The 56,258-nt window shown below is 54.7% G+C and carries 57 protein-coding genes and 2 pseudogenes (2 of these 59 cut by a window edge); 26 read left to right on the forward strand and 33 right to left on the reverse strand.

What is annotated here, in order from left to right:
- The 7 genes and pseudogenes from IEX96_RS14300 to IEX96_RS08425 all read right to left on the reverse strand — a co-directional run.
- Window positions 1-450, reverse strand: a pseudogene (locus IEX96_RS14300) (recombinase family protein); its annotated part reaches 549 nt to the left of the window's first position; the annotation flags it as partial.
- A gap of 25 nt (window positions 451-475) precedes the next feature.
- A complete protein-coding gene (locus IEX96_RS08405) occupies window positions 476-817 on the reverse strand; it encodes a hypothetical protein (protein ID WP_150005703.1) in 342 nt (113 codons plus the stop codon).
- Between the two features lie 625 nt (window positions 818-1,442).
- On the reverse strand, window positions 1,443-1,691 hold the full coding sequence (locus IEX96_RS08410) for a hypothetical protein (RefSeq protein WP_150005702.1): 249 nt from the start codon (window positions 1,689-1,691) through the stop codon (window positions 1,443-1,445).
- 15 nt (window positions 1,692-1,706) lie between these two features.
- Window positions 1,707-3,314, reverse strand: a complete 1,608-nt coding sequence (locus IEX96_RS08415; RefSeq protein ID WP_188873771.1) for a type IV secretory system conjugative DNA transfer family protein — start codon at window positions 3,312-3,314, stop codon at window positions 1,707-1,709.
- A 2-nt stretch (window positions 3,315-3,316) separates the two neighbouring features.
- Window positions 3,317-3,601, reverse strand: a complete 285-nt coding sequence (locus IEX96_RS08420; protein WP_150005701.1) for a hypothetical protein — start codon at window positions 3,599-3,601, stop codon at window positions 3,317-3,319.
- Window positions 3,602-3,846: 245 nt separating this feature from the next.
- Complete coding sequence (locus IEX96_RS14205; RefSeq protein ID WP_268238500.1) at window positions 3,847-3,969, reverse strand: hypothetical protein; 123 nt, start codon at window positions 3,967-3,969, stop codon at window positions 3,847-3,849.
- A gap of 20 nt (window positions 3,970-3,989) precedes the next feature.
- The gene (locus tag IEX96_RS08425; protein WP_150005700.1) at window positions 3,990-4,286 is read right to left on the reverse strand and encodes a hypothetical protein; all 297 of its coding nucleotides are present in this window, start codon (window positions 4,284-4,286) and stop codon (window positions 3,990-3,992) included.
- A 153-nt stretch (window positions 4,287-4,439) separates the two neighbouring features.
- On the opposite strand from IEX96_RS08425, the gene IEX96_RS08430 reads away from it, so the two are divergent.
- Window positions 4,440-4,937: a hypothetical protein gene (locus tag IEX96_RS08430; RefSeq protein WP_188873772.1), complete on the forward strand. Its 498-nt coding sequence runs from the start codon at window positions 4,440-4,442 to the stop codon at window positions 4,935-4,937.
- On the opposite strand, the gene IEX96_RS08435 is transcribed toward IEX96_RS08430, so the two are convergent.
- Entirely contained in the window at window positions 4,934-5,374 is a 441-nt protein-coding gene (locus IEX96_RS08435) for a hypothetical protein (protein WP_150005698.1), read from the reverse strand. The two genes, IEX96_RS08430 and IEX96_RS08435, sit on opposite strands and share 4 nt — an antisense overlap.
- A gap of 127 nt (window positions 5,375-5,501) precedes the next feature.
- Between IEX96_RS08435 and IEX96_RS08440 the strand changes: the two genes are divergently transcribed.
- Complete coding sequence (locus tag IEX96_RS08440) at window positions 5,502-6,281, forward strand: hypothetical protein (protein WP_150005697.1); 780 nt, start codon at window positions 5,502-5,504, stop codon at window positions 6,279-6,281.
- On the opposite strand, the gene IEX96_RS08445 is transcribed toward IEX96_RS08440, so the two are convergent.
- Window positions 6,278-6,850 carry a hypothetical protein gene (locus IEX96_RS08445; RefSeq protein WP_150005696.1) on the reverse strand — a complete coding sequence of 191 codons (573 nt, stop codon included), beginning with the start codon at window positions 6,848-6,850 and terminating at the stop codon, window positions 6,278-6,280. The two genes, IEX96_RS08440 and IEX96_RS08445, sit on opposite strands and share 4 nt — an antisense overlap.
- 601 nt (window positions 6,851-7,451) lie before the next feature.
- Here IEX96_RS08445 and IEX96_RS08450 point away from each other — a divergent pair.
- Complete coding sequence (locus IEX96_RS08450) at window positions 7,452-8,246, forward strand: hypothetical protein (protein ID WP_150005695.1); 795 nt, start codon at window positions 7,452-7,454, stop codon at window positions 8,244-8,246.
- On the opposite strand, the gene IEX96_RS08455 is transcribed toward IEX96_RS08450, so the two are convergent.
- Entirely contained in the window at window positions 8,243-8,737 is a 495-nt protein-coding gene (locus IEX96_RS08455; RefSeq protein WP_150005694.1) for a hypothetical protein, read from the reverse strand. The genes IEX96_RS08450 and IEX96_RS08455 overlap by 4 nt on opposite strands.
- Before the next feature lie 242 nt (window positions 8,738-8,979).
- Between IEX96_RS08455 and IEX96_RS08460 the strand changes: the two genes are divergently transcribed.
- From IEX96_RS08460 to IEX96_RS08485, 6 genes are all read left to right on the forward strand, one after another.
- A complete protein-coding gene (locus tag IEX96_RS08460; RefSeq protein ID WP_188873773.1) occupies window positions 8,980-9,546 on the forward strand; it encodes a recombinase family protein in 567 nt (188 codons plus the stop codon).
- Complete coding sequence (locus tag IEX96_RS08465; RefSeq protein ID WP_150005692.1) at window positions 9,546-9,800, forward strand: hypothetical protein; 255 nt, start codon at window positions 9,546-9,548, stop codon at window positions 9,798-9,800. Before IEX96_RS08460 ends, IEX96_RS08465 begins: the two co-directional genes overlap by 1 nt.
- 12 nt (window positions 9,801-9,812) lie before the next feature.
- Window positions 9,813-10,514: a WD40 repeat domain-containing protein gene (locus IEX96_RS08470; RefSeq protein WP_150005691.1), complete on the forward strand. Its 702-nt coding sequence runs from the start codon at window positions 9,813-9,815 to the stop codon at window positions 10,512-10,514.
- Between the two features lie 207 nt (window positions 10,515-10,721).
- Entirely contained in the window at window positions 10,722-11,363 is a 642-nt protein-coding gene (locus tag IEX96_RS08475) for a hypothetical protein (RefSeq protein WP_188873774.1), read from the forward strand.
- A gap of 63 nt (window positions 11,364-11,426) precedes the next feature.
- Window positions 11,427-12,184, forward strand: a protein-coding gene (locus IEX96_RS08480; RefSeq protein WP_150005689.1) for an IS5 family transposase whose coding sequence is annotated in 2 segments (ribosomal slippage) — window positions 11,427-11,751 and window positions 11,751-12,184 — 759 coding nt in all. Because the reading frame shifts where the segments join, the coding sequence is not laid out codon by codon here.
- 103 nt (window positions 12,185-12,287) lie between these two features.
- Entirely contained in the window at window positions 12,288-13,835 is a 1,548-nt protein-coding gene (locus IEX96_RS08485; RefSeq protein ID WP_150005688.1) for a hypothetical protein, read from the forward strand.
- A gap of 521 nt (window positions 13,836-14,356) precedes the next feature.
- Here the strand turns inward: IEX96_RS08485 and IEX96_RS08490 are convergent.
- A complete protein-coding gene (locus tag IEX96_RS08490) occupies window positions 14,357-14,737 on the reverse strand; it encodes a hypothetical protein (RefSeq protein ID WP_150005687.1) in 381 nt (126 codons plus the stop codon).
- A 685-nt stretch (window positions 14,738-15,422) separates the two neighbouring features.
- On the opposite strand from IEX96_RS08490, the gene IEX96_RS08495 reads away from it, so the two are divergent.
- From IEX96_RS08495 to IEX96_RS08505, 3 genes are read left to right on the forward strand one after another with little or no spacing between them, the layout of a single operon-like run.
- Entirely contained in the window at window positions 15,423-20,372 is a 4,950-nt protein-coding gene (locus IEX96_RS08495) for a DEAD/DEAH box helicase (RefSeq protein WP_229773624.1), read from the forward strand.
- Window positions 20,373-20,390: 18 nt separating this feature from the next.
- Window positions 20,391-21,350, forward strand: coding sequence for a hypothetical protein (locus IEX96_RS08500; RefSeq protein WP_150005686.1), 960 nt, complete (start codon window positions 20,391-20,393; stop codon window positions 21,348-21,350).
- Between the two features lies 1 nt (window position 21,351).
- The gene (locus IEX96_RS08505) at window positions 21,352-21,927 is read left to right on the forward strand and encodes a hypothetical protein (protein ID WP_188873775.1); all 576 of its coding nucleotides are present in this window, start codon (window positions 21,352-21,354) and stop codon (window positions 21,925-21,927) included.
- Window positions 21,928-21,965: 38 nt separating this feature from the next.
- On the opposite strand, the gene IEX96_RS08510 is transcribed toward IEX96_RS08505, so the two are convergent.
- Both IEX96_RS08510 and IEX96_RS08515 read right to left on the reverse strand, forming a co-directional pair.
- Window positions 21,966-23,213 (reverse strand): three-Cys-motif partner protein TcmP, encoded by a 1,248-nt coding sequence (locus IEX96_RS08510; protein ID WP_150005684.1) that lies wholly within the window; start codon window positions 23,211-23,213, stop codon window positions 21,966-21,968.
- An 11-nt stretch (window positions 23,214-23,224) separates the two neighbouring features.
- Window positions 23,225-23,983, reverse strand: coding sequence for a DUF5131 family protein (locus IEX96_RS08515; protein WP_150005683.1), 759 nt, complete (start codon window positions 23,981-23,983; stop codon window positions 23,225-23,227).
- 449 nt (window positions 23,984-24,432) lie between these two features.
- On the opposite strand from IEX96_RS08515, the gene IEX96_RS08520 reads away from it, so the two are divergent.
- Entirely contained in the window at window positions 24,433-25,332 is a 900-nt protein-coding gene (locus tag IEX96_RS08520) for an ArdC family protein (RefSeq protein WP_150005682.1), read from the forward strand.
- Between the two features lie 113 nt (window positions 25,333-25,445).
- The gene (locus IEX96_RS08525) at window positions 25,446-25,874 is read left to right on the forward strand and encodes a Rap1a/Tai family immunity protein (protein ID WP_150005681.1); all 429 of its coding nucleotides are present in this window, start codon (window positions 25,446-25,448) and stop codon (window positions 25,872-25,874) included.
- Between the two features lie 71 nt (window positions 25,875-25,945).
- Here IEX96_RS08525 and IEX96_RS08530 read toward each other — a convergent pair whose 3' ends face one another.
- Complete coding sequence (locus IEX96_RS08530; RefSeq protein ID WP_150005680.1) at window positions 25,946-26,125, reverse strand: hypothetical protein; 180 nt, start codon at window positions 26,123-26,125, stop codon at window positions 25,946-25,948.
- Window positions 26,126-26,495: 370 nt separating this feature from the next.
- Here IEX96_RS08530 and IEX96_RS08535 point away from each other — a divergent pair, with 370 nt between their 5' ends.
- Both IEX96_RS08535 and IEX96_RS08540 read left to right on the forward strand, forming a co-directional pair.
- Window positions 26,496-26,744: a hypothetical protein gene (locus tag IEX96_RS08535; RefSeq protein WP_150005679.1), complete on the forward strand. Its 249-nt coding sequence runs from the start codon at window positions 26,496-26,498 to the stop codon at window positions 26,742-26,744.
- Window positions 26,741-27,025 (forward strand): hypothetical protein, encoded by a 285-nt coding sequence (locus tag IEX96_RS08540; protein ID WP_188873776.1) that lies wholly within the window; start codon window positions 26,741-26,743, stop codon window positions 27,023-27,025. Before IEX96_RS08535 ends, IEX96_RS08540 begins: the two co-directional genes overlap by 4 nt.
- Before the next feature lie 6 nt (window positions 27,026-27,031).
- Here the strand turns inward: IEX96_RS08540 and IEX96_RS08545 are convergent, their stop codons facing one another.
- The 14 genes from IEX96_RS08545 to IEX96_RS08610 form a co-directional block, all read right to left on the reverse strand.
- Window positions 27,032-28,459 (reverse strand): relaxase/mobilization nuclease domain-containing protein, encoded by a 1,428-nt coding sequence (locus IEX96_RS08545; protein ID WP_150005678.1) that lies wholly within the window; start codon window positions 28,457-28,459, stop codon window positions 27,032-27,034.
- On the reverse strand, window positions 28,456-28,839 hold the full coding sequence (gene mobC / locus IEX96_RS08550; protein WP_188873777.1) for a plasmid mobilization relaxosome protein MobC: 384 nt from the start codon (window positions 28,837-28,839) through the stop codon (window positions 28,456-28,458). Before mobC ends, IEX96_RS08545 begins: the two co-directional genes overlap by 4 nt.
- Before the next feature lie 190 nt (window positions 28,840-29,029).
- Window positions 29,030-30,751, reverse strand: coding sequence for a SulP family inorganic anion transporter (locus IEX96_RS08555; RefSeq protein WP_188873778.1), 1,722 nt, complete (start codon window positions 30,749-30,751; stop codon window positions 29,030-29,032).
- Window positions 30,752-30,860: 109 nt separating this feature from the next.
- The gene (locus tag IEX96_RS08560; RefSeq protein WP_150005676.1) at window positions 30,861-31,304 is read right to left on the reverse strand and encodes a protein tyrosine phosphatase family protein; all 444 of its coding nucleotides are present in this window, start codon (window positions 31,302-31,304) and stop codon (window positions 30,861-30,863) included.
- 24 nt (window positions 31,305-31,328) lie between these two features.
- The gene (locus tag IEX96_RS08565; RefSeq protein WP_188873779.1) at window positions 31,329-32,216 is read right to left on the reverse strand and encodes an MBL fold metallo-hydrolase; all 888 of its coding nucleotides are present in this window, start codon (window positions 32,214-32,216) and stop codon (window positions 31,329-31,331) included.
- A gap of 118 nt (window positions 32,217-32,334) precedes the next feature.
- Window positions 32,335-33,009 carry a Crp/Fnr family transcriptional regulator gene (locus IEX96_RS08570; protein ID WP_150005675.1) on the reverse strand — a complete coding sequence of 225 codons (675 nt, stop codon included), beginning with the start codon at window positions 33,007-33,009 and terminating at the stop codon, window positions 32,335-32,337.
- Window positions 33,010-33,142: 133 nt separating this feature from the next.
- Window positions 33,143-34,096: a hypothetical protein gene (locus IEX96_RS08575; protein WP_150005674.1), complete on the reverse strand. Its 954-nt coding sequence runs from the start codon at window positions 34,094-34,096 to the stop codon at window positions 33,143-33,145.
- A 2-nt stretch (window positions 34,097-34,098) separates the two neighbouring features.
- A complete protein-coding gene (locus IEX96_RS08580; RefSeq protein WP_150005673.1) occupies window positions 34,099-34,878 on the reverse strand; it encodes a hypothetical protein in 780 nt (259 codons plus the stop codon).
- A 745-nt stretch (window positions 34,879-35,623) separates the two neighbouring features.
- Window positions 35,624-35,761: a cytochrome bd-I oxidase subunit CydX gene (gene cydX / locus IEX96_RS08585; protein WP_150005672.1), complete on the reverse strand. Its 138-nt coding sequence runs from the start codon at window positions 35,759-35,761 to the stop codon at window positions 35,624-35,626.
- Between the two features lie 15 nt (window positions 35,762-35,776).
- Entirely contained in the window at window positions 35,777-36,937 is a 1,161-nt protein-coding gene (cydB, locus tag IEX96_RS08590) for a cytochrome d ubiquinol oxidase subunit II (RefSeq protein ID WP_188873780.1), read from the reverse strand.
- Window positions 36,934-38,556 (reverse strand): cytochrome ubiquinol oxidase subunit I, encoded by a 1,623-nt coding sequence (locus IEX96_RS08595; RefSeq protein WP_188873781.1) that lies wholly within the window; start codon window positions 38,554-38,556, stop codon window positions 36,934-36,936. Before IEX96_RS08595 ends, cydB begins: the two co-directional genes overlap by 4 nt.
- Window positions 38,557-38,665: 109 nt before the next feature.
- A complete protein-coding gene (locus IEX96_RS08600; protein ID WP_150005671.1) occupies window positions 38,666-40,285 on the reverse strand; it encodes an amino acid ABC transporter ATP-binding/permease protein in 1,620 nt (539 codons plus the stop codon).
- Window positions 40,282-41,946 (reverse strand): ABC transporter ATP-binding protein/permease, encoded by a 1,665-nt coding sequence (locus tag IEX96_RS08605; RefSeq protein WP_210431245.1) that lies wholly within the window; start codon window positions 41,944-41,946, stop codon window positions 40,282-40,284. Before IEX96_RS08605 ends, IEX96_RS08600 begins: the two co-directional genes overlap by 4 nt.
- 812 nt (window positions 41,947-42,758) lie before the next feature.
- Window positions 42,759-43,751, reverse strand: coding sequence for an alpha/beta fold hydrolase (locus IEX96_RS08610; protein ID WP_188873782.1), 993 nt, complete (start codon window positions 43,749-43,751; stop codon window positions 42,759-42,761).
- 157 nt (window positions 43,752-43,908) lie between these two features.
- Here IEX96_RS08610 and IEX96_RS14305 point away from each other — a divergent pair.
- Window positions 43,909-44,067: pseudogene (locus tag IEX96_RS14305) on the forward strand (Flp family type IVb pilin); the annotation flags it as partial.
- 130 nt (window positions 44,068-44,197) lie between these two features.
- Here IEX96_RS14305 and IEX96_RS08620 read toward each other — a convergent pair.
- The gene (locus IEX96_RS08620) at window positions 44,198-44,398 is read right to left on the reverse strand and encodes a hypothetical protein (RefSeq protein WP_188873783.1); all 201 of its coding nucleotides are present in this window, start codon (window positions 44,396-44,398) and stop codon (window positions 44,198-44,200) included.
- 100 nt (window positions 44,399-44,498) lie between these two features.
- On the opposite strand from IEX96_RS08620, the gene IEX96_RS08625 reads away from it, so the two are divergent.
- A complete protein-coding gene (locus tag IEX96_RS08625; protein ID WP_188873784.1) occupies window positions 44,499-44,786 on the forward strand; it encodes a GIY-YIG nuclease family protein in 288 nt (95 codons plus the stop codon).
- A 17-nt stretch (window positions 44,787-44,803) separates the two neighbouring features.
- Here the strand turns inward: IEX96_RS08625 and IEX96_RS08630 are convergent, their stop codons facing one another.
- The gene (locus tag IEX96_RS08630) at window positions 44,804-45,004 is read right to left on the reverse strand and encodes a hypothetical protein (protein ID WP_150001487.1); all 201 of its coding nucleotides are present in this window, start codon (window positions 45,002-45,004) and stop codon (window positions 44,804-44,806) included.
- A 72-nt stretch (window positions 45,005-45,076) separates the two neighbouring features.
- Here IEX96_RS08630 and IEX96_RS08635 point away from each other — a divergent pair, with 72 nt between their 5' ends.
- Entirely contained in the window at window positions 45,077-45,364 is a 288-nt protein-coding gene (locus tag IEX96_RS08635) for a GIY-YIG nuclease family protein (RefSeq protein ID WP_188873784.1), read from the forward strand.
- Window positions 45,365-45,843: 479 nt separating this feature from the next.
- On the opposite strand, the gene IEX96_RS08640 is transcribed toward IEX96_RS08635, so the two are convergent.
- Together IEX96_RS08640 and IEX96_RS08645 are read right to left on the reverse strand one after the other, a co-directional pair.
- The gene (locus IEX96_RS08640; RefSeq protein WP_188873785.1) at window positions 45,844-46,419 is read right to left on the reverse strand and encodes a PRC-barrel domain-containing protein; all 576 of its coding nucleotides are present in this window, start codon (window positions 46,417-46,419) and stop codon (window positions 45,844-45,846) included.
- A 165-nt stretch (window positions 46,420-46,584) separates the two neighbouring features.
- Window positions 46,585-47,262, reverse strand: coding sequence for a nitroreductase family protein (locus IEX96_RS08645; RefSeq protein WP_150005959.1), 678 nt, complete (start codon window positions 47,260-47,262; stop codon window positions 46,585-46,587).
- Between the two features lie 130 nt (window positions 47,263-47,392).
- On the opposite strand from IEX96_RS08645, the gene IEX96_RS08650 reads away from it, so the two are divergent.
- Complete coding sequence (locus tag IEX96_RS08650) at window positions 47,393-48,037, forward strand: DNA-3-methyladenine glycosylase family protein (RefSeq protein ID WP_188873786.1); 645 nt, start codon at window positions 47,393-47,395, stop codon at window positions 48,035-48,037.
- 17 nt (window positions 48,038-48,054) lie between these two features.
- Here the strand turns inward: IEX96_RS08650 and IEX96_RS08655 are convergent, their stop codons facing one another.
- The gene (locus tag IEX96_RS08655) at window positions 48,055-50,154 is read right to left on the reverse strand and encodes a S9 family peptidase (protein WP_150005961.1); all 2,100 of its coding nucleotides are present in this window, start codon (window positions 50,152-50,154) and stop codon (window positions 48,055-48,057) included.
- A 140-nt stretch (window positions 50,155-50,294) separates the two neighbouring features.
- On the opposite strand from IEX96_RS08655, the gene IEX96_RS08660 reads away from it, so the two are divergent.
- The 6 genes from IEX96_RS08660 to IEX96_RS08685 form a co-directional block, all read left to right on the forward strand.
- Window positions 50,295-52,085: an aminopeptidase P family protein gene (locus IEX96_RS08660; protein ID WP_229773625.1), complete on the forward strand. Its 1,791-nt coding sequence runs from the start codon at window positions 50,295-50,297 to the stop codon at window positions 52,083-52,085.
- 27 nt (window positions 52,086-52,112) lie between these two features.
- Window positions 52,113-52,931, forward strand: a complete 819-nt coding sequence (locus IEX96_RS08665; RefSeq protein WP_150005962.1) for a crotonase/enoyl-CoA hydratase family protein — start codon at window positions 52,113-52,115, stop codon at window positions 52,929-52,931.
- 21 nt (window positions 52,932-52,952) lie between these two features.
- Window positions 52,953-54,038, forward strand: coding sequence for a hypothetical protein (locus IEX96_RS08670; protein ID WP_150005963.1), 1,086 nt, complete (start codon window positions 52,953-52,955; stop codon window positions 54,036-54,038).
- Window positions 54,035-54,757 carry a hypothetical protein gene (locus IEX96_RS08675; RefSeq protein ID WP_150005964.1) on the forward strand — a complete coding sequence of 241 codons (723 nt, stop codon included), beginning with the start codon at window positions 54,035-54,037 and terminating at the stop codon, window positions 54,755-54,757. The genes IEX96_RS08670 and IEX96_RS08675 overlap by 4 nt, the downstream gene beginning before the upstream one ends.
- A 180-nt stretch (window positions 54,758-54,937) precedes the next feature.
- Window positions 54,938-55,105: a hypothetical protein gene (locus tag IEX96_RS08680; RefSeq protein WP_188873787.1), complete on the forward strand. Its 168-nt coding sequence runs from the start codon at window positions 54,938-54,940 to the stop codon at window positions 55,103-55,105.
- Between the two features lie 219 nt (window positions 55,106-55,324).
- A protein-coding gene (locus IEX96_RS08685; RefSeq protein ID WP_188873788.1) for an NAD-dependent epimerase/dehydratase family protein crosses the window boundary here: on the forward strand, window positions 55,325-56,258 show its 5' portion. The gene runs 50 nt beyond the window's last position; the window shows 934 of its 984 coding nt (coding positions 1-934); its start codon is at window positions 55,325-55,327; the stop codon falls past the right edge of the window.

A 56,258-nucleotide genomic window follows, 5' to 3' on the forward strand; every position in this document is an offset into this window, starting at 1 on the left:
GTTTTGCTCACGCTCTAACTCACCGTGCGCGGCAACAATGGTTTCAATGAATTTGCCTTCCGGCGTATCTTCGAAATTGAAGTTGAGGCATTCAACTGTCGCGCCGCGTTCAGCGAATGCGTGACGTAGCTTAAAGTGAAATTCTGTGTCGCGAGCAAAGCGCTTGAGATCATCAAAGATGACGACGAATTTGCCGTCCTTCTGGGCATCGAGATAGGCCAGCATGGCGCACATGCCTGGGCGCTTCATAAAGTCACCACCGCCCGAAGCATCATCAGGGAATACCGCCTCTACGGCATAGCCTTTCATCTCGGCGTATTGTCGGCACCGATGCTCTTGACTAACGAGGCCAGCACCTTCTGTCTTTTGGCGGGTCGTGGACACACGGCAGTAGATAAGTGCGCGGATCGGCGTGCTTTTTTGGTCCTTGTTGTTCTTTTCTGATGCCATGAATCCTTAACCTTTCTGCGCCGCCTCAAGGTTCCGGCGCAACGATGTCCTTTTGTTCTTTACTGGGTAAGCTGGATTCTAGCCCATCTTCACACAAAATGCTTGCATGATCGTGCTTTGTTCTGCCTTTTCCACAGACCTGCTGCGTCGGATGCACCTCAAAGCCAAGCTCTACAAACGCTACTATGATCTTCCAAAGCGCGCCAATGACTTGCTCCTTCTGAGCGTCGTCTATTTCAGCATCTTCGAGCAGCTCTTTGTAGAATTCGACATCTAGCTGAAGACTGTGCCTCACAGTCCGATCATGTTCGCGCGACAGTGCTTCGCCTACGTCGGGCAATGTCCAATCTTTATCGGATGTGGTCATGACAAGACCCCTCCTTTTCAGCAATGCACCGCATGCTGACCAGTTTCATTTCCTTTTCGGACAATAGAGCAATACATCACCCTTACAGGGTGATACGCGCAGATATTGCTGCGCGAATGCTGCATATATATAGTTTTATTATACCGCAGCAATCGGCTGTAACGCAAACTCAGCAAGGGTTTCGGGGAAAAGCAAGGCCCCGATCTTGTTACGAGAGATCAGGGCTTTCAAAAGAGAAATTCTCTTTTGAAGAGGGATTTCGATCCACTTTAATCTGGGGAGATTGGAAAGCGGATCGAAGCATTTGGACTATTTTTCAGTATACGCACCGCTTCAACTTTTTATTGCCTCTATCGACTTTGTGAGAAGTTTGACTTTGCGAAGCCACCAAGGCGCGCAAATACTTGTTGGGCTTCAACTTCAGTGGCTGCTTTTTTAAGCCTGTCGCGAAGAACGGCTATCCGCTTCCGGTTCTCTTCATCGATTTGCCGTTTGGCATCCATCGTTAGTCCGTGTCCAGGTTCGAGCGTTGCTGCGCTTCGCGGAGCGCGTCTCTCCCTCAAGCGACGCAACAATTCCTCCTTCGTCGAAATCGTGGGATGCGTGTCGCCGTTTTGATCCATGGTCAGCGGTCGCGCTGCTCGCGATTGCGACGACGCGGTTTCTCCTCACGCGCTTCTTCCAACCGCTCCTTGGGCGTTCGCAAAATGATGCGGCCATCGACCGGAACGGAGTCGAGTTGGATTGTGTGCCCTTCACCGTCCCTGTGCGCGAAGGCGACACCGACGCGGTTAAAGTATGACTTGTCGTCTGCGCCTTCTTTCACATGAAACGCATCGAAACTCGGACGGTTCTTATCCGATCTATCGCTCATCTTCTTCTCCTTTATCTATGAAGGGCGAAAGCCTTCAACGTAGGACCACATGCCGTCCGAATATTGCGGGTAGTGCGAAAATTGCTGCGGCACGCGCTCAACGATGACCCTCGCACGACGGCGACCCCATCTTGAGGGGATAGGCACGGAATCGTGGGGCGGATGAAACGGATTGGGCAGAAAGCGCCCAGTAAAGTCTGACCGTTCATAGTAGGGATGCTTTTCGGCGAAGATGGGTTTGAGGTTTTTGCCCGAAATGAAGAGCAGTTGCTTGTCCTCTGGCATCGACAGGATTTCTTCTGGCATCATGAGTGCGCGCGCCTGTTTGGTGCGATGCTCTTCGGCGTAAGCATGATACTTCATGTCGGCGTAGGCCGAGAACGGATCGCCGCCGTTCATGATGCTCTTGGCGGCATTCATCTTTTGCCGTTTGGCGTCTGCCTGTCTCAGGCTGTCGTCATATTCGAGCGTCTCGGTGCCCAGCATTGAGGACACCATCTGCGCTGTCTGATAGTCGCGCACGCCGAAGAACTGGCGCAATGCGGATGAACCCATGAAGCCCTGAAGGGCAGGTGCGCCGAAGTTTCTGACGATCTGGCCGACATCCTGAAACAGCGCCCAGACCTGAACGCCAGCGCCGCGACCGAAGGTGAAGGCGCGAAGCAGGGCTTCAAAATTTCCGAGCTGGCCCGCCTCATCGATGATCATCGTTGCGCGTTGTGCGGAAGGTGCTCGCGACTTGTAGAGCATCTGCACGGTGAACATTGTGCGCAAGATCGGAGACCACAGACCCACGTATTCTATAGGCACGTTGATCGCCCAACTCGTTGGCTGGCCCGAATTGCAGGTATCGGCCAACGAGGCATCGGCTCCGTCTAGCGCGGCCTGAAGCATCGGATCATCGAGGAAGTTCAGGTGCGCATAAATCTCCCCGAGGATGCTCCCGAATTCCTTCTCGCTCTCCTGCTGCTTGGCCAGCATCTCGCCAGCAGTTCGTCTTACACTGTCCATCGAGGAGCCCAGCATGGCTTCGAGGCAGTCTGCCCAGGCATTCGGGTCAGCTTCGATCCAGTTGATGACGCGATAAAGTGAGGGGAAGCTGACCTTGCCGTCCCGCTCGACCAGCATCTTGATGATGTTCTCGATCCACTCGCGGGCGCGTAGCTCGAAGTAACGACCGTTCGATGCGCCGCTTGTCGGGATCAGGCTTTCGGCGATGAATTTACAGTCCGCATGAAAGTGCGGATCGTTCAAGCGAAGGATATCCAGCGGGTTCATGCGATGCTGCGGGAGGCCGCGCATCCCCGTCGGGTTCCAGCAATAAAGGTAGCTCCGATTGAGAACGAAGTTTACCATCGTAACAGCGGCGATCTCGCCGCGTGGGTCGAGGATGAAATTTCGGTTGCCTGCATTGCGGGCCACTGCAAGCGCGAGAAGATCGCGCATTTTGCCTGAGCCTGCACCTGCGACCGTGATAATCGGCGCGTCGGTTTCCAGGCAGATCGATTTGTTCGCGCTATAGCCGATCTGAAGACCGCGAGCGCTTAGCAGTCCGGCCCGCCTCAGTTCGCTCTCGTCAGACCAAGATGCTGATCCGAACCGATACTCTTCATTGCTCATCATGATTACTTTCCTTTGAAAATACGGTCATGTGTCGCCATGACTTTTGTCTTTTCGGGAATTGTGAGGACCTGCGTGCCCGCATCGGGATGGAAGCACTTGATGAAATGCGAGCGGATTTCTCTGGGCTTTACGGTCGGATGAAATGCGTTGATCATCCGTATCCAGACACAGACCTTGACGTCCGGAGAGATGTCCGACGTTTGCGAACCTGGGGCGAAGAGGCTCTTGAACCGATCAAAGATCGGCTGCATCTCCGGCTCAGCGAATTCAATTTGGATGTTGTTCATCGGACGCCCAACAGCCAAAGGGCGATGGCAAGCATTGGCAATGCCATGAAAATGTGACCAACGATATCAAGTTCGCGTTGGAAGCGATGCTTCAAGTCATGACAGATTGCGTCTACTGCGCGTGAATAGGCCAGATAGGCTTGGACAGCGTGCCCAATTAACTTCCATACCATTTGAAATCTCCCGTTGAGCCGAACCCCGAACAGCGGGGTTCCGGCTCCTTCAGTTTTGAGAATTGCCTGCGATCAGCCGACCAGCGCGCCGATCACTCCAAGAATGATGAAAACCCACATGATTGTGCCAATGATGGCACCCCAGTCGGTCTCACGTTTGTAGATGCCGCCGACGCGGCGATGCTTCGTGAACATGGTCGATCTCCTTTGATGGTTCACAGAAAACGAGCGACAAGAGTCATGATGAGCATTGGCACAGCCGTAGAAATCGACATGCGTGATGAGAAGAACACTACCGAGCCGCACGTCACCGCCCAGACGAGAGACGTCGGACCTTCGATGCCATAGCCATAGTGCTGGGCCGCAAATTCTTGAATCCAGCCAATCGTATGGCTGTAGAGCGGCGGTGCTCCAAGTATTGTTGTGATGACGGCGAGTGTATTCGCGAGTCCGGCGACAGAAGACATGAAGACCGAACGGCTTGCATCTCGCTGTTTTTGCAAAAATGACATGCTTGACCTTTGAAGTTACCGTCGGGCTTGAATGCCGACTGCTACACCATCGCAGAGCCCGAGCGCTGTTTCGGGGAATATCGCAACTTTTGTCCGAAACGGTCTTGCCAGCACTGCCTCGCCCTTGTGCAATACAAGGCAGGAGGTGCGCCAATGTATGTGAGCATTTTGGAAAGGGAAACTGACCGTAACCCGCTCGATTTCATCAGCGTCAGTAAGGCTGAGCTTGAAGTGTTTCGACTGATCCCCGAGCTTTGTTCAGCTCTCAACGACGGTTATTGCCGTTACATGCGGATGGTCGGATATATCGCCTGTAGCGACGATGAGGAAGAACGGCAAAAGGCATCGGATAAGGCGGCATTCTGGCCCACTATCGAGCGGGCGAACTGCCAGAGACCCTCGCTCGACGCAAATCTTTGTGCGGTCTTCATGAACGAATATTGCGGTCTGCCATTTGATCAAGCCTACGCTTGGCACCGCCGCGTCGAGGCCCAGGAGTGGCGGCAGGGCCTCAAGCCGATCCGTGGTGTAACTGTGTCCGACCAGTACCGCGCGTTGCGGGGCGATAAGAGCAACAAGCTTACAACCGCGGCGCTGATCAAGGAGAATGGAACCACCTCCATGATCAGCGCTGACGATGTGCCGTTCTAATCCGCTTCCTGATCGGCAGGGGGACGGTTGTCGTTGGCGGGCCTCAAACCAAGCATGCTCATTTCGAAAGGATACTTAGTAGACAAGATGGTCGCGAATACACGTACCCTGTTGCGAACACCACGCTTCAGTCTAGGCCGGACTCCACCTTCGACTGGTTTGTTGGCGAAGTCCCTGAACCATTCGCGAATCCAAGGCGTTTCCAATTCGTCGGTGTCGAGAAAAACTTCCGCGCCGTTTTCAACGATTTGTCCCCGAAAGTCCCTATATGCATCGATGAGCCACTCTCGCCAGTGGTCAGGGCTGATACCAAGGCTGGCTGTAAACTCACGGAGGTCCCGAAGGTATTCAGGGTTATCCAGTTTTCGGTCGGACACCAGCCTTACTTGCAGTTTTTCGCAGTAGCCTTGGCAATTGCATTTGGGGCAAAGAAACATTGGCTTGTCTCCGTTCAGCTTTGTCGTTCGATGGAGACAGTGTTACCCAACACTGGAAACCTGTGATACGAGCTTGGCAGGCTTACGAAAGTTGTTTTGGAAAATTCTTTCTGGTGGGTGAAATCAGGTGTCGGAATACGAGCTGAAAAACCGTTACCTGAAGAATGCGCGCATCAGCGAAGCTGGGTTCGTTATTCTGGTTCGGGCGTTCCTTCGCGGGATCAAGCCCGCGCAAGCGGCCAAGTTGGTCAAGCTATCAGAACCTGCTACCCGTGAACTCTACAAACGCATTCGCTTCCAGCTTTTTGCGACACCGCTCTATATGATGGACCTGATACCGCGCTTGGAGATGGAAAACCGCGATGATGTGGTGTGGTGCTTGCGGCAGATCACGTCGGCGACGCCTAGGAAAGTTCGCGATTGTGCATATTATTGCGAGACGGAAACGCCACCGAAACACATTCAGAGTTTCTTTGAAGGGAAGACGCAAGACAAAAGCCCTTTGGTTGGCAGAAGCAAATGCAAGACATGCACTATGAATTTTATGGGCTATTGCCCAAGGAAGATCGAAAGCTATTCCGATTTATACCGAGAACAATTCCCAGAATGGGTAGTCGAACAAAGGAAAACTGACGCGCTCGGTATTTGGATCGATGTATTGCGTGTTCTGGCCAACTATCGAAAACTCAACGAAATCGATTTCTTCTTTTACGCCATCAGTGCGACGCTACAAGTGGCTATTCAGCGGAGGGATTTACCAGCGCCTTCAGGTTGGAAAGCCGGGATGAACGTTCCGGATGAACTATGCGGCAAGCCGAAGCTTGGCGAAGGACGGGCATTTCAAAACGACATCGAGGGGCCGATCCTGTTTCCCGCTCTTGATTTGATTGAGGAATACCCGCTTTAGGCGGGCTCTTCAGGTTCTGGGGGCGGGTAGTAGCTTAGGCGCTCCTTGAAACCGCGATAATGTCGAGCGCCTTCAAATAACTTCAAGAACCGTCTTAGGCCTTCGTCTGACCCCAGAAGGTGACCCGCAAATGCCTTGCGCGTGGTTCCGCGCTCGACGCACTCGGCATCAATTTCATCGATATGCTCGGGCTTGGCACCTGCTAGTGAAATGTCCTGAAAAGTTCCTAGAACCCGTCGCCCCGAAGGTCCCTTCGGATTATCGGTGGTTTTCCAAGGGCCAGGCCCTCCATTCTTGATCCGCTCAACGATTTCACGTTGCTTTTCAAAGAAACTGGCACCCTGAAAAAGCTCATGAACTTCCGTTATTTCCCTCAAGTCTGAGGAAGTCCATATAGACTTTGCCAAATTGCTGCGTTGCCGTTCGTCTTCGATACAAATGGCGTCAATAGCGTCGATTTGCTCTGGCGTCAGGCCTGCAAGTGAAATGTCGCGAAACGTGTTTGCGATACGATCCGGGGATGGCCCATTTGGGTTATCTGTGGATTTCCAATTTTTACTTGTACTCACTCGCAAATTATATCTTAAACTGATGTTTTATTACAAATATCGTACAGTAAAATGTTTAATTTCAGTGATTTACATATTTCGATCAATCCGTTCATTTGTGCCGAGATTGCCTCTTCCGCCAGGGCGATCGGAGCTAGCTTGCGGAAGGGAGTGGATCGGCACAAGCCGGACAAATCACTGACAGCGCGCCGTGAGGCGTCGGATCACAGGCCACGAAAAAAGTATATCGAGATTTCGCCTGACATGCTGAAGGAGTTGCGCGCCGAATTCGAGCGCACGAATGCGAAGCCTGCGGCCATTTTTCGTGCGCGCCCACCATCCCTCAGAGGACTGACAGAAATTAAAATATCTCATTGGCGCACAGGCCGTGTAAAGCGCGCTGATCCTACAGAATGGGCTTATGTAATGAAGTTTTTGCGGTCACTTCCCGACAAAGCATAAAATACAAATAAAATGCATTTCAAATGCTTTGTAATTTTACATAATTATTAACCATCTATTACTATCATATACACAAGTCGATTGAATTCGATATATGCAGTGCGGGGGCGCTGCGGAAAATAATATAAAAAAACAATATTATATTGTTCAGGGGCGTGTGATGAGTGTTGATCCCGATACATATTTGAAGGCCGCCGAGGCCATGCCGCATGGCGGCTTATCTGCCATAGCTGGCGATGCCATCTCCGACGTGGAGGCGGCACGCCTGTTTAGCAAGCATGTCGCGTTTCGCGAAAACGAGATGTTTCTCGGAATGCAAGGTGGTTCTGTCGATGGATACAATCTGCGCGGTGCCGCCGCTTTTGATCGTTTCAACAAGGACTTGGAGCGTCGATCAGCGGATGGCAAACGCGCGCGCTCGTTTGATGACATTCTCCATCTGGCGTTAATCGACAATCTCAATGCGCAGATCGCATTCTTGGACAGCAAGATCGCTGAAGCAGAGATCGGGTTCGAAGAGCGGTATGGTGAAGACTGGCGCGAACAAATTGCGCAGCGGTTGCTTGACCCTGATGACATCCCCCAACGCGAAGACGGAGAAAGTATGGAGGAATATCGTCAGCGTCTGGAAGATGCTCTGATCTCTGACATGTTGGACGAGAACGGCGAGATCAAGCCCGAGTATTTAGATGATCCCGAGATGAAAGAATGGGGGCTGTGGGCCAAGGCTGAATATGACAAGCGTGAAGCCGAACGTGACAAAGAGTATGTTGAAGACCCGACGATTGACGAAGCCGAACGCAGTCGCCGCCAACATGAAGTATCGGAAAGCGCGACTTTCCAGTCGCGAGATGAAATGTGGCATCAAGCAACTTCAAATGAAGAGCGCGCCGTGATGGAAATGCACACTGACCGTGCTTATGACGAAGTGGCTATGGACAACTCTGGTTTTTAATTGTTCACATTCTCATATGCGATAGATGCGAGTAGGCCTCGTGATTTTCTGAAGTTATAGCTATCAGCTGTTTGCTGAACTGCCTCTCTCGAAGGGCCGAGAGAAAAAGGCCCGTCCACGTACCCCGCATAATAGAACGCCGCCCCGGTGGCTGGGACGTCATTGTGGTCAAAGAAGAACGTGATTGGGTCTTCCAAGCCGGCATTTCGAAAATCGGCTGTGAGCACATCTCGAATTCGTTCCGGGCTTGGCGTGGACTCGTGCGTGCCTAGGCGGATTGCGACGGCGATACCCGCATTTTCGCGGGAAAAAATACTCGCTCCTCTATCGGCATTTTCGACCATCTGGATGGACGAGGTTGTCGCGACGACAGGGATCGGCTGAGCATCTTGCGCCCAACTGAATGTCAGCGGAGTGACTGCGGCCATGGCCGTCAAACCTATGGCTGCCGCCCTTCCAGTAAAACTCTTTCTGATGTCTTCAAGCGCCATACCACTTGCCTTTCATCTCTTCGATCTGGCAAATATCGGGGTGGTATAACCCCTTAAAAAAGGACCGTTTTTCTTGAAATCACAAGCTACTTTGTGATACGTTTCGTTTTGATGAATAAGCCGTTGATAAACGGCAATTCTGGCAGGTGTAGGGGCCGTGTTGGTTTGGTGAAAGCCACTCCCTTTAAAACGGTCGTTTTTGTGGATGTCACGGACCGACCCAACGGTAAGGACACCTGCTCATGCCCCGAAAAATAGGCTATGCGCGTGTTAGCACGCTCGATCAAAACCTCGACATGCAAGTCAACGCTCTGCGCCAAGCTGGCTGCGACCCAGTATTCACCGACAGCGGAACATCCGGCGCTGAAATCGACCGTCCGGCCTTCACCCTAGCGCTCGACACCGTGTGCGAGGGGGATACGCTCATTATCTGGCGGTTGGATCGCATGAGCCGATCTCTCAAGCACCTTATGGAGTTAAACCAAGTGCTGACTGACAAGGGTGCGTATTTCGAATCCCTGACTGAAAAGATCGATACTTCCACCGCCATGGGCGAGTTTGTCTTCCACATCCTCGGTGCTGTGGCGCAGCTAGAGCGTGAAATTATCCGCGAGCGAACAATGGCGGGATTGGCCGCCGCCGCAGATCGAGGCAGCTATCCAGGTCGCCCTAGAAAGCTAAATTCAGATCAAATCCGCAATGCCGCCAGAGAGAAACGTCGAGGCGAGTCGTGGTCTACCCTCGCGCGGCGGTATGAGGTAAATCAGGAAACGTTGCGGCGCAGCATTGCAGATGCAGGATTGGTTTGATGGATGGCAGGGTTCGAGCTTTGAGCGGTTCATTTTGTCGAAGTGCAGTGGTTCTATTTTCTGTACTTTTTCTGGTCGGCATCGTCACAGCGTGTGCTTCAACGCCGCCACTCAACGCAGAAGCCCGTGCAGCGCTCGATGAAAACGCCTCTACCGACAGACATGGCAACCGTTGCTTTGAGTTTGAATTTGGCAAAAATGAGAACGGTCAACTTGTGTGTCCGGCGGTGTCAGCAGAATTATATGAATTTTGATGAGCGGTTAAAGTGAAGGGCGAAGTGCAAATATCCATCCGGACTGTTTCCACAATCAAGGGTGGGAAAAGATTTTCAGATGCGCGTTTCAGCGCCGACGGCCAATCAATAGTGACGAGATGCCAAACCGGATTTGAGCGCTGGAACGCAAAAACTGGTGAGCGGCTAGTGGTACTTCGTCAAGATGATCCTGACGTTAAAGCGTTCACTTCCACCGCCCTGCACGAGATCGGATGTGATGGGTTCGACGAAACGACGGCCAAAGCAGTCGGAAATCGCTTCAATGGTTGGGCTGATCTCGTGACTATTAGCCCAAACCGACGGTACGTCGCCTTTGGCTCGAAGGCCGGAGACTTGGGTGTCGTCGATATAGAACAAAACCTGCCGATGATCCTCCACGGACACACAACAAGTATGAACAATCATATTCATCAGAACAGCATCACAGCGTTGCTGTTTGATTCAAGTTCGTCCTATCTGGTTTCGATGGCGGATGAAGATGATGCACCCTTGTTATGGGATTTGTCAGCGAAGGGCGAAGACCGGACCTGGAACAACAAAAGGGCAATTCAGATTTTGCCATCGATCAAGCTAAACGAAGCAACCCCAGCAGGCATCGATACCATCCAATTCAATCCAATCGCACCCGAGCTTGTGACCACACACCGAGTGACGGAAACGGCAGTCGTTTGGGAGATTGTGCGTCAGCCTTAGAATCAAATGTTGCGGGTCAAAGCTATGCGTCGTCAGGAGCAACCGAAGTTTACGCCCACATATGACTCGCTGCAAAACATGGGAAATGGATTTAGTTGCGCAATACAGAACCTCAGGCAGCTCGGCGCGATGTTTACATGGAAGACAAAGTTAATGGATATTTAACAAAATTATTTTAGTATTTATGTAATATATCTGCGAGGTAATTTGGTTTATTTACAAGTAAATATTGATATCGACTTACTAGATAAGTTGCCCGAAACAAGTGAGGTTGAAGCTGAATTTCAAACGAAAAGCCGACAGGATGATCAACGAATAGATGCTTTTTCTGAATTTCTGAAACTAGTCGAACAGGTTCAATGGACGGAGGAAAATGCACACTTTCATATGAAAAGTGGAAATACAATATCTGTTTCCAGCGGCTCAGTGAATTTCATGCCTGCAGAGGATCTCAGTCCAGAGCACTTCTTCTCAAACATGGTCGAAATAGTTCAATTGGCAAATGCTTATCAAGACGAGCGTGACTCCATAGTTTCTGACAGAGAAGGCTTTGTAGAAAAGTATGGCGATAGTGAATCATCCGAGTCGCTCTGGTCGTTGATTAACTATGAGCCTCGGTTTGAATCCGAGGCCTATTACATTGCCGAATTGATGGGTCTTGACGTGTTGAACCGACCTGCGGACTTCTCATCGGTTTCTGAGGACATTGCCCCAGAGTTTAAGGCGCTGATCGACAAAAAATGGCAGGAACTGCAATCCAAAGTACACGCACCTGAGTTTCAGAAGACACTAGAGGATGCAGGCATAGAGACGCCAAACCACTTGTTAGCGGCACCTGCGCTGCCTTAGGGTCAGGATGCATTGATTTCCGCTGCGCTGCGTGATTCACGGTTCTTAAAACGGAGCGGTGGCATGAGCGATCTTTTCTGGCTGAGCGATGCGCAGATGGCGCGTCTTGAACCCTTCTTCCCAAAGTCCCACGGTAAACCCCGCGTCGATGACCGGCGTGTTCTGAGTGGGATTATATTTATCAATCGCAATGGGTTGCGTTGGCGCGACGCACCTATGGAATACGGCCCCCACAAAACACTTTACAGCCGCTGGAAGCGCTGGAGCGAGAAGGGCATTTTCGCGCGGATGATGGCTGGGCTGGCGGCGGAACACGGCGAGAAGACCACCGTTATGATCGACGCGACATACCTGAAGGCCCACCGAACGGCGACCAGCATGGCCGCCAAAAAGGGGGGCGTGGTCGCCTGATCGGTCGTACCAAAGGCGGCATGAACACCAAGCTGCACGCAATCTGTGACAGTCAGGGGCGACCAATCGACCTGTTTGTCACCGCCGGACAAGTCAGCGATTATATCGGCGCACGTGCGCTGCTCAGTGGCCTGCCAAACGTCAAATGGCTACTCGGAGATCGTGGCTATGACGCTGATTGGTTCAGAGAAGCGTTGCAAGACAAGGGGATACGCGCCTGTATCCCAGGCCGGAAGAAACGCAAGACGCCAGTCAAATACGACAAGAGGAGATACAAGCGGCGCAACCGCATCGAGATCATGTTCGGCAGGCTCAAAGACTGGAGGCGCGTCGCGACCCGCTATGACCGATGCCCGAAGGTGTTCCTCTCAGCAATCGCCCTCGCAGCTCTCGTTATCTACTGGTTATGAATCCTGACCCTAAGTATGACGCCCGGCCCCTACGTTCATTGGACTTCGTGTTAAAAACCGTTATCGTCAGCCTCGATGTTGAATTTTGCCAAGAGGTCTCGCGATGCGTTTTCTTTATGTATTTCTGGGCGCATTTTTCTTTCTTTCCTCCGCAGCGATTGCTGACGAAGCACGTCTTCGTCATACGGGTTGGGAACCTATTCGGATTGTCTCTGTCGAGGGTAGCCATGAAATCTGGGAGGTCGTACCAATCGGCAGCAATCCTACCTATGTATTGCTTCATGATGTTCCTGATGACGTCGACCTGGTGAAGTTTGATAAACGAGAAGATGGCAGCCGATATCGCGTGTCCCTTCAGTTATCCAATACGTTTGAAAGACTGGGCTTAAGGCCAAACTTGCCAAGTGGATATCCTTACACCGACGTTCGCGTATATCATTATTCTCAGCGCTTCACAAACCCGAACACCCACATAAATGCCGGAGAGCAGCGGGAGAACCCCGTCTATTCACATACAATTACGTTATTTGCAGATGGCCGTTTTCTTAACGAATACTACATTGCCGAACTCGACTTGCCAAAAACGTCTATTCGGGATGTGAAGATTTCTTTAGGCTTGCTAGAGGCGCCACCCGTTGCACAATTTGAAACGGACCAGATGCTTGCTGCGCTTAACGCAGGAACACTTGAAGAGTTTCAAAAGGACAGAGCGACTTTTGACCAACTTCTAAATAGACTCACAAGGATTGGCGAACTGGGTTTTCTAACGGCTGCCTATCAGGATTTAGGGTCGTTTGAGGGTTGCGCACAGGGCGCGACTGCCTGCAACATCAATAAGTGCCGATCCCATTTACGTTCAGCATCACGTGACGCGAGAGCGCAAGGACGGCCACTGAGAGATTTCTTCATACGTCCTGAAGGGAGTTTTCAGCCCCACGAAATCCCATGGCAATGCGGTTTCTACATCGGGCGCGATATGCTCAACAACCGACATTCGGATCAAGTCGGTTCCGAAGACTGGGTTTTCGTGCGAGATGTAATTGCCTTCGGTTATGCAGAAACACCCGAACGCATGCATCGGGCGCTTTGGAACTTTGGGTTGATGTTCGCGCAAGGACGTAATCAGTTTGGATTGGTTGACTGGGTGTTGGAACGCTGGTCGCCTCCGGCAGGCGAATTCCAAGTGTATCAGAAGGTTCGAGCGTTTTATGACACGCATGATTTTGCCGAACGATTGGGTTTCAGCGGCACGCGCGGTGTACTGACGGATGCAAGTTTTGCCCCCGATTGGGCGTTCAGAGTTGATGAGCGCGTCATCACGTACGCTGACGTTATCCCGCACTATGCGAAACTCACGGCACTTTCAAACCAACCTCCCTGGATCAGTTTTCTTGACGATGAACGAACGGTGCATGTGCTATGGATTGATTTTACTTCGGGTAAGCTCAGAGCCGAGCGGCTCAATCTTTTGCAATTGGAGGCTGATATCAGAACCGACGAAGGACGTGCTCGGATTATGGCGCACCCGATCAGCCAACTATTGATCGATGCCGATTTCTCGCCGCCATTTCGCGAGCCGGAACAGGTTGGGAAATATTTGCGAAAAACACTGACATATCACGAGTTTCAAGACTTTGCGAGTGCTCTATAATTGCCGCCGCGGTTTCTGTGAATTCCTGCGGGTGGCCTTTCAACTCGTTAAGGCGTTGCCAGATATTTCAGTGTCCATACACACAAAGTCTTGCCAACGATAACTCCATTACTTGAATGGGGCGGGATTGGGTAATCGTGTTCGCATACCCCCACGCAGAGATATGCGGTAAATCGGGAAACATTGCGGCGCAGCATTGCAGATGCAGGATTGGTTTGATGGGTGAATGGTTTCAATTTGCAGGCAAAGCTTTCTCGGCTCGACCCTACGCATCACTTGCGGCCTTCATGTTGGTCAGTGCCGCTGGCGGGTGCGCATCCTCGCCAAGTTTAAGCCCCGATGCCCGAGCCGCAGTTAGTGAAGCCACGGTATCAGAAGGTCGTGATGGGCGCTGCTTCGAGCTGGAGATTGGCAAGGCCGAGGAAGGGCAGCTTGTCTGTCCGACAGTTTCGACCGATCCTTGATCTGTTGCGAACCCGCGCAATGTGTCGTCATTCTGACAACGCTTTACCATGAAGCGATCAGAGACCTGTCAGGGTGATGTGACTGCTGGAAGCCAGATGGTTTTCCAAGTAGCCGATGATCTCACGAACAAAGCAACGATACTGTTTCAGCCCGTCTTCTCGACTGAGACTTGCATCCTTCAAATGGAGCATGAGCCATCGCCCGGTGCTATATGGTGGATAGTCAAACGGGTCTGGTGACGGCAATTCGACTTCGAGCTGGCTCAGCAGCACCTCCCAGTCTCTGATGATCGTATGCCATGTGTCAGAGGCTATGTTGATGTCCACGGTCGGCGCATACTTAGGCACAGCTCGTTCAATGGTCGGTAGCACGGACTGAAGGCCGTCATCGAGAATGCACAAGGCATCATCAAAGTTTTCGCCCAATGCTGATGGCACGAAAAAAATGCGCTCATTGCGGCGTGGGACGGGTGACCCGATCCATGTTCTGAGGGCGTCAATTCGCTCGTCTGGCTTTCTCAAGTTTCAATGCCGATCTTTGGAGTTGCGTAGCACAGCGTCTGGGGCCTTCTGAGAATGCTGCTTCGCATAATCAGATCACAAATAACCCTGATAGATCAACAAGTCCGTCCCGCAAGATGTGCGGTGTACTACACCGCAATCTTGGCAAGGGAGCCCGCTGCGCGCTCCCGTTGCATCCCTCCGGCCCTGGCTCTTCAAAGGGCATTGAGCCCATCCAGAGCCATCAGAACGTTTCGCCGTTCCATCACTCGCAGGAGACTTCGCTCTCCCTGCACCCATCGATCAAAGGGGCTATCGCGCCTCCTTTGAAATCCACTCGCAGGACTTGGAGAAGTGCCTCTCCATCTGCACCGAACCATGCACGAACGGCTGGCCGTTCGATCACCAATCAGGGGAGCCTTCGAGCTCCCACCGATACCCCCATGAGGATTTCATCCAGACCACTTCATGGAGACCAACCCAGCGCGGATTGGATGCCGCCAACTTGTCGAAGATGGATCGCGTTACTCAGTGTGGATATCGAACTATTCACGAACATTCGGAGGTGTGCCCGTGCGATTGGGGTGCTAGTATTCAACAAAAAACGCATCGAGGTAATCTTGTGAGCACTTCATCCAATCAAGAATCTGAAGCCACGAACCCGACCCCAACTTCGCTTGGAGCGCTACTTGATTCATATAGGGCCGCTGCACGGACAGAACGCGAAAAGGGCACGTATTTTGAACGGCTTGCCATCGCTTATCTCACGCATGATCCAGTGCAGGTAGAACAGTATGAGGACGTGAAGCCTTATTCTTCCTGGGCAGATGAGCACGGATGGGACCGCCGCGATACCGGCATAGACCTTGTGGCGAAGCTCAGAGATGAGGACGGCTACGCCGCTATACAATGTAAATTCTATGATGCGGCCTACCGCATCCGAAAAGAAGACATCGATAGCTTCATTTCAGCATCGGGCAAAGAGCCCTTCAAGCGGCGCGTGATCATCGACACCACCGAACGCATATGGAGCGGTAACGCCGAAACGATGATCCGAGGGCAGTCGATTCCGACCATCCGCATCGGCCTCAACGATCTTCAGGAAAGTCCAATCCTTTGGGAAACCTTCTCCGCCGATGGCGAGGTTGTCCTGGCTGATAGAAAATCACTCAGGTCGCACCAGAAGGAAGCGGTGCGTGACGTGCGGGCAGGATTGGCCGAAGCCGATCGCGGCAAGATGATCATGGCCTGCGGAACGGGAAAGACCTTCACCAGCCTGAAGATCGCTGAAGACCTGGCTGGACAGGGCAAGCTTGTCCTTTTTCTAGTACCGTCTCTAGCGCTCATGGCGCAGACTGTGCGCGAATGGACGGGTGACACAGAGACACCGCTCCGTTCGTTTGCCGTATGCTCCGACACCCAAGTTGGCAAGCGCCGCGCGAACAACAATGACGTGGCGGAGATCGACATCCTCGATCTTGCTTTTCCAGCCAGCACCGACGCGGCCAAACTGGCCGAAGGCGTCAACCATCCGGCACCTGAAAAGATGACGGTTGTGTTTGCTACCTACCAATCGATCCAGGTCATCGCTGACGCCCAGAAACACCACGGACACCCTGACTTTGATCTGATCATCTGTGATGAAGCGCACCGGACCACCGGTGCGACCCTCGCAGGCGATGACGAATCCAATTTCGTGAAGGTGCACGACAATGATCTGATACAAGGCAAGAAGCGGCTCTACATGACCGCCACGCCGCGCATCTTTGGTGACAACGTCAAGGCCAAGGCCGACGAAGCCGACGCTGTTCTCGCCTCGATGGACGACGAAAGCCTCTTTGGGAAAACCCTCTTTTATCGCGGCTTCTCTTGGGCGGTGCAGAACAACTTGCTGACCGACTACAAGGTGATTGTTTTGGCAATGGACGAAGGGCTTATCAGCACCGGCGTTCAAAAGCGCTTGGCCGACAGCACGAGCGAGCTTGTTCTCGATGACGCAACCAAGATTGTCGGATGTTACAAAGCTCTGACCAAGACCGACATGAAAACCGACGTGGCGGCTGATCCGAACCCGATGCGCCGCGCTCTGGCATTCTGTAAAGATATCCGCAGCTCGAAGCTGATCCGCGATGAATTCTCGGGCGTGGTCGATGAATTCCTTGGTGATGATCCGATTCTCGATGACATCGAGGACGATGACGATCGATTGCGATGCGAGATCGAGCATGTGGACGGCACCTTCAATGCGAAGGAACGTGGACGCCTTCTCGACTGGCTGAAGGCTGAAGCAGACGATCATACGTGCCGCATTCTCACCAATGCCCGTTGTCTCTCCGAAGGCGTGGACGTGCCCGCCCTGGACGCGATCATGTTTTTGCACCCGCGCAAAAGCCAGATCGACGTGGTGCAATCGGTTGGCCGCGTCATGCGTCGCGCCGAGGGTAAGAAGATGGGCTATGTGATCCTGCCCGTGGGCGTGCCCGCAGGTGTCCCGCCCGAGCAGGCGCTTGCCGACAACGAGAAATTCCGCGTTGTCTGGCAAATCCTGAACGCTTTGCGCGCCCACGATGACCGCTTCGATGCGACCATCAACAAGGCATCCCTTGGCCAAGACGTGAGCGGCCAGATCGAGATCATCGGCGTCACCGGTGCGCCCGAGATCGACAGCGACGAGCTGAAAGCCGTGACCGCCGTGGTTGAAGACCTTCCCACGAAGGCCACACCCGCCAGATCGAATATCGGCACCCCTGAACGTGATCCAGTTGCGACTGGTCCCGAGCAGACCGAAATGGTGTTTTCGGTCGATGAGTTCTCACGCGCCATCATGGCCAAGATCGTCAAGAAATGCGGGACGCGGGACTATTGGGAAGATTGGGCAACCAATATTGCCGATATCGCCAAGAACCATATCACCCGCCTGACGGGCATCCTGAAAGACCCCGACACCGAAGCGCGCAAAGCCTTTGATGCTTTCCTTGAAGAGCTGCGCGATGATTTGAACGAGACAATTACCGAAGCCGATGCAATCGAAATGCTGGCGCAGCACATCATCACACGCCCTGTTTTTGAGGTGCTTTTTGAAGGCCACCAGTTCACCAGTGAAAACCCCGTTTCGCGGGCCATGCAGCGCGTTTTGGACGTGCTAAACGAGGCCAATCTCGACAAGGAATCCAAAGACCTCGAAAAGTTCTACGCGAGCGTTCAGCTTCGCGCCCAGGGTATCACCGACCCGCAGGCCAAGCAGCGCTTGATCGTAGAGCTATACGACAAGTTCTTCCGCAACGCCTTCCCGCGCACGACCGAGAAGCTCGGCATAGTCTACACCCCCGTCGAGATTGTGGATTTCATCATCCATTCGGTCAACGAGGTGTTGCAGGAGGAATTCGGGCAGACCCTTGGCTCCGAAGGCGTCCACATCATCGATCCTTTCACTGGCACCGGCACGTTCGTCACCCGGCTTTTGCAGTCTGGTTTGATCGCGCCCGAAGAGCTTGAGCACAAATTCCGCAATGAAATTCACGCCAACGAGATCGTTTTGCTGGCTTACTACATCGCCGCGATCAACATCGAAGCGGTGTATCATGGCCTTCAGGGCGGGGTCTATGTGCCTTTCGAAGGCATCTGCCTCACAGACACGTTCCAGATGTATGAAAGCGACGATCTTATCTCGCACTATATGCCTGACAACTCCGAGCGCCGCAAAAGGCAGAAATCTCTGGATATTCAAGTTGTTGTGGGGAACCCACCCTATTCTGAGGGCCAAGAGAGTGGCAACGACAACGCTAAGAACGTCGCCTATCCGACGCTCGACCAAAGCATTCGGGAAACATACGGGGCAGCGTCGAATGCTGGATTACAAAATAGCCTGTTCAACAGTTATGTGCGTGCGTTTCGTTGGGCAAGCAACAGAATTGGAGACAAGGGAGTCGTCGCCTTTGTGACTGCTGCTGGATGGATTAACGGAAACTCGTTCGATGGGTTCAGGAAGTCTGTTGCGGATGAGTTTTCTTCGATCTACGTATTTAACCTGAGGGGAAATGCCCGAACTAAGGGAGAGTTGCGACGAAAGGAGAAAGGCAATGTCTTTGGGCATGGGTCGAAATCTCCGATTGCTATCACGGTTCTCGTCAAGGGTGAGAGGGTTGGTGCCCCTGTAATAAGATACTCCGAGGTTGGAGATTATCTTGACCAAGCAGAAAAACTTCGCCTCGTTCAGACGTCAAAAAGCATTGGTGAGAGTCATGATCTTGTCGATTGGCGGGAAATCAAGCCAAACGAGCAAGCTGATTGGTTGGGACGCCGTGATCAAACATTTGCAAAGCACATTTCGGTAGGCGGTAAAGGGTTAGGAGAAGAACAATCACTGTTCTTTGAAACGTCTAGCGGCATCAAAACAAACCGTGACCCATGGTGCTACAATGCATCTCGCTCTGAAGTTGCAGAGAACATGGAGCGCATGATCGAGAAGTACAACATTGAGACAAACCGGTTGGTTGCGGCATTTCCCTCACGCTCAGAACGACCTGCCGCAGAAGAATTTGTTGATACTGATCCGAAGCAGATCAAGTGGACGCGAGAAATTTACAACTCTGCAAGAGCTGGGCGTGCAGGTGAGTATGACGCGTCTCATGTCGTTAGAAGCATGTATAGGCCGTATGCAACTGAATGGGCTTATTTCGACAGACATTTCAACAACTGTATTTATAAAATGCCTCGGCTGTTCCCTTATGAAGCCCGAGACAATCTCGCAATTGTAGTAGCGGGGCCGGGGTCACAAGAATTTTCGGCTTTGATGGTAGATCGATTGCCGAACTATGATTTGCAGTCAAAGGGTGTTTGTTTGCCGCTTTACGTCTTTGATGAAGATGAGTCCCCTTCTGAACGCGATGATCTGTTTTCTGGTCAACCTACCAATGAAGCGGGCACTCAAGATGGCATTACCGATGCTGGTCTTGCACGTTTCGCGGCGGCCTATCCGAGTGAAGAGATCACCAAGGAGGATGTTTTTTATTACGTTTATGGTCTTTTGCATTCAGAGAGCTATCGCAACAGCTATGCCGACAACCTTTCCAAGGAACTGCCCCGCATTCCTTGCGTGAAGAAGGCCGAGGACTTTTGGGCGTTCAGCCGCGCCGGTCGTGCCCTGGGCGAACTGCATGTGAATTATGAGAGCGTCGCCCCGTATCCGGTCACGATCAAGCAAGGCGACTTGCGCACGGCGGTGATCAAAGACCCCGAAGCCTTCTACCGCGTGACCAAGATGAAATATGCAGGCAAGCGTGGGGAAGAGGACAAAAGCACGGTGATCTACAACGCCAATATCACCATGCAGGATATCCCGATCGAAGCCTATGATTACGTGGTGAACGGCAAGCCCGCCCTTGAATGGGTCATGGAGCGCCAGGTCGTGAAGACTGACAAGAAGAGCGGCATCACCAACGACGCCAACCGTTACGCGATTGAGACTATGGGCAACCCTGCTTATCCGCTTGAGCTGTTCCAAAGGGTGATCACGGTGAGCCTTGAGACGATGAAAATCGTCCGTGGGCTGCCTAAGTTAGATATTGACTGAACGACAAAGGATTATTGAATGGCATTACCCTCAAATTATCGGTGGATCGTAGTCGGCAAGCTGGCGATCAGAAATCGCGCCAACGCACCGCAATATGCACCAGATTTTGTGATTGGAGATTTGATCGCGGCGCTCAACGACCGGATCGCCCGTGATGATGTGCATAGGCCATACTCAAAGAATTCGCGGTTGATGTGGTGCGGTGACCTGGCGGAAGACGACCACTATTTTCGCCTTATTTTGCAGGTCGGTGACAAGAATGTTTCGGGTGTTTCGTTTCTACATTTCGAAACGTTGGAGACACGCGACATCCAGAAGGACGATGACGAGGGCGGGCATTACGCCGCCCACATCCTGATCCGAAAAGCGGCTGATCCGCATGGAAGACACCTGATCCTGATTGAGAAGGTGCCAGGCATCTACCTGTCTTCGGTCAAGGATCATTTGTCTTGGGTCTGCAAGAACGCACTCTATGAAAAGGAAGTGCAGGACGACGATGGTAATCCCAAGCGTTTCCGCCCTGTCTTTGAAATCGACGGGCATCAGTCCCGAACGATCCGTGAGGCGTTGCGGACGGGTACTCTTCAAGACATCGAGTTTATTAGTCACGAGAAAAATCACGAAGACGGACTCGACGAAGATCCGATCGTTGAAGAAGTCGTCCACGAAGCAAGGTGGGAAGTGAAGAAGCGAGTCACGGAAGACCAGGCGCGCACGATCTTCGGGCGCATTGGCGGCTTCCTGGGAGGCTTCCGAGGTGGCGCGGATGACACCCAGATTTTCGTGAGGATCAAAGCTGACAATGGCCAGATCAAACGAACTGAGGTGCATCACAACGGGGATGAAATACTCGAACAAGCATTTGTGCAAAACGAAATCGTCAATGATTTCGACCCGCCTTTGACACAACGCTACGAGGCTTTTCGTCAGGACATGATTGAGAAGATGCTCGAAGTCGCCAACAACGTAGGCGACTGACATGGCTCTTCAAAAACACGCCAAAGTTTTCACGGTATTTTCGTTCCTGCGGCTGCGAAGCCCTGATATTTTTTGGTATCAGTGGATTTACCCGACAATCGTTTTTGTGTTGGTTTTTGGCGGTTATCAATTCTGGGGAGATCAGTTCCTAACCTTCGATGGCGACAAATTGATCGGAGATGTAAACGCCCTCATGGGAATTTTGGTCGGGTTCTACATCGCGGCACTGGCGGCGGTGTCGAGTTTTACGAACGAAAACCTTGATCAAGTCATGAAAGGGCGCGCGCCCACACTGACTACCGTGCGAAGAGGCAATGAGGTCAAAGAAACGCTGACGAGGCGGCGGTTCTTGGCAATCTTGTTCGGATATTGCGCGACCTTGGCGATTGTTCTCTATATTTTCGGAGTGCTCCACGTTCACTTAACGTTTTCGCAGCCAGCCGCGTCTTGGGTGCAAGTGGCAATGAGCATTTCGGGACAAGTTGCATGGGGCTTCTATGTTTGGATCATTTCCAGCCTGTTGGTAGTGACACTCTTGGGTTTGCACTATTTGGTGGAACGCATGCATCGGGCTTAGCAAAACTTGGCAAGGCTGTGCCCAAGCAGGACGCTTTCTTAAAGCTGAAAAAGCGTCCTTTGGGCAGGCAAAATCAATCGATCTGATGTTTGGATTCGGGTGCCTGCCCGTTTCAAAGTGCCCTTGCCAGATAGGACTTCGAATTCTCTGGCGCGAGCAAGTTCTGTGATGACGCCGAATAAGTCATGGTTTGTTGCTGCCGTGCGATTTCCGATCTTCTCAAGGAGTGCCTCAATAGAGACCGAGTCATCATTGAGGCAGGCGTGGATTTCCTTTGGAAGCTCAGCGAGAAGTTCCGCCTCCAGGCGCGTCCTGTCCTGATCGGCAAAACTGAACAACGCATCCTTGGATTCGATTAGCCTCGTGTCAAAGCCCAGTGAAAACAGGCTACCGCGCCCAAAATGTCGGAAACTGTTTTGCGTATCCCAGTGAACGCCGAGCATCTTGTCGCGTGCAGCCTGATGGCGCGAGAGATGTGCCAGCATCATCCACCTGTTGTCCGTGCGCGACCACAGCATGAATGGCGTGAAGAACTCCGCGCCGCTGTCCCTCTGAATGTTGCTCATCAGCAGCCGCTGCGTAACCATGCGCCCAAAGGCTTCGTCTGACTTGTTCGCGTTCCAATCGGAGATGAACGCATCGTTCACACCAAACTGACGATAGACTTCCAGCGCGGCGGATTCCTCGCGAAGGTAATTAAGGAAGCTGTCGATGGCGAAAGTCAGAATGATTTCCGGCCGATCTAGCTCTGAAAAGATCGTTTTGATCGATGCCATTGGAACGTCCGAATAGCCAAACTGATCAAGAACAAAGATCGATCGACCTACCCTTTGATTCGTTCTGATCTCCCGAAGGATTCTCGGCAGTTCTTCTGCAAATTCGGCCACGCGCAACGATATACTGCCACCAATCTGATCGCCGTATCCTTCGTCTGTGATCTGCTCACGCAGTGCCGCGATGTGGTTGTCATTGCTGTCCACGAAAATGTACCGGGCATTGATCTCCAACGGCTTTTCCCGGTTCCGGTTAAGGCGTATGCGGGCATCCTCAACAGCCCTGAGAAGGATCAAAGGACTTCCCTGCTGGATGCAGTCATTTTTCTGATACGCTCCACCGCCGCAAAACCCGTCAACTAATGTGATATTCAATCGTTCGGTTCTGGGGTTAGGAACGACGGTGTCAAAGTAAACGTCGAGGTATTTGCTGAGCACATCGAGCTTGCGGATCGAGTGCTCTTCAATCTTCGGTAGGGGCTTGTTCGGGCTCCATTGAAAATTCTCTGGCATCTGAACCCTCGCTACGACGCAAGCCTTTCTAGGATGGGCTCAGGCACCATCTGCCAAGGAAAGCCATTCCACTCTACGCCGTCCAGAAGTCTGCCGCCGGACTTAGGCCGAGGTCCGCCCCACTGTTTGAAGAAGAATTCGACCTCATCGCGCTCACACAAATTCCTGATTTCAACGACCCATTCTTCGGCCATGGGTCTCGCCTGGGGGCCGCTTTCTCCGCCCACGATTGCCCAGGCGATATCTTTAAGATCGATTTCCCCCACCGGCCCAAGCAATGGCTCAAACGAAATGAAGCGCGCGGGCGAATTGATCTGTTTCAGATGTTCGATCCGGCTAGCGTGGGGCTTATCCTCTACGCTGACCCCTAGCCAAATATTGCTGGGGACGGATCGGTCCGAATAGCGCTTGCGAATGTAGTTGCGCATCAAGCTGCTGCGCTTGGTCAGCACCTGAAAAACATGCCAATGCGCTGACTCCATCGTTTCAAATACCTGATCGATAAACTTTCGGGGTATCTCCTTGTGAAAAAGGTCACTCATCGAGTTCACGAAGATCATGCGCGGTTTTTTCCAGCGCTTCGGCTGGTCCAATCGCTCCGGCCAAACTCTGAGGTCAAAGCCTTGCTCATATGGGTGTCCAGGAATGCCGCGCCAACGCTCGGCAAATCGTTCGGCATAACAATGATCGCATCCGGGACCGATCTTCGTGCAGCCCGTTACCGGATTCCACGTCGCATCTGTCCATTCAATCTCTGATTTTTGTGCCATGCTCTCCTCAATTTTTTGCTCATAGTATACATTATTTCGAAAGCGCGTGGAACTAATGTTTTTGTTTTGTTCGCAGCATTTAATTTGAGGGAGTGATATCCTGGGTCTCGGCTTTATGCCTAGAATTTTGCGCGCACCCTAATCGGGTCGGGCTGTCGTGAACCGAGCCAGCAAGCTGTCTCGGCCATACGGCTTCGATCCCTTGCGCATCATCTGACAGCCCTCGCGGGCTGACCTCTTCCTTTTCGTTTCGAGGGCCTGCGGCCCCGTCGTCCGTCAAGACCAAGCCCTTCGCTTTGGCTTCGGGCGAAAGCCATGGCCCGTGGCTCGGCTGCGCCTGCGCCCGCACCTCTTCCATGGCTTTCGGTCTGGACGGCCGTCCCCCCGCTCATTGGCGCGGGCCTAGTCCGGTTGCATGCGCAACCGACTATCCAAGAAAGGGGACAAGAATGAAAACCGATATTTATGAGAGGGTTACCAACAAGATCATTGCCGACCTTGAGCAAGGCGAGCTGACATGGCTGAAGCCATGGAGCGCAGGCAGCATCGAAGGCAAAATCACCAAGCCGCTGCGCCATAACGGCGTGCCTTATAGCGGCATCAACATCCTGATGCTTTGGGGAGCCAGCATCGAGGCGGGCTATCTCTCACCGTACTGGATGACCTTCAAACAGGCGAAAGAGCTCGGCGCGCACGTGAAAAAAGGCGAGCGCGGCAATCTGGTTGTCTATGCGAACACGATCACCAAAACCGAGGAGCAGGACGACGGAAGCGAGGAGGAGCGCAAGATTTCCTTTATGAAGGGATACAGCGTTTTCAACGTCGAGCAGATCGAGGGCTTGGCCGAGCACTACTACACCAAGCCGAAAGCGATCATCGATCCCGCGCGCCGCATTCAGCATGCTGAAGAGTTTTTTGCGAGCACGGGCGCGGAAATTCGCCACGGCGGCAACTCTGCCCACTACAGCGGCGGCAGTGATCATGTGCAAATGCCGTACTTCGAGACCTTCAGAAGCCCGCAAGCCTACTATGCAACCTTGGCGCATGAGCTGACCCACTGGACCAAGCATCCCAAGCGCCTTGACCGCGAATTCGGGCGCAAGCGTTGGGGTGATGAAGGCTATGCGCGCGAAGAGCTTGTCGCCGAACTTGGTGCAGCATTTCTGTGCGCTGATCTTGAACTTGCGCCGGAACCGCGCGCCGATCATGCGGCCTACATTCAGAGCTGGCTCAAGGTTCTGCAAAACGACAAGCGCGCGATCTTCAGCGCCGCCGCGCATGCGCAGCGTGCCGCCGATTTCTTGCACGGGCTTCAGCCTGTCATCGAAGAAGTGAGCAACGTCGCGTAGAGGTAAGAAAAAATCGCGGCTGGCCTTCAGGCCAGCCGGTTCTTGGTCGGTGCTTGTGGATAAACAATTCACCACAAGTTAAAAGACAGTACAATTCCTGTAAACTGCTCACTATGCAGAGTTTCTTTCTAGAGATTTTTAAACTGACATTCACAGCAATCATAATTCTGATTCTGGGCTTCGTATTCTTCAGTTTTATTGATGATGAAGAAGAATATTACTTACCTGATGCAGATTACATTCAGTTGTGGCTTAACGAGACCGAGAATGTTGAAGAAAAGGGCTTCAAGGCAGAAACTCTCAAAGAAACATGCGGTTCAGAACATATTGCTGATAAAGGGTGGTGTACGGGTTATATGCTTGGTTTCGCCGAAGGGCACCAAGTTTCTCGCGAGCCCATCTTTTGTTTAGACGGTCAATTTTCTAGCGATCAGCTTGGACAGTCATTCAAGAACTTCATGGAGGCGAACCCGCAGCACTGGGGAAAATCCCGTTCAGTGGTCTTAACTGGTGCTTTGCAAAAGTCTTTTCCTTGCGACTAATGCATTCTCAATCAACATCGACAATCTTTGACAATTCGCGGCTGGCCTTTAGGCCAGCCGCGTTGATGGCCTCATGGACCTGGCGGGCGGACCGCCAGTTCGGCCTCAATATTGTGCAGCGATGCAAGAGCATTGCTGCGTTCAATCGATCCGCGAGGAGCGGAAGCAAAGGCGTTGAAAGCCTCGCGTAAGAGGGCATGCAGTTCGGCTGTGCTGCGCGATGCTGCATCGAAGCGTGTGATGAGTCTCATCGTCACCTCCTGTTAATTGTCAGGAGGCCCCGAACCGTTCAGGGCCTTTCGGCCCTCGCACACATCATTCATGGCCCAGTGAAGGCGCTGATGGATCGGGGTAACGCACTAGAAATCTATCGGAAGGTGGCGCTAAGGAACGCGTGAACAGGCATTCGGTGTCGGCAGTTGGCGCAGCATGACGGACCTTTGCCCGCGCACGGCTTGCAGCAATTCGCCTTTCCTCTGACCGAACGCGGATCGCGCATCAATATCCTGCCCGCACCAGTTCGGCGGTGGCCTCACCCGTGTTGGACATGACACGGCGATCCTTTGCCTTCGGTCTCATCGGGGGGCGTTAGCAAGCCAACCCGAACAAAGGAGATCGATCATGGCACGCAACAACACCCAAACCGCGCAAGACCGCACACGCGAGTTCCGCGCACCGGAGTTTCTGGCGTGGCACGTCACCCAGAAAGGCGACAAATCCTTCTGGAACAAAGTCGGCGCAGCGTGGATGCATAAGGACGCCAAAGGCTACACGCTTCAGCTCGAATCCCTGCCTGTCGGCGGTCGCATCGTTTTACGCGAGCCGCTGGAAGACACGGCTTCACCTGCAAACGACGCGGGGCGCTCATGAGCGCCCCAGTCACCAGTCAGATCGACTGGCACGGCGTCGCGATAAGCGTCAGCTATCATCGGCACCAGTGGTCGACGTTCGACCATATTGAAGTCAACGTCATCGGCGATGGGATAATACCCATCACCGAGACAGGCTATCGCTCGCACTATCTGCACAGCGATGTCACGGACGAATATGGTGGGGCCGTTGCCTACGTGTTCGCGTGGCTTGAGCACGAAGCTCAGACCCCGCAATGGAAAAAGCGCGAAGAGGCTGCGCGTCAGCTTTCATTGTTCTAGCGAATGCTATCGGTCGAGATCAGGACCGTCATAAGACGGTCCTTCTCTTTTTTGCTCGCGCAGTTTGCGCAAGCGATCTTGCGCCGACGTGGTGGAACGCGTCTGACGCTCGGGCTTGCGCTCTTTGAGTTTGTCGAAACGGGGACGTTCCGGCTGCTTCTTCGGTTCGGCTCGCAGCGTATCCAAACGCTCGAAGGCGGTCTTTGCCTTGGGCTCTTCACCTCGGCGCATCAGGCGAAAGTTGGCAGCATCGTGATGCAGGGCGCGCAGTGCTTGCGCATGTTTGGTGCGCGCAGCATTGATTTCCTTTTGCAGATCGCCGCGCTCGCGCAGTTGCGCGTTGATCGTCATTTGCCGCTGATCCTGATCGCGGCGCAGCGCCCACATCGCTTCAAGCTGGTTCTGTTTTTCGAGCTGAGCTCGCTTGCCTGTCAGACGATCCCACAATCCCATCATACCTTTGCGGAAGCGATCCGCTCTTGTTCGGGCTTCAGCTTCAAACCGCGCCTTCTGGCCTGCGTCCAGTTTGGCGCGTTCTTCGGCATGCGCTTTCGTCATCTCCATGCGGCGCGCATTCAGTTGATCGATTTCGGCGCGGGCGGATGCGCGGGCTTCATCGACATGCGATTTGATGCGCGGAAGAATATCTTCAGCAATGCGCTTGCGGGTCTCCTCAACGCTGTTCAATGCGTCGGGCTTTCCAAGACGGGCGTGCAACTCTTTCGCTTTCTTGCCCGTCGCCCGTGAGATCGAGATAACTTCACCTTCGAAGGTGACAGCCACATGGCCGCGCCGATCCCCGCGCGCCAAATGAAACCCGCGTTCTTCGAGAGCGTGGGCGAAGGTGCGCGCTGAGTCCGAAGTCGCCCAGGCTTCCTGTATCAGTTCTTTCAGTTCGCCCGCATGACGTCCGATCCGCTTGGCCTGCTGCCATTCATCAAGCGAGAAGTTGCGTGGGTCGCGGTCCTTCGGATCGATCAGGCCGCGCGGCATTTGCCAGCCGTTCTCAAGATAGAGCTGGCGCGAAACTTCCCGAAGCTTGTTCTTGTAGAACGACATCGGCTTGGCGGTCATCGTCTCGGGGTCGATCCGGCTCCATACCGCATGACAGTGCCGCCGTCCTTCCTTCTCGTGGAAAACGACGACGCGCGGCTGGCCCGTCAGGCCGTTTTTCTTTTCGATGGCTTCCAGTGCTTTTTCGAAGGTGCGAACGTGGACACGCTCGTTGTCGGGCGGATTCAGAGACACCGAAAACATGAACTGTCGGCACTTTGTGCCTTTGGCGATGGCTTCGGCTTCGCGCAGCGCGCCGACGACATCATCGGACATGAAGCCGCGAATATCGTGCAGCTCGACATGCTCGTTTTCTTCGGTCTTGAGGAGATGCAGCCCGAGCTGTTTTGCGCCGCTTCGTTGTGATCCTTTCAGGATCATGGCGGCTCCACATCGGTACGATGGCCGAGCGCGCGAAGAAGCTCCCGCCGCATCAGCGCCACGTCGGCGCATGCGCGCCGAATGTCGCGTTCCGTATCGGGGAGAACGGGCAGCGTACCGAGATTGGCCATCTTGGCGAGCTGGTTCAGATTGTTGGCGATCCTCGATTGCCCAAGCATGGCGAGAACCTGCGCCAGCTTCTGTTCATCCTTGATCGGGCGACGGGACCGCGCCCGTGCGCGTTTCTTATTGAGCCCCTGACCATCGAAGACCTTGCGTCGGATATACGCCCCAAGCGGCATATCGCCAGCCAGCTCTTCAAGCCTTGCACGCTCTTCAAAAGTCAGTCTGAGGGAGAAGGGAGGCGTCTTCGTTGTCATCCGACCTCCCTGTGAACGTCTATCTCAAGATCGTTCACAGGGTCGTCGATTGTCTCAAGTACCTGATTCCATTCAGAAAGAACTTCGAACAGATAGTTCGAACTTTCTCTACTCAGGTGCACCATTTCCTTCTTTTTCCGGTCTTTTCGTGATTCGTTGGCGCCCATATTTTCAATGGGCGGCACGCGGGCTACCCTTTTTCAGGGATGAGAGCCTTCCATGCGTCATATTGGGACAGATAGATAGATCCGGTGAGATGGTTTAAAAATGACGAGCGCTTGAGGCGGTCTTCTACCGGGCCTTTCACCTCGCTCAGATGCAAGGTGATCGTCTGGTCTTTCAGCCGCTGATTGATGGCCTCGAGGCTTTCCACAGCGGAAAGATCAACCTCATTCACCGCAGAGCACATCAAAACCACATGCCGGATATCCAGATCGCCCGCCAGCCGGTTCAGCAGATAATCTTCAAGATAGCGCGCATTGGCAAACCACAGGCTTTCATCAATCCGCAGGGTAAGGACGCTTGGGGTCGTTTCGACCTTGTGGCGCAAGATATTACGGAAATGCTGGGTGCCGGGGACAAGGCCCACCTCGGCGATATGGGGGCGTGAACTGCGCCACAGATACAACAGGATGGACAGTATCACGCCAGCAGAAACACCGGCCTCCACACCGGTCATAAGGGTCACCAAGATCGTTGCACTGACCGCAGCAAAATCAGCCCGTGAATAGGTCCATGCCGTATGCAGGATTTTAAAATCCACAAGGCTCATGACAGCGACAATAATCGTTGCTGCCAGAGTGGCTGTCGGCAGAAAATAGATCAAAGGGGTGAGCGCAAGGGCGGCAATCGCCAAGCCAATGGCGGTAAAGGCGCCGGCTGCAGGTGTTTTGGCACCGGCATCATAATTCACAACAGAGCGGGCAAAGCCCCCCGTTACCGGATAGCCGCCGGTGAAGGCGGCCCCGATATTGGCCGCGCCCAGCCCGATCAATTCCTGATCAGGATCAATGCGCTGGCGCTTTTTTGCCGCAAGGGTTTGTGCGACCGAGATGGATTCCACAAAACCGATGATTGAAATCAGCAAGGCGGGCAGGGCAAGGGTCGCAATCAAGTCGGTGTCAAGATCGGGGATGGTAAAGGGCGGCAGGCTTTGCGGGACAGCCCCCACAATTGCCACGCCGCGATCTGCCAGGTCCAGCAAGGCCACAAGGAGAGTGGTGACAATAATTGCCAGCACCGGCCCTATTCTTGACAGGGTGTCGCTTATGCCATCTGCCATGCCCATGCGCTTCAGCAAGGGCTTCATTCCTTTGCGCACCCAGAACAGAAAGGCCGTAGATCCGGCCCCGATGAGCAGGGTTGGCAGAGTGATGTCACCAATATGCCGCGCCAAGGACAGCAGCATTTCCGGTAATGTGTATCCAGAGGCCGGAACACCAAGGATGTGCTTCATTTGGCTGGTTGCGATCAACAGGCCACTGGCGGTGATGAACCCGGCAATCACGGGATGACTGAGGAAATTTGCGATGAACCCCATGCGCAACACCCCCATCACAAAAAGCATACCGCCCGACAGCAAGGCCAGCGTTAAAGCGGCTGCGGCATATCCCATGCTGCCTTCCGAGGCGACCTGACTGACGGCGGCGGCTGTCATCAAAGATACCACCGCCACCGGGCCCACGGCCAGCACCCGGGATGTTCCAAAGAGGGCATAAAGCAGGATCGGCACGATCGAGGCATAAAGCCCGGCTTCAGGCGGAAGCCCCGCCAGCATGGCATAGGCAAGAGACTGGGGAATCAGCATAATTGTCACGATCACCGCAGCCATCAAGTCGGCTGTCAGTGTCTTGCCGCCATAAGTGCGACCCCAATCGAGAACAGGCAGATATCGGCGCAGAAATATTGGCATTGGTTAGCGATCCTCACAAGCTGCCCGTGGCAGCCGCCTGCCACAGGCCAGCACATCAAAGGCCTGCAGCACGGCGGCCTGAGCCATGCCGCACCTTATGGTCACGATATTATTTTAACGTCTTTTTATCGGGGGAGGCGTGCTTGGCGATCTGCCGGGCGATGCCGCTCATGTCATAGCCGGCAGCTTTTGTTGCGGCCAGAATGTCATCGAGCGGACGGCCGCGTGCCTGGCTTAGGGACCAAAGCATGGCCGACCGTGTTCCACTGCGGCAATAGGCGAGTATAGGCCCCGGCAAATCGCGCAAGCTGTGGTCAAACAGCGCTATATCTTCATCCCGAACCTGCCCGTTGATAATGGGCACATACCGTATCTCCAGCCCTGCGGCTGTGGCGGCGGCTTCTATGGTTTTGAAGGCGGGTTGATCGGCGCTTTCCCCATCAGGCCGATTGCAGATAATTCCGCGAAAGCCCTGATCTTTTAAAGCGGGGATATCTTCTGCGCGGATCTGGGCAGAAACGCTCAAGCTGTTGTCGATTTTTTTGATATCCATGGTGCATATCCTTTTATCGTTGGCTCACAGCACATTGATGGGCACCTTGAGGAACCGTGTTCCGCTATCATCCTCTGGCGGCAAATGACCGCCGCGCATATTCACCTGCAAGGAAGGGATAATCAGCCGCGGCATGCCCAGTGTTGCATCGCGCTCGGTGCGGAACTTGATATATTGCTCTTTCGTTTTGCCGCCCCCCACATGGATATTGTGGGCTTTTTGTTCGGCCACCGTGGTTTCCCACGCAATGTTCCGGCCATCGGGGCCATAATCGTGGCACATGAACAGGCGCATATGGTCAGGCAGGCTCAGCACCTTCTGGATTGACTCATAAAGCACGCCAGCGTCTCCACCGGGAAAGTCGGCGCGCGCCGATCCGCTGTCAGGCATGAACAATGTGTCACCAACAAAGGTCGCATTGCCTATGATATGGGTCATACAGGCAGGGGTATGGCCCGGTGTCAGGATGGCAAAACAGTCCATTTCACCGATTTTGTAGGTGTCGCCATCATCAAACAACCGGTCGAACTGGCTGCCGTCACGGCGAAATCCGGTGCCTTCATTGAACACCTTTCCAAACAGATCTTGCACAACAAGGATATTGCGCCCGATACCAAGTTTGCCGCCCACGCGTTCCTGAATATAAGGCGCGGCACTCAGATGATCGGCATGGACATGGGTTTCAATCAACCAGTCCACGGTCCAGCCCTTTTTTGTGACAAAGGCAATGATGCGGTCTGCCCCTTCATAGCTGGTGCGTCCGGCGGCATAGTCGAAATCCATAACGGAATCGATAATGGCACAATGCTCCGACTCTGGATCTTTGACGACATAGGAAATGGTGTTGGTGTCATCGTCGAAAAAGCCAAAGACGTCGGGTTTCACATCCATCTGAACGGGATAGTCGGTCATGGCAAAGTCTTTTCGGAGACGATTATCTTTTCCCATATTTGTTGTCATGGATTATCCCCTGTTAAAGAACATCACAGGGGCATCATGCATTATGGGGCCATATATCTTGGTGACTTTGTTACAATTCCCCGGCGGAATGGATCAGCCGCTGAAGGCCTTCCCGCCCGACCAGCCGGATTTCGCCACGATGTTGTTCAATCCAGCCGCGCCGCTGGAATTCCGATAATGTGCGCGACACGACTTCACGCGCGGTTCCCAGTTCGGTCCCCAGCATCTGGTGGGTGGCGTGAACCACATTGTCTGTTGCAAGGTCCAGCAAGCGCGCTGCCAAGCGCACATCCATGCGCTGGAAGACGATGTCATCGATTAAGGTGAACAGGTCTGTGATCCGCCGGGAATAGGCCTTGAATACAAACTCGCGAAAAACAGATGATTTGGCGGCCAGAGAGTCAAAGGTTTCACGGGGGATGGTCACCGCGCGAACATCGGTTTCAGCCACGCCATCCGCGGCATAATCTTCAAAAGCCAACATGCAAGCGGTTGTGAGAACGCAGCTTTCACCGGCCTGTACCCGATATAAAAAGACCTCGCGGCCCGTTTCGGATTTTTGCTGGACACGCACGGTCCCATCAAGCAGCAACAATAGATTGTCCGCCGATTGCCCCGGCGCAAAAATCTGCGTGCCTTCTGGAAGGCTGACCACCGAACTGCCCGAGACAAGGGCCGCACGCAAATCAGGTGGCAGGCTTTTCAAGCCTTCAAAACGGTCTATCCATTGCCCATCGTCTTGCATACATCCTGCCCCTTGTTTGAAAATGCGCGGGCGTTTTTCTCCCCCGCATAACAGATACAATGGGTTACAACTTATGCCTTGTGAAGGGCGCCATTCTTTGATGTCGTAGCGGCGAATGCCTTTAATTTACAAATCATTCAGGCAGGGAAGTGGTCACTTCTTGGCCGTTGGGGCTTTCTTCCTGATGTGTTTCGGCTAATCTCAATAAATGCTCAACACCCCGGGCGGCAAATTCTGCGCGCGGAACATCAAATGCGTCCGCCAAGGCGATCAAGGCGTCTACATCGGGTGAGACAGCGCGCCCTTCGATCAACCCGAGATACCAATCCAAGTTGATTTCAACCTCACCCGCTTTGGTGGACTGGGCCAGTTGGGCCATCCGCTTTAAAGCTGTCGGGAACGGTACTGACCGATCTGCAAGTGTTTCACGGATCGTAATGCGGAGCTTGTCGGGAGAGGGGGCTGTGGCGTTCGGAATGAAACCGCGTCTCCGGCTGAGCCATTGGCGGGCCTCGGCAGAAGAAAGAATGTATGATTTCTCATTGTTTTCGACCTTCGGCTGTTCCAGTTTAAACCCTTCCTTGCTGAGACTTGAACGCACAGTCGCTTCAGTCATATTTGACAGCAAGGCCAATTCGCGTACGTTAAGATCGCTATTTTCGTGGGTCAAATTCCAGCGCGTGACCGCCGTCTCGAGGACTCGATACAATGAAGAGTGGCTTTTGTCCCAAAATCCGGTCGGTTCGCCTTCGTTATCTGCTTGAGCATAGCCTCCCGACAGCAGTCCGCAACAGACATCATGCCAGACATCTGACGTGAAGTCTTGCCACCCTTCGACCTGATAGGCATAGCACCATGCTGCTCGAACGAAGTCATAAAGTTGGTGTCGCGTGATATCAACGCTGGCAATCTCTTCGTCGCTCATCATGTCCTTGCCCGCGAATTCGACCGGTTGTCCGAGAAAGCTTGCAACGGTGGTTCCGTCATCATGGGGGCCGAACCTCTGAAGTATTGAGGCCATGGCAATGATTGCATCGCGGACCTGTGCTTCGATCTCTGGCCACTCGTGGGGGATGGTCTGCGCCATGATCATGCTCCTTTCTGCATGGATACTTTCGCTTTGAGCGCATGAAATGCAGTCAAAAGCGTGTCTGGGTTCGTTTTTCTTGATGCCTTCTCTGGCGCTTTGCGCCCTAAAAAGACGGCTATTCGTTCGGCATTGGCCCCGCTGGGATGTGGTAATCCGTTAAGGATTCTTTTCGGATCCAAGAATCCCTTTCCAACAAGATGTTGCAATGCTTTATCTACACGTGGGCCAAGGGGAAGCCATAAAGCGTTTGGCAATAACCTTGCCTCCTCAGCCAAGTGGGTTTCGATCATGTGGCGCAATATAGGCGTGCGCAACATATCTGGCGTGCCGTTGTAATTCTTGCCATTGACGAAGACGGGATAGCGCAGGGCAGACGTAAAATGAATTTCTTGCGACCCGGGGTGGAAGAGCCAGGCTGTGGAATCCAAGCCCAGATATGTCGCGATGCCAATCGCGTCCAACATTGCAACGAGATTGCTTCTAAGCGGGCCGCTAAAGCTTGCAGTCAATTTTGCTTCGATCAAAGCATCCAAAACAGGCTTGTTTTGCCGCATTGCTGTGTGAGCGGTAGTCAAGGCATTTATCGCCTGGACCTGACCAGGGGTAATTCCAACGATTACAATCCGCGCTTTGCGCTCAACATAGTCAAAAGGTGCGTAGCAAATGCGGATTTTCCCCTCCTCTGCGATAGTCATCGCTTGGGAAGTGATAGGTCCGACCACCGGCGTATTCGTGATGCGGTCAAGGTAGGTTGAGGCGAGTGTAAGATCTTGTTCCATATTGGAAAAAACTCCAGTTCTATTGCATCAGTGGCGGCGCATCCGGCGTGTCCGTCGGGCAACTGTAATGATGATCCCTTGGTACGATTCGATGATGTAAGCCCCCCGATAGCGACTAAGGGCTTGCCGCCGACGCCGGTCACCCTCTGCAATTAAATGCAGTGTTTCGTCGTCCAGCGTCAGGGACAACGCACCTCGAGAGTGAACGGGCCTTCCAAAGTCTTGAATCAGTTGAAGAATATTTACCGGAAGGTTGCGGTGTGTGCTGCGTCTTTTGGCGTGATGTGTCATTCGCATGGGCTCCCCCATTAGCTGATAAGGTAATATTGTCATATTTCTTTTCATTGGTCAAGAAAAAAGTAATAAAGCAATATTTCTATATCATTTTTATGAAAATTCTCTTGAAAAAGCAGTGCTTTATGGGGTGATTAGACCGGAAGTTCGGGATGCGTCGAGCATCCCGCCATGCCGTTCAGGCCAGCAGGAATAGGTATGCTCGGCCATGCCAAAAGTTGGCGCACAGCCTTGCCAACCGTGTGGCCTTGGCTCAACAGAACCACCGCCTCATGCAGTTTCGAAATAGTCTATTCAGGTGTGTAACGTTTTGATGACCTATGAAATTTCTTCTTACTCATGGTCATAAATAGGAAGAAAGCCGCTCTCTTGAAACGGGTCGCTTTTCGGGGGGAGGCCGCCATCCGGATTTAACGGACCGCGGCCTTTGATCGGATCTGGGCTATTATTCTCAGCGCGGATCGTGGCCCCCGTCCGGGTCGGCATGTCCCATATGTGCGCGGTCGCTTTCTATCTCTAGCCACATCGCATTAACGACGGCAAACAGGGCTGCAAGGGGCAGGCCAAGAAACCAGGCGAAATACCACATAACGCGTTCCTTTCCTTAATAAGCCGAATGATTGTCGGTGACATCGGCCTCGGTAACCTTGCCCCACAAAACCCGATAAACCCATGCGGTGTAGGTAAGGATGATCGGCATGAAGATCAGTGTCGCCACAAGCATGATGAACAGTGTCTGATGGGATGAAGAACTGTCCCACACCGTTAGCGAAGAGCGCGGGTCCAGCGAAGACGGCAGGATAAAGGGAAACATGGTAAGCCCCACCGATGAAATGGCCCCGAAAATGCCAAGCTTCGACCAAAGAAGGGTTGAACCTTCGCGCCCGGCACGTAGCCCCAAAACCACCATGATCATGCCAAGAAGGCCAAGCCCCGGTGCCAGAGCAATCCATGGCCGTTCCCCATAAACAGAAAGCCAGCTGCTTGTGCGGACGACATCGGAATAAAGCGGATTGGACGGCCCATCGGGAACAATATTTTCTGCCAAGGCATAGCCGCTGATGCCATAGGCAAGCCACAGGCCCGCAAGCACATAGCCGCCGATGGTCACAAGTCCGGATATGGTGCCCATGGACCGCGCCCGTGTGGCAACAACACCTTCCGCCTTGAACGAAATCCATGCGGCCCCGTGGGTAACCAGCATCGCCAAAGACATCACACCCACCAAAAGTGCGAACGGATTTAAAAGACCTGCGAATTTGGCATAAAAGGCCCCCTCATAGCGGGCGAAAAGATCGGGGGTAAGCTCGAAAGGCACGCCTTGCAAAACATTGCCCACCGCCACGCCAAAGATAAGCGCCGGCACCGCGCCTCCTGCAAATAATGCCCAATCCCAGCTTTTTCTCCAGCGTACATTCTGGCGCTTTGAGCGGAATTTGAAGGCCACAGGCCGCACGATCAGGGCCGCAAGGATGATAAACATGGCAAGGTAAAAGCCTGAAAAGCTGACGGCGTAAAGCGGCGGCCATGCTGCAAAAATCGCGCCGCCACCAAGAATGAACCAGACCTGGTTTCCTTCCCAGACCGGGCCAACCGTATTGATGACCACGCGGCGTTCGGCATCGGTTTTGGCGACAAAGGGCAAGAGCGCGCCCACCCCCATATCGAAACCGTCCGTAAGTGCAAAACCGATCAGCAACACGCCCAAAAGCGCCCACCAGATTATCCGCAGAAGGTCGTAATCGATCAATTCATGCAAGATCATGGCAACTGCTCCTCGGATAGTGGGGCGAAGGGCCCCTTGCCGTCATGGGTGCGCAATTGATGTTGGTGTTTCGCCATCCATTTTTCAGTTTCTTCCACATCCTCGAACGGGCCTTTGCGGATATATTTCAGCATCAGGCCCATTTCGACGATGAAAAGCACCGTATAAAAGGCAATGAAACCAACAAGTGTCAGCAACAAATCCTGTACCGAAAGATGACTGACCGACAATGCGGTTGGCAGCACGCCATCCACTGTCCATGGCTGTCGGCCATATTCGGCAACGAACCAGCCCAGTTCTGCGGCAATCCACGGCGTGGGGATAACCGCCACCGCTCCCCAAAGCGCCCAACGCGGATAAACCTGCCCGCGAAAGCTTGACCGCCAGAAAAAATACGCCATCACAGCAATGAAGCTGAAGCCCAGCGCCACCATCAGGCGGAATGACCAGAAAAGCGGCCAGACTGTTGGTAATGTGTCATTGGCGGCCTGAGCGATCTGCGCCTCGCTGGCATCACGCGGGTCATCCACATAGCGTTTCAGCAAGAAGGCATAGCCCAGATCATTGCCATGTTCCTCGAATGTGGCCCGCACGTCTGCGCTTGTGTTCCCCCGGTCTTTGCGGATGGTCATCAAGGCATCATAAGCGATGATCCCCGAGCGAACGCGCTCTTGTGCCACGTCGAGCAGATCATTGATCCCCGGAATATCGGTGGTGAGAGAACGGGTGCCGATCAGCCCCATAACATAAGGGATATGGACCGCATATTTCGTCTCGCGCGCTTCTTGGTCGGGCACGCCGAATACTGTAAATGCGGCCGGTGCGGGTTCGGATTCCCACATCCCTTCTATGGCGGCCAGCTTCATTTTCTGGTTGAGGGTTGCAGAATATCCGGATTCATCGCCCAGAATCACAACCGATAGCGCCGATGCCAGACCAAAAGATGCGGCAACCGTAATGGAACGGCGCGCCAGTTCAACATGGCGGCCTTTAAGCAGATACCAGGCCGAAACACCAAGAACGAAAACCGCCGCCGTGACATAACCGGCAGAAACCGTATGGACGAATTTTGCCTGTGCGACGGGATTGAACATCACATCGAAGAAGCTGGTCATTTCCATCCGCATGGTATCGGGGTTGAAAACGGCCCCCACCGGATTTTGCATCCAGCCATTGGCGATCAAAATCCACAATGCAGAGAAATTCGACCCGATAGCCACCAGCCATGTCACGGCCAGATGGCCGATCCTGCTCAGCTTGTCCCAGCCAAAGAAGAACAGGCCTACAAAGGTTGCTTCAAGGAAAAAGGCCATCAGCCCTTCAAGGGCAAGGGGGGCGCCGAAAATATCGCCGACATAATGACTGAAATAGGACCAGTTCATTCCGAACTGGAATTCCATCGTGATCCCGGTTGCAACGCCGATCGCAAAATTGATCCCGAAAAGCAGGCCCCAGAATTTTGTCATCTGACGCCAGATCGGCCGCCTTGTCATGACATAGACGGTTTCCATGATGGCGATAACGATTGATAAGCCAAGCGTTAGCGGCACGAAAAGGAAATGATACATAGCTGTCAGCGCAAATTGCAGGCGCGACAACTCGACAATATCGAGCTCCATTCCCGGCTCTCCTTGTTATCAGGACTGCCGACGGCCTTTATGCTCGCGAGAAGGTCGGAGGGCAGATGCCTGTTTGGTGCAATCCATATCTTGCTTGCCCAATATATGGTTACAAAAGCAGCGGTATTTGTCTATCAAACATCGGGTGGTTTGCATTGCGGTGTAACGTCGCAAGGATGGCGGTTTGCGGCAAAGCGCGCCTGATGCCGGACAGCACGCGATCGGCCGTTGCTTCATCCAGCCCTTCCGTGGGTTCATCCAAAAGCAAAAGCTGTGGTTGCCTTATGATGGCGCGGGCCAATGCAAGGCGCTGGGCCTGTCCGCCCGACAATCCCGCACCGGCTTCTCCAAGGGGCGCGTCCAGCCCACCGCGTTCCCGGATCACCGCATCAAGGGATATGGCCGCAAGGGCCTGCCATAGTGCGCTTTCAGGCACATCGGCCGCCAGATTGAAATTTTCACGGATGGTGCCCGCCAGCAAAACACTGCGTTGCGGCACCATGGTGACAAGATCGCGCAAGGAAGAGTCTGGCCAATCGGCAGGGGCGCGGCCAAGAATGGCAATGCCTGAGCTTTCGGCAAGCCCGGCAATCTCCATCAGCAGGCTGGTCTTGCCACTTCCGCTTGCCCCCGTAAGGGCGACCGCTTCACCCGGTTCAATTATGAAGGTGAGAGGCGCTTTCCTGACAGCAAGCACCGGCGGCGATGCTCCGGCATTTTCATGGCAAAGGGGGCTTTTTGGCTTTGATTTTTCCGGTTTTTCCTTTTCGCCATAGCCTATCCGCTTTGCCGCGCCGGCCATCTTGCCATAATCGGCGATGCCCCGCCTTAGCGGCATCAAGGTTTCCGCCAAGGCCAGCGCCACAAAAATCCCGATCACGCCCACCGCCGGCCCCATCACGCCTTGCGCCACCAGCCAGCCGCCAAGGCCAAGGGCACAGGCCGTAACCAGCGTTACCAACATGGTGATGGCCAGTGCCGCCCCGCGTTCGGCCCGATCCAGTTGTTGTGCCGCCTTGCGGATGTTGCCATCCAGTGAAAGCAGATCCGCTTCACGGTCATCCAACCGTGCATCCAAAATCAGGGATTGGCGGTTCCGGATCATATCGATCACACCCCGCCGAAGAGATTGGCTTTCTTTTTCTGCCCTGTCCGAAGGCTTTATGCTGCGGCGGGCAAGCTGCCAGAAGATAAGGATCGCCAGCGGGATATATCCTGCCAGCAAGGCGCAGGCGATGGCCCATCCCGCCAGCCAGCCAATGGCCAGAAAAACGATCAGATGGGTGGCAAGGGCGGCAACAGCCGGCAAAAGCAGGCGCAAGACAACGCCATCCAAAGCATCCACATCGGCTATGATCCGGGTCAGCACCGCTTCGCTGCGCAAGCGTGAAAGCGCCCGGCTGTCCAGCCACACCTGACGGCGCAAAAGCCTTACCCGAAGAAAAGCCAGTGCGCGTAATGTGGCATCATGGGTGAAAACATGTTCGCCATAGCGCGCCGCCGTGCGCCCCAAGGCCAGAAACCGCACACCGGCAGAGGGCCGGAACACATCAAAGGCAATGCCAAGCCCTGCAATGCCGGCCAGCCCTGTTGCGGTGATGAACCAGCCGGACAATCCCAGAAGGGCGGCACCCATCAGCAAAACAAGAACGCTAAGCACGGCGCCGCGCATCATGGCCTGCGGTGCTGCGGCCAGAATCATCTGGATGATGGGGAAAAGTGTTTTCATTGCCCCACCTCGACCCTGCGGTCCATAAGCGCGGCAAGATCCGGATCATGGGTGGCAACGATGACGCTGTGCCCGTTTTCCTTTAAATGCATAAGGGCGCGGATAATCATTGCCGCCGTATCAGGGTCAAGATCGGCTGTCGGTTCATCGGCCAGAATCAGTTCGCGTCCGCTCAAGATAGCGCGGGCGATCATCAAACGCCGCGCCTCGCCGCCAGATACACCGCCGCCGGTTTCTCCCAATCGGGTTCGAAGCCCATAAGGAAGGCGCAAAACCACCTGATCCACCTCGGCCCGTTTCAGTGCAGGCCAAGGGTCGGTATGGCGCTTATCGGGATCAAGCCACGCATATAAAGGCTGGTCGGGGAAATGCGGTCTTTGCGGCACAAGGGCGATGCGCGCCCGCCACGCATCGGCTGTTTCATGGTCAAGCCGATGGCCGCAAACCGTGATCTGCCCATCCGCCAAAGGCACCAGCCCCGCAAGTGCTGCAAGCCCCGTGCTTTTGCCTGCGCCGCTTTCACCGATCAGGGCCAGGGATTGCCCCCTTTTCAGGGAAAAATCCGGCAAGGTTACCCTGCGGCCCGGCAAGGCCGCCACCACACCGGCCAGAGACAGCGTCAAAGGCCCGTCCAAGGGGCGCGCGGCCCGCGCCTCCCCCAGAAAGGGCGCACGTTCCGCCCCGTCCAAAGCATCAAGCTCGGCCAGAACAGACAAACCGGCGGCGCGGTCATGCCACGCGGCGGCAAGCTCGCGAAAGGGTTGAAAAAAGTCGGGGGCGATCAAAAGCAGGAACAGCCCTTCGCCAAGGGAAAGCGGCGCGCTCCAGCTTCCGAAGGTGATTTCCCCCAAAAGGGTAAAGCCAACGAACACCGCGACCATGGCAACACCGATGGCGCTGAAAAGCTCCAGAACCGTTGATGATAAAAAGGCGATGCGCAAAACCGCCATCGTTTTGATGCGCAAGGCTTCGGCCCTGTCTGAAAAATCCGCAAGGGCTTTGTCTGCGGCCCCTAAAAGCCGGATATCAAGCATGGCGGACAAGCGGTCCATCACCATGGCGTTCATCGAGCCGATTTCATCCATCTGGCGACGGGATGCCTGTTCCGCTGCCATTCCGATAAGGATCATGAAAACCGGGATAAGCGGCCCTGCAACCAGCAGCACCAGCCCCACGATCCATGAAAACCAGAAGGAAATGAGAAGCAGAACAAGGGGAAGAACGGCCACCTTGATCATGGCGATGCTGTATCGGGTGATCCAAGGCTGAAGCAGCGGAAGTTTCTGGACGATAAGGGCGGCGATTTCTGCCGAACCAAGGGGTGCGCGGGCGCGGGCTTCACGGGTGATAAGGGCTGCCCGCTGGTGCGAGATTGTTTGGTCCGCGGCATCAAACAGGATCTGTCCGGCGCGGTGGTCGCAAAAAGCCCGAAGAAACCCGCCGGCCACAAAAATAGCGGCAGCCCATGGGGTGCGGCCCATATCTCCGGCAATCCAGCCCGCGATCGCCCAAGCCAAAGCGGCGGCCTGTATGGGCCAGATCAGCCCGGCCAAAACCGATAAGAGCCCGGCAAACCGCAAAGCATGTGCGATCGGTGCCGTGATCCCTGTGCCACGGGCCGGACGGACAGATGATGTGTCTTGCCGCCTTTGCCTCGCCACCAATGATCCTCTTTGCTCGAACGGTTCTTATCTGCGCACAAGAGCGCCCATATGTACAAATATCCTGATCACAAAACCACCGTCATCCCATTCCGTCCGTCACCTCCGACCACCCCACCATCGTCACCCCCGGACACCCTACTCGTCACCCGCCGGACACCCTACTCGTCACCCGCCGGACATCCCCACCATCGTCACCCCCGGACTTGATCCGGGGGTCCAGACCGGCGGGGCCGGCGCGCTCTACCAACAAAGAACTGGATTCCCGGGTCAAGCCCGGGAATGACGAAAAATGTTGAGTATCTATTCGTCACCCGCCGGACATCCCCACCATCGTCACCCCCGGACTTGATCCGGGGGTCCAGACCGGCAGGGCCGGAGCGCTCCACCAACAAAGAACTGGATTCCCGGGTCAAGCCCGGGAATGACGCAAAAGAAAGGGGCCAAAGCCCGGGAATGACGAAAAATGTTGAGTATCTATTCGTCACCCGCCGGACACCCCCCACCCGTCACCCCCGGACTTGATCCGGGGGTCCAGACCGGCAGGGCCGGAGCGCTCCACCAACAAAGAACTGGATTCCCGGGTCAAGCCCGGGAATGACGAAAAATGTTGAGTATCTATTCGTCACCCGCCGGACATCCCCACCATCGTCACCCCCGGACTTGATCCGGGGGTCCAGACCGGCGGGGCCGGCGCGCTCCACCAACAAAGAACTGGATTCCCGGGTCAAGCCCGGGAATGACGCAAGGGAGAGGAAGCCCGGGAATGACATAAGGGACACAACCGTAGCCCCACCCAACACCCATTCCCCCTAGCCCGCGAAATCCTCAACGGCCTTGAAAAACCCGTCCCGGATCGCATCCACCTCGCGCATGGGTTCATGGCGGCTGTTTGGCAGTTCAACCACATCCGCATGGGGCATGCGGGCGGCAAAGGCGCGGCTGGCGTGGTTATCTACCACCCGATCGCTTCCGGCGAGGATAAAGCGCGTCGGCACCGTGATCGCTTCGGCATAGCCTTTTTGCGCCAGCAGATCGCATGAGTTAAGGGCGGCGCGCAGCCAGCCCCATGTAACTCCGCCCAGTTTCAAATCGGGATTTTGCGCCACTTGCCAATCTTCCACGGCGAACCGCTGTGCATCCGATGTCAAAAGCCGCATCAGCCGCGCCCGTGCCTTGCCGCCCGCCCAATCTCCCTGGCCAAGGGCATAGCGTTCCCAAAAGCCCAAAGCCCCGGCCAGCGCCACCAGCCCGCGCACCAGCCACAAAGGCAAAGGCGAAAAGCGAATCCGCAGCATGGGGGCGCATAGCACCAGCTTATCCACCGATCGGGCCAATTGGGGATGATCATGCACCGCCCGCAGCGCCACATGGCCGCCCATGCTGTGGCCCAGCAAGGTGAAAGGGCGCGGCAGATCAAGCGCCGCCCCTTGGGCAACGAATCGGGCCACATCGTCTGCCATGGGGGCGAAATCTGCCACGAAATGGGCCTGACGATTCGCCAATGGGCGGCCGGAAAGCCCATGATTACGCATATCAAGGATGGCCACCGCAAAGCCTTTTTCAAGAAAATCGGCAATCACTTCCGCATAGCGTTCCATATATTCGGTGCGGCCCGGCACCAAAAAAAGGGTGCCGCGTGCTTTATGGCCCTGTGTTGGTGCCGGCCATGCCCGCATCCGCAGCCGCACCCCGTCGGCCCCTTGAAAATCGCCGTTTTGTGCGCCTTTTGGCAAGAAATAGCGGCGGCTTTCATGCATTTCATGGGGATGATTTGGGCTTGGGTTTCGGCTTTGTTTGGCCATGCGCGCATCTTTCTTCAATAATTGTCAAAATATGTCTGATTTTTACTTAAAATTCTATCTACCGTCTTTAAGAAAAGGCCATCTATCTGTTAACACAATTTCAATTTCTTACCGCCAGTCTTTGCTCATCGGACCTTGGACACACGGGAGAAACATGATGTTCAAATTTCTTCGTAATCTGAATAAAGACAAAAAGGGCGCCACCGCCATTGAATATGGCCTGATTGCCGCCCTTGTGGCCGTTGCCGCCATTGGTGCCATGACCGCCCTTGGGGGCAGCTTGCAGAACATTTTCGGTGAAGCCAGCTCTCAGTTGAACGATGCTCAAACTACGGCCCAGACTGGTGCTGGTGCTGGTGCTGGTGCTGGTGCTGGTGGTGGTGCTGGTGGTGGCGATGGCTCCTGATACTCTATCTTGATAGTCCTTGGGGTCAGCCGGGATTTTTTCAAAGCCCTCGCCATCCGGCGGGGGTTTTTCTTTGCTTGCCCACTTTCCCCATACGCGCCCCACCACCGTCACCCGCCGACCACCCCACACCCGTCACCCCGCCGGACACCCCACCATCGTCACCCCCGGACTTGATCCGGGGGTCCAGACCGGCAGGGCCGGAGCGCTCCACCAACAAAGAACTGGATTCCCGGGTCAAGCCCGGGAATGACGCAAGGGAAGATCAAGCCCGGGAATGACGAAGGGGGGCGGCCAAACGCGCCTTGACAGCTCAATAACCACTTGGAAAAGTGAAAGGGATGAGCGCCTATGTTTATATTCTCGCCAGCCAGCGCAATGGCACGCTCTATATTGGTGTGACAGCGGATATTGCCCGGCGCACCCACCAGCACCGCATGGGAAAGGGCGGCGGTTTTACACAGCGCTACGGCATATCCCGGTTGGTTTGGTACGAGCTTTGCCCGTCTATAACAGACGCTATTCAACGGGAAAAAACCCTGAAATCCTGGCCCCGCCGGTGGAAGCTGGATTTGATTGAAAAGGCAAATCCGCAGTGGGATGATCTGTGGGAACAATTGAACGCTTGAATGTTTGCCCACACCCGTCACCCGCCGGACACCCCACCATCGTCACCCCCGGACTTGATCCGGGGGTCCAGACCGGCGGGGCCGGAGCGCTCCACCAACAAAGAACTGGATTCCCGGGTCAAGCCCACCCCACATCCGTCACCCCCGGACTTGATCCGGGGGTCCAGACCGGCGGGGCCGGAGCGCTCCACCAACAAAGAACTGGATTCCCGGGTCAAGCCCGGGAATGACGAAGGGGGGCGGCCAAACGCGCCTTGACAGCTCAATAACCACTTGGAAAAGTGAAAGGGATGAGCGCCTATGTTTATATTCTCGCCAGCCAGCGCAATGGCACGCTCTATATTGGTGTGACAGCGGATATTGCCCGGCGCACCCACCAGCACCGCATGGGAAAGGGCGGCGGTTTTACACAGCGCTACGGCATATCCCGGTTGGTTTGGTACGAGCTTTGCCCGTCTATAACAGACGCTATTCAACGGGAAAAAACCCTGAAATCCTGGCCCCGCCGGTGGAAGCTGGATTTGATTGAAAAGGCAAATCCGCAGTGGGATGATCTGTGGGAACAATTGAACGCTTGAATGTTTGCCCACCACCGTCACCCGCCGGACACCCCGCACATCCGTCACCCCCGGACTTGATCCGGGGGTCCAGTCTGGCAGGGCCGGAGCGCACTACCAACAAAGAACTGGATTCCCGGGTCAAGCCCACCCCACCATCGTCACCCCCGGACTTGATCCGGGGGTCCAGACCGGCGGGGCCGGAGCGCTCCACCAACAAAGAACTGGATTCCCGGGTCAAGCCCACCCCACCATCGTCACCCCCGGACTTGATCCGGGGGTCCAGTCGGCAGGGCCGGAGCGCTCCACCAGCAAAGAACTGGATTCCCGGGTCAAGCCCGGGAATGACGAAAAGAAAGGGGCCAAAGCCCGGGAATGACGCAAGGCAAGCTCAAGCCCGGGAATGATGTAAAGGGAAGGGACTGGCGCATCATTCACAAAAAAACCAGCCTCCAAAGGGAGGCTGGCTGTTGGTGTGACCCAAAGAAGAACGCGGTTTATCAATATTTCTTTTTATATGTGTCTTTGGCATCTTTCATATGCCGTTCTTTGGGATCGTATTTTTCAAACTTTTCTTCATCATATTCAGGCATATTGCGCAGATCGGTTTTTGCCTGTTGCGACATGATGGTGACGTTCTCGCTGCCGATGCTCAGCTTTTCATAGGGTACGGCAACATCGCGGTCGCCAATCCCCAGAAAGCCGCCAACGGATATAACGGCGTAAAGCTTGTTGTCGGTTTTCGAAACCACAAGCTCTTCAACGGAGCCGACGGTATCCCCATCGGTGCTGAGAACGTTTTTGCCCTCAATATTGGTTCTTGCCGTGATCCGTTCTTCGCGGTCCAGTTTATCTTTGGCTTGATCCATCTGCTTTGTGGCGTCGTGATCCATCTGCTTGGTGGCATCGTGATCCATTTGATCTTCGGCTTGATCCAGATGCTTTTGCGCTTTGTCTATATGCTGGGCTGGCTTGGTCTGATCATCATATTGACCAGCAAATGCCGGAAGGGTGGCTACGGGGAAAGCCATGGCAGCAGCAAGCGCGCCAATGGTAATCTGTTTAAACTTAGGCATAGATCGTCTCCCTTTCAGTGGTGCACGAAATCCGTTCGAGGCGTTGGCGGAGGAGATCGCGGCGGCATCCTCCGTTCGCGCCATAAACGGATTCTTAACCATCAATTTCGACGGAACTATGTTGTAAAATAGAGAAACTAAGACGAACTATGTGGAATAAGGCATTCAAGCCTTGAGGCTGGCCACCTGATCGAAAGGCTTTTTGGTCAGCTTCGGGACGGTGGCATCATCGGCCGGGCGGCCGGTAACCACCAGCATAACGGCCCGCTCATTTTTGGGCCGCCCTAAAATATCGCGCAAAAATCCCATGGGCGAGGGGGTGTGGGTCAGGGTGGCAAGCCCGGCATTGTGCAGGGCGGCCAGCAAAAATCCGCAGGCAATGCCCATGGATTCCTGAACATAATAGCTTTTGGATCGCTTGCCGCTTTCTTCATCGATTTGGTAATTTTGCTGGAAACACACAATCAGGCAGGGCGCAATTTCCAAAAACGGCTTATGGGCATCGGTGCCAAGATGGACCAGATCGTCCAGCCATTCCTGTCCGGCCTTGCCGCCATAAAAAGCGCGTTCTTCTTCTTCGGCGGCGGCCCGGATTTTGGTTTTTAAATCCGGATCGGTGACAATGACAAAATGCCAAGGCTGCTTATTGGCCCCCGATGGGGCCGTGGCGGCGGTTTTGACCGCATCCTCGATCACGCTTTGGGGGATGGGATCGGGTTTGAAAAAGCGAATGGTGCGGCGTTTTTCCATCAAGATGCGAAAGGCGCGGGCGCTGTCGATCATCTGGGCGTCAGACCGATGGGGATAACCGGTCAGCGGATATTCGATATAGGGCGCTTTCATAGTGAGGCTTTCTTTTATGGGGCGGGGAAAAGAGTATCAACTGCCGCAAAGCTGTAAAGAGTGCCGATGGTGGCTTGGCAGAAAAAGGCGGCGGCGATATGGTCCGGCTTGCAATAAAATGGAGCCTGACATGACCCTGCCCAAGACAGCCGAATTTCACTTGAGTGGCGATCATGTGCGCCGGGCGCTTGACCATTTGGCAAGTAATGATACGCAACTGGCCGAGGCGTTGAGCCTGTGGGGCTATCCGCAAGAACGCCGCACCGATGGAGGCTTTTCCGCATTGCTGCGCATTATCATTGGCCAGCAGCTTTCGGTGAAGGCCGCCGCTACCATTGCGGCGCGGGTGGATGCCGCCATGGATGGAGAGGCAACGCCGGAGCGGTTTCTTGGCCTTGAAGACGATATTTTGCGCGGGGCGGGCCTATCGGCAGCCAAGGTGCGCTATGGGCGCGGACTGGCTGAAGCCATTGCCGAAGGGCAGTTTGATCCCGATGAACTACATCTTCTGGAGGATGCACAGGCCTTGGAAAAGGTGACGGCCTTGAAGGGCTTCGGGGTCTGGTCGGGCCGCATGTATCTGATGTTTTCCCTTGGCCGCCCCGATATCTGGCCCGCCGATGATCTGGGGGTGCGCGAAGGGCTGCGCCGTATCCGGGGGCTTGATGATCGCCCCGACATCAAAGAAGCGGACGCGCTTGGAGAGGCTTGGGCGCCTTACCGGTCGTCCGCCGCTTTGATGTGCTGGCACATTCTGAACAATGCGCCAGCCTGAAAAGTGCCTTGGGGCCGCTATTTCGCCATGCCAAAGGCCATTAGAATGAAGCTGTATTCTTCCGCCACTTCATAAAGCGCATCAAAGCGCCCCGATTTGCCGCCATGGCCCGCGCCCATATTGGTTTTGAACAGGATCAGATTATCATCGGTCTTGCGGGCGCGTAGTCTGGCGACCCATTTTGCCGGCTCCCAATAGGTGACGCGGGGATCGTTCAGCCCGCAGGTGACCATCATCGGCGGATAGTCTTGCGCCCGTACATTTTCATAGGGGCTGTAACTGGCAATATAGCGAAAAACCTCTGCATCGGCTTTGGGATTGCCCCATTCCGGCCATTCAATGGGGGTGAGCGGCAGGCTGTCGTCCAGCATGGTGTGCAACACATCCACAAAAGGCACATGGGCAATGATGGCCCGCCATAAATCAGGCCGCTGATTGGCAATGGCCCCCATCAGCTTGCCCCCTGCCGATCCGCCCGAAGCGGAAATTCCGCCCGGCGTGGCATAGCCTTTTTCCACCAGATAATCGGCGGCATCGATGAAATCATTGAAGGTATTGTGGCGGGCGAATTTCTTGCCGCCTTCATACCATGGGCGGCCCAGTTCATCACCGCCGCGAATATGGGCGATGGCAAAGGCAAAGCCCCGATCCAGCAAAGACAGGCGGGTGGTGGAAAAAGATGGTCGCATCCCCATGCCATAGGCCCCATAGCCATAAAGATGCACCGGACCGGGGGCGGTGTCTTTGAAGCCTTTTTTATAAACAATGGACAAGGGGATGTGCTGGCCATCGCGGCTGAGGGCCATAAGCCGTTCGGTGGCATAATCAGCCTTGTTATAGCCCGAGGGGATCTTTTGCACCTTGCGGGTGATCAATTCGCCTGATGCCAGATCATAATCGAACACCGTGGCGGGGGTGATCATTGAATCGTAGCTGATGCGAAGCTGTGTTGGGTCCGGCTCGGCATTGCCGCCCAATTCGGCGCGATAGGTGCTTTCGGGGAAGGTGATAAAATCATCGCGCGTTCCGTCATGGGACAGGATGCGGATTTGGTCCAGTCCATCGCGCCGTTGCTCCACAACCAGAAAAGACGTGAATGCGGTGACCGCACGGTAATAATCGCGGTCGCTTTTGGGAAGAATCTCGCGCCAGTTTTCAGGGGACGGATCATTTTCAGGGGCCGAGAGAATACGGAAATTGGGGGCGTTTTTGTTGGAGCGAATGAAAAAACGGTCGCCCGCATGATCCACATCATATTCGTGACCGGACTCGCGCTTGGCGATCACGCGCAGCGGCGTTTCTATCGCATCGGCGGGGAGAATATGCACTTCGCTGGTTTCATGGCTGCCGGAAGCGATGACAATCCATTGTCGTGATTGGGTTTTATCCAGATGCACAAAGAAGCCGCCGTCTTTTTCCTCATAGATCAGGAGGTCTTGCGCGGGATCGTCACCCAAATGATGCGCCATCACCCGATAAGGCCGCCAATTGTCATTGACGATGCGGTATAAAAGCCGCGTATTATCCGCCGCCCAGACCGGAGAGCCGATGGTCTGCTCGATATGATCGGGCAGGGTCTTCCCTGTTTCGAGATCACGGACCTTGAGGGTGAAGCGCTCCGACCCATCCGTATCCGTGGAATAGGCCAATAAACGCCCGTCGGGGCTGATGCTCAGGCCGCCAAGGCGGAAATACTCATGCCCTTCGGCCAGGGCCGGTTCATCCAGAATCAGATGCCAGTCCGCAGCATCATCCTTTGCCGATTTGCGGTACCAGCGGCGATATTGCGTTCCTGCCGCAAAGCGCCATTGATAAAGCCAATCGCCATCGCGGGATGGCACGCTTTCATCCTCTTCGGCAACGCGGCCTTTCAGTTCCTTGAAAATGGTGTCTGTCAGATCCGCGACCGGGGCCATGGCGGCTTCATAATAGGCATTTTCCGCCTTCAGATAGTCGAGGATTTCCGGTGTTTCCACCTTGGGATAGCCGGAATCGCGCAGCCACGCATATTCATCTGTCACCGCAATATCATGATGGGTGACAAGAGTGGGATGCTGGGGGGCATGCGGCGGCGTTGGCAGATGGTCGGCCTTTTGGCTGAGGATGGTTTTTGTCATTGAAGAAATCTCTTGAAGCTGTCGGGAGGCATAGGGAAGCACGTTCAGACGCCTATGAAAAGACGCCCGCCTTGCGAAGTGACGCGCAGGGTGCCATCAATGGGCAAATTCACTTGTTTTTGATGAAGGAGTCCCCCCTCGTGTCCAAGCCCCATGCCGAGAGATTGTCCGCTTTGCGTGCCGAATTGTCCCGTCAGGCACTGGACGGTTTCGTGGTGCCTTTAACCGATGAGCATAATAGCGAATATGTGGCGGATTACGCCCAGCGCCTTGCATGGCTGACGGGCTTTGAAGGGTCTGCCGGTTCGGCCATCGTTCTGGCTGAAAAAGCCGCCATGTTTGTGGATGGCCGTTATGTGATTCAGGTCCGCGATCAGGTGGACAGCGCCTTGTTCACGCATGTGCATCTGACCGAGATGGACCCTTTGGACTGGCTTTGGGGAGAGGTGAAAAAAGGCGACCGGATCGGCTATGATCCGCGTTTGCACACGCCGGGCTGGGTTGCGCAGGTACAAAGCCGTTTGCAACGCAAAGGGGCCGAATTGGTGGCGGTGGATCAAAACCCCATTGATGCGGTGTGGCCCGATCAGCCCGCGCCCCCGCCTTTCCCTTTGAAACCCCATGATGCCGCCCTTGCCGGAGCCACTTCGGCGGATAAACGCGCCCGTATCGGCGGGGATATTGCCGAAAACGGGGCCGAGGCGGCGGTGCTTACGGCGCTTGATTCCATTGCATGGCTGTTCAATATTCGCGGCAATGATGTGGCCCATACGCCGGTGGCCTTGGCTTATGCGGTGCTGCATAAAGATGGCCGCGCCGATTTGTTCGTGGCACCTGAGAAAATGACCGATGCAGTGCGAGAGCATCTGGGCAATGAGGTGTCGATCGCGCCCTATGATGGCTTTTATGATGCGCTGACCGATCTGGGCGCAGGCGGCAAGGCGGTGCTGGCCGATCCGGCCACGGCCAATGCGGCGGTGTTCGAGGCCCTGAAAAAAGGCGGGGCCGATATTGTTCGCGCCGCCGATCCTTGCGCCTTGCCGAAAGCTTGCAAAACCGGTGCGGAAATCAAGGGCAGCATTGCCGCCCATGAACGCGACGGGGCAGCGGTAACCGAATTCCTGCACTGGCTTGATCAAGAGGCCCATAAAGGCGGTTTGACGGAAATCGGCTGTGTGGCCAAATTGGAAAGCTTCCGCAAAAAACGTGACGGCTTTTGCGATACCAGCTTTGATACCATTTCAGGCGCCGGGTCCAATGGGGCTATTTGCCATTATCGGGTGTCTGAGGAAAGCAGCCGTCCCTTGACGCCGGGTGAGCTGTATCTGGTGGATTCGGGCGGGCAGTATCCCGATGGCACCACCGACATCACCCGCACCGTGCCGGTCGGAACGGTGGGAGACGAGGAAAAAGACCGTTTCACACGCGTCTTGAAAGGCCATATCGCACTGGCGCGGGCGCGGTTTCCCATAGGCACCACCGGGGCGCAGCTTGATGCCATTGCGCGTAAGCCTTTATGGGATGTGGGGCTGGATTATGACCATGGCACCGGCCATGGGGTGGGCAGCTATCTGGCGGTCCATGAAGGGCCGCAACGCATTTCCAAGGCCCCCAATGCCATCGCTTTGCAGCCCGGCATGATCCTGTCCAATGAACCGGGTTATTATAAGGATGGTGGCTTTGGGATCCGCATTGAAAATCTGGTCACCGTGGTGGCGGATGAAGACTCCCACGAGCGGCCCTTCTTGCGCTTTGAAACCCTGACCCTTGCGCCCATCGACCGGCGCTTGGTGAAAACAGAGCTGCTGAGTGAAGACGAGATTGGCTGGCTCGACCGGTATCATGCACGGGTTTATGACACGCTGGATTCGCTGGTGGCGGAAGACACGCGGGATTGGCTGGCGCAAATGACGGCCCCGATCGCCGGGTAATCGCTGCGCCATATGAAAGGGTCTCCCATGGCTTATGAGACAGTGCAAATCCATATCGAAAAGGGGGTGGCGCATCTTTTTATGTGCCGTCCGGAAAAAGCCAATGCCATGGGCGAGGCTTTCTGGCGGGAATTTCCCCAAGCCATTGATGAACTGGATGCGGACCCCGCTGTGCGTGCCATTGTGATTTCAGGGCAGGGCAAGCACTTTACCGCCGGGATCGACCTGACCATGATGCACAGCCTGATGCCCGATCCTAAACAGGATGCAGGCCGGGTGCGGGAAAAGCTGCGGCGCACCATTTTGCGTATGCAGGATTGCTTCACCAGCCTTGATCGTTGCCGGAAACCATCCATCGCGGCGGTGCATGGGGGTTGTCTTGGAGCCGGTGTGGATCTGGTAACCGCATGTGACATGCGCTTGGCGGCAAAGGGCAGCTATTTCACCGTGCAGGAAATCAATATCGGTATGGTGGCCGATGTGGGCACCTTGCAACGGATCGGCCATTTGCTGCCCCATGGCATTGTGCGCGAACTGGCCTATACCGGGCGGCGCTTCGAGGTGGAGGAAGCTCGGCATTTCGGTTTTGTGAACGGCATTGGGGCCGATCGGGATGATGTTATCGCCAAAGCGCTGGATATGGCGGCGATTGTGGCGCGGAAAAGCCCGCTGGCTATTTCCGGCATCAAGCAGGTGCTTAATCATGCACGCGATCACAGCATTGCCGATGGGCTGGACTATGTGGCGGCGTGGAATTCCGGCGTTTTGATCAGCGAAGATCTGATGAAGGGCGCACAGGCTGCCTTGCAGCGTAAAGAAGCTGATTTCGATGATTTGCTGGAGTGACGCCATGAGGGAGCGCACGGCATGGCGATGACCCGCGATAAGGCCGCCCGTCGCCTAGATGCCATTGCCGGTTTTCGGGATGAGCAACAAAGGCTGGAGGATTTGGGCCTTCTTGGCTTGTCCAAAGCGGATCGCCAGAAAATCCGCGCCTATCATGACGAGGTTCTGGCAGATTTAAGCGGTGCGCATGATCTATCGGCGGATCAGGCGTCTGAGCCGGTGCATTGGGGAATGCGCATGGCCGCAACGGCCGGGATTGTGGCCCTTGTGCTGCTGGGATTTGCCGCGCTGGATTATCTGTGGCCGGATATGGGCAATTGGGCGCGGGCCTTGGTGGCTTTTGCTGTTCCCATTGGCTTTGTGGCCTTGGCGGAAGGGTTATATGCCGGTGGCCGTAGCCCGTATTTCACCGCCATGATGGCCGGGCTTGCCGCCCTTGCCTTTGCTGGCGGAATGGTGGTTCTGACACGGCAGTTCAACCAGCCTTTGGGATTGAAGTTCGGGCTTTTTGCTTCTGGATTTGCCGTGGCCTTTGGCCATCGGTACAACAGCCGGGCTTTGGCGGTGCCGGGATTGGTTTTCGCGGGAGGCTTTTTGGCGGCGATCATGTCCTTGCTGGATGGCCGTATGTGGATGGCCCTGTCGGGGCGCATGGACGGGATTTTTCTGGCGGGCCTTGCTTTGTTTGTTGTGGGCCTGTTTTCCAATGGGCTGTTTTTTCTGGGATCGTTTGCCGCCATGCGGCCGGCTTGGCGATTGGCCGGTGTGCTATTGGCGGGCGGTGGGCTGATCCTTTTGGGATTCAAAGGGCATAGCGTGCTTGGTTATGCACCGTCTGTGGTGGCCGTGGGCTATCAGGGCCTTGCGGTGTTTTTGCTGATGGCGGCCTTTATCGCGGGGCTGTGGAAGGGCTGGCGCGAGGTGCTTTATGGGGCCCTGATTATGCTGGGCTTGTTTGTGGCCAGTCGGTTTTATGATTGGTTCGCGGATAGTTTGCCTGATGTGCTGGTGGCGCTTGGGGGGCTGTTCTTGTTTGCGGGCTTCTTATGGCTTTGGGGGCTTGTGCGCCGGATGGATGCGCGCAAATCTTTGGGGAGCGCGGCATGAGGCAGATTTTTTCCCGCTTTTCCGCAGCTTTCTGGGCCTTTCTTTTGGGAACGTTGTTTTATCTTGTGGGCATGGGCGCGCCGTTGATGTCGGCAATGCTTAACCGCTTGGGGGCCGATCAAGGACGGCTGAGCATAGAGGAATGTCGCCTGACCACGGGCCCCAATGGCGGGCTTTTGGCCATGTTGAAAGGCGATGGGGCCGCCATTAAACTTGAGGCCGCCCCCTATTATTTCCCCAAAGGGGAGCCGCGCCCGCAAGCAGAGCGCTTGGTGGCTTTCGGCTTTTCTAAAAATTCCTCCCGGCTTGAAACCGCATATCCGGTAAAGGCTACGGTGGTTGTGGAAAGCGATGGCCCGGCGGTGGCGGCCCATAGAGGCGCTGATGCGGCGATCCATCCGTCCCTTGTGGTGCGGGACGCGGATCGGGAGAAGGCGCGTCTGAATTCGGTTTATGGCGGCCAGCCGAATACGGCCCTTGCGCGGGGCTGGGTCACGGCAAAAACGATAGAAGAGACGGTGGTTTTGACCCCAAATCTGATGGTGCCGGATTTAAGGCTGAGCCAGGGGCAGCGCCGCTTGTTGGCCGGGCTTGATCCGCAAGCTTTGGATGGCAATTGTCGGTCGCGCTTTTTGGCCGAAATCGTTTATGGGGCCAAGGGCGATCCCATCGTGGTCAGTGTGCGCCCCCTTGATCGCACCGCTATTTCTGCGAATTAGGGCGCGGATAGAAAACGCGTTTTCGTTAAAACCGAAATATTGCTTTTGCGTAACGATCTTTGTTTTTCTAAGGAATGTATTTTCCTGAGCCCCGATCATTTTTGAATATTTTACGATTCCTTAAAGAATTACGCCGACACTATTTGCGATTTCGGCAGGGTGTTATTCTGGGAACAAATCATGGCAAGTCCTTATCTGAAACGCCAGCCGCGTACATTGCATGAAGCGCAAGATGATCGGGAACGGCGGCGGATGGCCTATGCTCTGGAAAGCGCATCCGATCGATCAGATGATGCTGATAGAGCCGATCTTGGGGTGCTGGAGCATCCCGCCCCCACAAGCGATTAAGCTGATTGCCTTTGGCAGGACCGGATCATAATTATCCGCTGGTCTTATGAATGATGCCTTCGCCGTCAATTTATCAAGGGCGATGGCTCTTTTGCCTTTCAGGCAGCATCCTTCCCTTTTCATGATCCCTTTCCAAAAAACAAAAACCCTATGGTTATGGGCGTCGCCATTTGTAGATTTACGGCCTAGTTTATGCGCGAGTCGTATGAAAGGTTTGGCATGAAGCACGCATTTGTAACGGGTGGCACCGGATTTTTGGGGCGTACCCTGATGACGCATTTGGTGAATGAAGGATGGGCGGTAACGGCATTGCACCGGTCACAAACGCCGCCCGATTTTTGGGGGGAATTGGGCGTTCAGCCCTTTCGCGGCGATTTATCCGATAGCGACCATCTGGCCAGCGGCATGGCGGGTGCCAAGGATGCGGTGTTTCATGTTGCGGCCGATACCAGCCCGTGGCGCGGCCACCGAGAACGGCAAATGATGGTGAATTTGGGCGGCACCAAAGCGGTGATTGCGGCTGCCCGGAAATCCGGGGTCGGGCGCTTGGTGCATGTTTCCAGCATTTCCGTATGGGGCCATCATTCCGGTATTGTGAACGAAGACAGCGTGCAAACAGGGCGGCAAAGCTGGGTTGGCTATGTGAAAAGCAAGGCGCTGGCAGAAGATGCCGTGCGCGAGGCGGTGGCTGGCGGACTGGATGCGGTGATTGTCAATCCCACCCATATTCTGGGGCGCTATGATACAACCGGCTGGGCGCGGCTGTTTTTGCTGATGGATAAAGATGCACTGCCCGGCGTGCCACCCGGTGGTGGTTGTTTTGCCAATGCCGGAGAAGTGGCGCGGGCAATGGTTTGCGCCAGTACGGAAGGCGTGTCGGGACAGAATTATATATTGGGGGGGCCCCATGCCTCCTTTTTAACGGTGGCAAAAGAAATTGCCCGGCTGTTGGGAAAGCCAGAGCCAATGCGCGCCATTCCGGCTTTTGCCATGAAGGGGGTGGCGCGGCTGCATGATATCAAGGCACGGATCACGGGGCGGGAGCCGGATATCACGCCGGAAGCGGCCTATTTTGTGTGCCATGATGAACGGGCGTCATCCAGACGGGCAAAAGACGTGTTGGGCTATCGTGAAACCGCACTGTCTCTCTCGT

Origin of the sequence: Iodidimonas muriae, from assembly GCF_014647255.1 — a bacterium.
Taxonomy (GTDB): Bacteria; Pseudomonadota; Alphaproteobacteria; order Sphingomonadales; family Rhodothalassiaceae; genus Iodidimonas; species Iodidimonas muriae.

Bases quoted from the DNA above. Each gene is read 5' to 3' on its own strand.
- IEX96_RS08415 (WP_188873771.1), bottom strand. From the start codon at position 3,314: ATGATGAGCAATGAAGAGTATCGGTTCGGATCAGCATCTTGGTCTGAC.
- IEX96_RS08410 (WP_150005702.1), bottom strand. From the start codon at position 1,691: ATGAGCGATAGATCGGATAAGAACCGTCCGAGTTTCGATGCGTTTCAT.
- IEX96_RS08545 (WP_150005678.1), bottom strand. From the start codon at position 28,459: ATGATCCTGAAAGGATCACAACGAAGCGGCGCAAAACAGCTCGGGCTG.
- cydB (WP_188873780.1), bottom strand. From the start codon at position 36,937: ATGATCTTGCATGAATTGATCGATTACGACCTTCTGCGGATAATCTGG.
- IEX96_RS08540 (WP_188873776.1), top strand. From the start codon at position 26,741: ATGAGCGCCCCAGTCACCAGTCAGATCGACTGGCACGGCGTCGCGATA.
- IEX96_RS08420 (WP_150005701.1), bottom strand. From the start codon at position 3,601: ATGAACAACATCCAAATTGAATTCGCTGAGCCGGAGATGCAGCCGATC.
- IEX96_RS08485 (WP_150005688.1), top strand. From the start codon at position 12,288: ATGCGTTTTCTTTATGTATTTCTGGGCGCATTTTTCTTTCTTTCCTCC.
- IEX96_RS08575 (WP_150005674.1), bottom strand. From the start codon at position 34,096: ATGGCGCAGACCATCCCCCACGAGTGGCCAGAGATCGAAGCACAGGTC.
- IEX96_RS08435 (WP_150005698.1), bottom strand. From the start codon at position 5,374: ATGTTTCTTTGCCCCAAATGCAATTGCCAAGGCTACTGCGAAAAACTG.
- IEX96_RS08580 (WP_150005673.1), bottom strand. From the start codon at position 34,878: ATGGAACAAGATCTTACACTCGCCTCAACCTACCTTGACCGCATCACG.
- IEX96_RS08570 (WP_150005675.1), bottom strand. From the start codon at position 33,009: ATGCAAGACGATGGGCAATGGATAGACCGTTTTGAAGGCTTGAAAAGC.
- IEX96_RS08635 (WP_188873784.1), top strand. From the start codon at position 45,077: ATGAGCGCCTATGTTTATATTCTCGCCAGCCAGCGCAATGGCACGCTC.
- IEX96_RS08595 (WP_188873781.1), bottom strand. From the start codon at position 38,556: ATGGAGCTCGATATTGTCGAGTTGTCGCGCCTGCAATTTGCGCTGACA.
- IEX96_RS08465 (WP_150005692.1), top strand. From the start codon at position 9,546: ATGGATGGCAGGGTTCGAGCTTTGAGCGGTTCATTTTGTCGAAGTGCA.
- IEX96_RS08525 (WP_150005681.1), top strand. From the start codon at position 25,446: ATGCAGAGTTTCTTTCTAGAGATTTTTAAACTGACATTCACAGCAATC.
- IEX96_RS08655 (WP_150005961.1), bottom strand. From the start codon at position 50,154: ATGACAAAAACCATCCTCAGCCAAAAGGCCGACCATCTGCCAACGCCG.
- cydX (WP_150005672.1), bottom strand. From the start codon at position 35,761: ATGTGGTATTTCGCCTGGTTTCTTGGCCTGCCCCTTGCAGCCCTGTTT.
- IEX96_RS08405 (WP_150005703.1), bottom strand. From the start codon at position 817: ATGACCACATCCGATAAAGATTGGACATTGCCCGACGTAGGCGAAGCA.
- IEX96_RS08600 (WP_150005671.1), bottom strand. From the start codon at position 40,285: ATGAAAACACTTTTCCCCATCATCCAGATGATTCTGGCCGCAGCACCG.
- IEX96_RS08625 (WP_188873784.1), top strand. From the start codon at position 44,499: ATGAGCGCCTATGTTTATATTCTCGCCAGCCAGCGCAATGGCACGCTC.
- IEX96_RS08640 (WP_188873785.1), bottom strand. From the start codon at position 46,419: ATGCCTAAGTTTAAACAGATTACCATTGGCGCGCTTGCTGCTGCCATG.
- IEX96_RS08510 (WP_150005684.1), bottom strand. From the start codon at position 23,213: ATGCCAGAGAATTTTCAATGGAGCCCGAACAAGCCCCTACCGAAGATT.
- mobC (WP_188873777.1), bottom strand. From the start codon at position 28,839: ATGACAACGAAGACGCCTCCCTTCTCCCTCAGACTGACTTTTGAAGAG.
- IEX96_RS08425 (WP_150005700.1), bottom strand. From the start codon at position 4,286: ATGTCATTTTTGCAAAAACAGCGAGATGCAAGCCGTTCGGTCTTCATG.
- IEX96_RS08535 (WP_150005679.1), top strand. From the start codon at position 26,496: ATGGCACGCAACAACACCCAAACCGCGCAAGACCGCACACGCGAGTTC.
- IEX96_RS08455 (WP_150005694.1), bottom strand. From the start codon at position 8,737: ATGGCGCTTGAAGACATCAGAAAGAGTTTTACTGGAAGGGCGGCAGCC.
- IEX96_RS14205 (WP_268238500.1), bottom strand. From the start codon at position 3,969: ATGTTCACGAAGCATCGCCGCGTCGGCGGCATCTACAAACGTGAGACC.
- IEX96_RS08500 (WP_150005686.1), top strand. From the start codon at position 20,391: ATGGCATTACCCTCAAATTATCGGTGGATCGTAGTCGGCAAGCTGGCG.
- IEX96_RS08610 (WP_188873782.1), bottom strand. From the start codon at position 43,751: ATGGCCAAACAAAGCCGAAACCCAAGCCCAAATCATCCCCATGAAATG.
- IEX96_RS08565 (WP_188873779.1), bottom strand. From the start codon at position 32,216: ATGACCGACTATCCCGTTCAGATGGATGTGAAACCCGACGTCTTTGGC.
- IEX96_RS08560 (WP_150005676.1), bottom strand. From the start codon at position 31,304: ATGGATATCAAAAAAATCGACAACAGCTTGAGCGTTTCTGCCCAGATC.
- IEX96_RS08450 (WP_150005695.1), top strand. From the start codon at position 7,452: ATGAGTGTTGATCCCGATACATATTTGAAGGCCGCCGAGGCCATGCCG.
- IEX96_RS08645 (WP_150005959.1), bottom strand. From the start codon at position 47,262: ATGAAAGCGCCCTATATCGAATATCCGCTGACCGGTTATCCCCATCGG.
- IEX96_RS08665 (WP_150005962.1), top strand. From the start codon at position 52,113: ATGGCTTATGAGACAGTGCAAATCCATATCGAAAAGGGGGTGGCGCAT.
- IEX96_RS08515 (WP_150005683.1), bottom strand. From the start codon at position 23,983: ATGGCACAAAAATCAGAGATTGAATGGACAGATGCGACGTGGAATCCG.
- IEX96_RS08670 (WP_150005963.1), top strand. From the start codon at position 52,953: ATGGCGATGACCCGCGATAAGGCCGCCCGTCGCCTAGATGCCATTGCC.
- IEX96_RS08505 (WP_188873775.1), top strand. From the start codon at position 21,352: ATGGCTCTTCAAAAACACGCCAAAGTTTTCACGGTATTTTCGTTCCTG.
- IEX96_RS08460 (WP_188873773.1), top strand. From the start codon at position 8,980: ATGCCCCGAAAAATAGGCTATGCGCGTGTTAGCACGCTCGATCAAAAC.
- IEX96_RS08650 (WP_188873786.1), top strand. From the start codon at position 47,393: ATGACCCTGCCCAAGACAGCCGAATTTCACTTGAGTGGCGATCATGTG.
- IEX96_RS08520 (WP_150005682.1), top strand. From the start codon at position 24,433: ATGAAAACCGATATTTATGAGAGGGTTACCAACAAGATCATTGCCGAC.
- IEX96_RS08675 (WP_150005964.1), top strand. From the start codon at position 54,035: ATGAGGCAGATTTTTTCCCGCTTTTCCGCAGCTTTCTGGGCCTTTCTT.
- IEX96_RS08680 (WP_188873787.1), top strand. From the start codon at position 54,938: ATGGCAAGTCCTTATCTGAAACGCCAGCCGCGTACATTGCATGAAGCG.
- IEX96_RS08530 (WP_150005680.1), bottom strand. From the start codon at position 26,125: ATGAGACTCATCACACGCTTCGATGCAGCATCGCGCAGCACAGCCGAA.
- IEX96_RS08430 (WP_188873772.1), top strand. From the start codon at position 4,440: ATGTATGTGAGCATTTTGGAAAGGGAAACTGACCGTAACCCGCTCGAT.
- IEX96_RS08555 (WP_188873778.1), bottom strand. From the start codon at position 30,751: ATGCCAATATTTCTGCGCCGATATCTGCCTGTTCTCGATTGGGGTCGC.